At 45.8% G+C, this 49,558-nt stretch carries 60 protein-coding genes; 25 read left to right on the top strand and 35 right to left on the bottom strand.

The features are described 5' to 3' along the window. Nucleotides 1-302: 302 nt before the first annotated feature. From B3M90_RS02995 to B3M90_RS03020, 6 genes are all read right to left on the bottom strand, one after another. Nucleotides 303-788, bottom strand: a complete 486-nt coding sequence (locus tag B3M90_RS02995; protein ID WP_251137838.1) for a YusW family protein — start codon at nucleotides 786-788, stop codon at nucleotides 303-305. Further along, the gene (locus tag B3M90_RS03000) at nucleotides 785-1,402 is read right to left on the bottom strand and encodes a flavodoxin family protein (RefSeq protein ID WP_290782517.1); all 618 of its coding nucleotides are present in this window, start codon (nucleotides 1,400-1,402) and stop codon (nucleotides 785-787) included. The genes B3M90_RS02995 and B3M90_RS03000 overlap by 4 nt, the downstream gene beginning before the upstream one ends. Before the next feature lie 107 nt (nucleotides 1,403-1,509). Then, the gene (locus B3M90_RS03005; RefSeq protein WP_290782519.1) at nucleotides 1,510-3,168 is read right to left on the bottom strand and encodes an FAD-dependent oxidoreductase; all 1,659 of its coding nucleotides are present in this window, start codon (nucleotides 3,166-3,168) and stop codon (nucleotides 1,510-1,512) included. Between the two features lie 15 nt (nucleotides 3,169-3,183). Further along, nucleotides 3,184-4,479, bottom strand: a complete 1,296-nt coding sequence (locus tag B3M90_RS03010; RefSeq protein ID WP_290782521.1) for an arsenic transporter — start codon at nucleotides 4,477-4,479, stop codon at nucleotides 3,184-3,186. 49 nt (nucleotides 4,480-4,528) lie between these two features. Continuing rightward, on the bottom strand, nucleotides 4,529-4,852 hold the full coding sequence (locus B3M90_RS03015; protein ID WP_214853643.1) for an ArsR/SmtB family transcription factor: 324 nt from the start codon (nucleotides 4,850-4,852) through the stop codon (nucleotides 4,529-4,531). A gap of 79 nt (nucleotides 4,853-4,931) precedes the next feature. After that, complete coding sequence (locus B3M90_RS03020; RefSeq protein WP_214853640.1) at nucleotides 4,932-5,411, bottom strand: GNAT family N-acetyltransferase; 480 nt, start codon at nucleotides 5,409-5,411, stop codon at nucleotides 4,932-4,934. A gap of 111 nt (nucleotides 5,412-5,522) precedes the next feature. On the opposite strand from B3M90_RS03020, the gene B3M90_RS03025 reads away from it, so the two are divergent. Together B3M90_RS03025 and B3M90_RS03030 are read left to right on the top strand one after the other, a co-directional pair. Beyond that, nucleotides 5,523-5,969: a MarR family winged helix-turn-helix transcriptional regulator gene (locus B3M90_RS03025; RefSeq protein ID WP_214853637.1), complete on the top strand. Its 447-nt coding sequence runs from the start codon at nucleotides 5,523-5,525 to the stop codon at nucleotides 5,967-5,969. A gap of 36 nt (nucleotides 5,970-6,005) precedes the next feature. After that, nucleotides 6,006-7,274, top strand: a complete 1,269-nt coding sequence (locus B3M90_RS03030) for an NAD(P)-binding domain-containing protein (RefSeq protein WP_290782523.1) — start codon at nucleotides 6,006-6,008, stop codon at nucleotides 7,272-7,274. 20 nt (nucleotides 7,275-7,294) lie between these two features. Here B3M90_RS03030 and B3M90_RS03035 read toward each other — a convergent pair whose 3' ends face one another. Further along, nucleotides 7,295-7,735, bottom strand: a complete 441-nt coding sequence (locus B3M90_RS03035; RefSeq protein WP_214853631.1) for a VOC family protein — start codon at nucleotides 7,733-7,735, stop codon at nucleotides 7,295-7,297. Nucleotides 7,736-8,038: 303 nt separating this feature from the next. Next, entirely contained in the window at nucleotides 8,039-8,461 is a 423-nt protein-coding gene (locus B3M90_RS03040) for a hypothetical protein (protein WP_290782525.1), read from the bottom strand. Between the two features lie 81 nt (nucleotides 8,462-8,542). Here B3M90_RS03040 and B3M90_RS03045 point away from each other — a divergent pair, with 81 nt between their 5' ends. Continuing rightward, entirely contained in the window at nucleotides 8,543-9,046 is a 504-nt protein-coding gene (locus B3M90_RS03045) for a DNA topology modulation protein (RefSeq protein WP_290782527.1), read from the top strand. Nucleotides 9,047-9,188: 142 nt separating this feature from the next. Here the strand turns inward: B3M90_RS03045 and B3M90_RS03050 are convergent, their stop codons facing one another. After that, the gene (locus B3M90_RS03050; protein WP_290782529.1) at nucleotides 9,189-10,895 is read right to left on the bottom strand and encodes a methyl-accepting chemotaxis protein; all 1,707 of its coding nucleotides are present in this window, start codon (nucleotides 10,893-10,895) and stop codon (nucleotides 9,189-9,191) included. A 161-nt stretch (nucleotides 10,896-11,056) separates the two neighbouring features. Between B3M90_RS03050 and B3M90_RS03055 the strand changes: the two genes are divergently transcribed. Further along, nucleotides 11,057-12,109: a C45 family autoproteolytic acyltransferase/hydolase gene (locus B3M90_RS03055; protein WP_214853620.1), complete on the top strand. Its 1,053-nt coding sequence runs from the start codon at nucleotides 11,057-11,059 to the stop codon at nucleotides 12,107-12,109. Nucleotides 12,110-12,148: 39 nt separating this feature from the next. Here B3M90_RS03055 and B3M90_RS03060 read toward each other — a convergent pair whose 3' ends face one another. The 4 genes from B3M90_RS03060 to B3M90_RS03075 all read right to left on the bottom strand — a co-directional run bounded on the left by B3M90_RS03060 (nucleotide 12,149) and on the right by B3M90_RS03075 (nucleotide 14,733). Then, nucleotides 12,149-12,625, bottom strand: a complete 477-nt coding sequence (locus B3M90_RS03060) for a GNAT family N-acetyltransferase (protein WP_290754659.1) — start codon at nucleotides 12,623-12,625, stop codon at nucleotides 12,149-12,151. Beyond that, entirely contained in the window at nucleotides 12,607-13,185 is a 579-nt protein-coding gene (locus B3M90_RS03065) for a GNAT family N-acetyltransferase (RefSeq protein ID WP_290782531.1), read from the bottom strand. The genes B3M90_RS03060 and B3M90_RS03065 overlap by 19 nt, the downstream gene beginning before the upstream one ends. Nucleotides 13,186-13,219: 34 nt before the next feature. After that, complete coding sequence (locus tag B3M90_RS03070) at nucleotides 13,220-13,708, bottom strand: GNAT family N-acetyltransferase (RefSeq protein WP_214853615.1); 489 nt, start codon at nucleotides 13,706-13,708, stop codon at nucleotides 13,220-13,222. A 119-nt stretch (nucleotides 13,709-13,827) separates the two neighbouring features. Next, complete coding sequence (locus B3M90_RS03075; RefSeq protein WP_290782533.1) at nucleotides 13,828-14,733, bottom strand: methyl-accepting chemotaxis protein; 906 nt, start codon at nucleotides 14,731-14,733, stop codon at nucleotides 13,828-13,830. Between the two features lie 260 nt (nucleotides 14,734-14,993). Between B3M90_RS03075 and B3M90_RS03080 the strand changes: the two genes are divergently transcribed. Genes B3M90_RS03080 through B3M90_RS03090 form a run of 3 tightly spaced genes read left to right on the top strand, consistent with a single transcriptional unit; the run spans nucleotide 14,994 to nucleotide 17,532 of the window. Beyond that, nucleotides 14,994-15,977: an ROK family protein gene (locus B3M90_RS03080; RefSeq protein WP_290782535.1), complete on the top strand. Its 984-nt coding sequence runs from the start codon at nucleotides 14,994-14,996 to the stop codon at nucleotides 15,975-15,977. After that, the gene (locus B3M90_RS03085; protein WP_290782537.1) at nucleotides 15,974-17,137 is read left to right on the top strand and encodes an MFS transporter; all 1,164 of its coding nucleotides are present in this window, start codon (nucleotides 15,974-15,976) and stop codon (nucleotides 17,135-17,137) included. The genes B3M90_RS03080 and B3M90_RS03085 overlap by 4 nt, the downstream gene beginning before the upstream one ends. Before the next feature lie 17 nt (nucleotides 17,138-17,154). After that, entirely contained in the window at nucleotides 17,155-17,532 is a 378-nt protein-coding gene (locus B3M90_RS03090; RefSeq protein WP_290782539.1) for a VOC family protein, read from the top strand. 506 nt (nucleotides 17,533-18,038) lie between these two features. On the opposite strand, the gene B3M90_RS03095 is transcribed toward B3M90_RS03090, so the two are convergent. The 5 genes from B3M90_RS03095 to B3M90_RS03115 all read right to left on the bottom strand — a co-directional run bounded on the left by B3M90_RS03095 (nucleotide 18,039) and on the right by B3M90_RS03115 (nucleotide 21,132). Next, a complete protein-coding gene (locus tag B3M90_RS03095) occupies nucleotides 18,039-18,650 on the bottom strand; it encodes a DUF3885 domain-containing protein (protein ID WP_290782541.1) in 612 nt (203 codons plus the stop codon). A gap of 518 nt (nucleotides 18,651-19,168) precedes the next feature. Continuing rightward, entirely contained in the window at nucleotides 19,169-19,396 is a 228-nt protein-coding gene (locus B3M90_RS03100; RefSeq protein WP_290782542.1) for a hypothetical protein, read from the bottom strand. Between the two features lie 200 nt (nucleotides 19,397-19,596). After that, on the bottom strand, nucleotides 19,597-20,208 hold the full coding sequence (locus tag B3M90_RS03105) for a hypothetical protein (protein ID WP_214853587.1): 612 nt from the start codon (nucleotides 20,206-20,208) through the stop codon (nucleotides 19,597-19,599). A 340-nt stretch (nucleotides 20,209-20,548) separates the two neighbouring features. Further along, nucleotides 20,549-20,833 (bottom strand): hypothetical protein, encoded by a 285-nt coding sequence (locus B3M90_RS03110; protein ID WP_290782545.1) that lies wholly within the window; start codon nucleotides 20,831-20,833, stop codon nucleotides 20,549-20,551. After that, the gene (locus tag B3M90_RS03115) at nucleotides 20,830-21,132 is read right to left on the bottom strand and encodes a DUF2089 family protein (protein ID WP_290782547.1); all 303 of its coding nucleotides are present in this window, start codon (nucleotides 21,130-21,132) and stop codon (nucleotides 20,830-20,832) included. The genes B3M90_RS03110 and B3M90_RS03115 overlap by 4 nt, the downstream gene beginning before the upstream one ends. Before the next feature lie 187 nt (nucleotides 21,133-21,319). On the opposite strand from B3M90_RS03115, the gene B3M90_RS03120 reads away from it, so the two are divergent. Genes B3M90_RS03120 through B3M90_RS03130 form a run of 3 tightly spaced genes read left to right on the top strand, consistent with a single transcriptional unit; the run spans nucleotide 21,320 to nucleotide 23,380 of the window. After that, nucleotides 21,320-21,733, top strand: a complete 414-nt coding sequence (locus tag B3M90_RS03120; protein WP_290782549.1) for a DUF4064 domain-containing protein — start codon at nucleotides 21,320-21,322, stop codon at nucleotides 21,731-21,733. 28 nt (nucleotides 21,734-21,761) lie between these two features. Then, a complete protein-coding gene (locus B3M90_RS03125; protein ID WP_290750222.1) occupies nucleotides 21,762-22,451 on the top strand; it encodes an ABC transporter permease in 690 nt (229 codons plus the stop codon). Continuing rightward, nucleotides 22,451-23,380: an ABC transporter ATP-binding protein gene (locus B3M90_RS03130; RefSeq protein ID WP_290782551.1), complete on the top strand. Its 930-nt coding sequence runs from the start codon at nucleotides 22,451-22,453 to the stop codon at nucleotides 23,378-23,380. The genes B3M90_RS03125 and B3M90_RS03130 overlap by 1 nt, the downstream gene beginning before the upstream one ends. A gap of 118 nt (nucleotides 23,381-23,498) precedes the next feature. On the opposite strand, the gene B3M90_RS03135 is transcribed toward B3M90_RS03130, so the two are convergent. Continuing rightward, nucleotides 23,499-23,831 (bottom strand): hypothetical protein, encoded by a 333-nt coding sequence (locus tag B3M90_RS03135; RefSeq protein WP_414655221.1) that lies wholly within the window; start codon nucleotides 23,829-23,831, stop codon nucleotides 23,499-23,501. A gap of 73 nt (nucleotides 23,832-23,904) precedes the next feature. Here B3M90_RS03135 and B3M90_RS03140 point away from each other — a divergent pair, with 73 nt between their 5' ends. Then, nucleotides 23,905-24,480, top strand: coding sequence for a hypothetical protein (locus B3M90_RS03140; RefSeq protein ID WP_290782553.1), 576 nt, complete (start codon nucleotides 23,905-23,907; stop codon nucleotides 24,478-24,480). Between the two features lie 105 nt (nucleotides 24,481-24,585). On the opposite strand, the gene B3M90_RS03145 is transcribed toward B3M90_RS03140, so the two are convergent. Genes B3M90_RS03145 through B3M90_RS03155 form a run of 3 tightly spaced genes read right to left on the bottom strand, consistent with a single transcriptional unit; the run spans nucleotide 24,586 to nucleotide 27,513 of the window. Next, nucleotides 24,586-25,545: a FecCD family ABC transporter permease gene (locus B3M90_RS03145; protein ID WP_290782583.1), complete on the bottom strand. Its 960-nt coding sequence runs from the start codon at nucleotides 25,543-25,545 to the stop codon at nucleotides 24,586-24,588. Nucleotides 25,546-25,550: 5 nt separating this feature from the next. Next, on the bottom strand, nucleotides 25,551-26,534 hold the full coding sequence (locus B3M90_RS03150) for a FecCD family ABC transporter permease (RefSeq protein ID WP_414655222.1): 984 nt from the start codon (nucleotides 26,532-26,534) through the stop codon (nucleotides 25,551-25,553). Nucleotides 26,535-26,592: 58 nt separating this feature from the next. Then, a complete protein-coding gene (locus B3M90_RS03155; RefSeq protein ID WP_290782555.1) occupies nucleotides 26,593-27,513 on the bottom strand; it encodes an ABC transporter substrate-binding protein in 921 nt (306 codons plus the stop codon). A 183-nt stretch (nucleotides 27,514-27,696) separates the two neighbouring features. Between B3M90_RS03155 and B3M90_RS03160 the strand changes: the two genes are divergently transcribed. Both B3M90_RS03160 and B3M90_RS03165 read left to right on the top strand, forming a co-directional pair. After that, the gene (locus B3M90_RS03160) at nucleotides 27,697-28,440 is read left to right on the top strand and encodes an arylamine N-acetyltransferase family protein (protein ID WP_290773187.1); all 744 of its coding nucleotides are present in this window, start codon (nucleotides 27,697-27,699) and stop codon (nucleotides 28,438-28,440) included. A 5-nt stretch (nucleotides 28,441-28,445) separates the two neighbouring features. Next, nucleotides 28,446-28,916, top strand: a complete 471-nt coding sequence (locus tag B3M90_RS03165; RefSeq protein ID WP_290782557.1) for an NUDIX hydrolase — start codon at nucleotides 28,446-28,448, stop codon at nucleotides 28,914-28,916. A gap of 44 nt (nucleotides 28,917-28,960) precedes the next feature. Here B3M90_RS03165 and B3M90_RS03170 read toward each other — a convergent pair whose 3' ends face one another. The 3 genes from B3M90_RS03170 to B3M90_RS03180 are packed head-to-tail and all read right to left on the bottom strand — an operon-like array spanning nucleotide 28,961 to nucleotide 31,279. Next, nucleotides 28,961-29,665: a DUF554 domain-containing protein gene (locus B3M90_RS03170; protein ID WP_035408116.1), complete on the bottom strand. Its 705-nt coding sequence runs from the start codon at nucleotides 29,663-29,665 to the stop codon at nucleotides 28,961-28,963. A gap of 16 nt (nucleotides 29,666-29,681) precedes the next feature. Then, nucleotides 29,682-30,614 (bottom strand): multidrug resistance efflux transporter family protein, encoded by a 933-nt coding sequence (locus tag B3M90_RS03175; protein WP_290782559.1) that lies wholly within the window; start codon nucleotides 30,612-30,614, stop codon nucleotides 29,682-29,684. Next, the gene (locus B3M90_RS03180; protein WP_290782561.1) at nucleotides 30,614-31,279 is read right to left on the bottom strand and encodes a GntR family transcriptional regulator; all 666 of its coding nucleotides are present in this window, start codon (nucleotides 31,277-31,279) and stop codon (nucleotides 30,614-30,616) included. Before B3M90_RS03180 ends, B3M90_RS03175 begins: the two co-directional genes overlap by 1 nt. Before the next feature lie 141 nt (nucleotides 31,280-31,420). On the opposite strand from B3M90_RS03180, the gene B3M90_RS03185 reads away from it, so the two are divergent. From B3M90_RS03185 to B3M90_RS03210, 6 genes are all read left to right on the top strand, one after another. Continuing rightward, nucleotides 31,421-31,744: a PadR family transcriptional regulator gene (locus B3M90_RS03185; RefSeq protein WP_290782563.1), complete on the top strand. Its 324-nt coding sequence runs from the start codon at nucleotides 31,421-31,423 to the stop codon at nucleotides 31,742-31,744. Nucleotide 31,745: 1 nt separating this feature from the next. Then, nucleotides 31,746-32,504 carry a hypothetical protein gene (locus B3M90_RS03190; protein ID WP_290782565.1) on the top strand — a complete coding sequence of 253 codons (759 nt, stop codon included), beginning with the start codon at nucleotides 31,746-31,748 and terminating at the stop codon, nucleotides 32,502-32,504. A gap of 126 nt (nucleotides 32,505-32,630) precedes the next feature. Further along, nucleotides 32,631-33,044, top strand: coding sequence for an SRPBCC family protein (locus tag B3M90_RS03195; RefSeq protein ID WP_290782567.1), 414 nt, complete (start codon nucleotides 32,631-32,633; stop codon nucleotides 33,042-33,044). A 113-nt stretch (nucleotides 33,045-33,157) separates the two neighbouring features. Beyond that, nucleotides 33,158-33,361: a DUF2164 family protein gene (locus B3M90_RS03200; RefSeq protein ID WP_349679675.1), complete on the top strand. Its 204-nt coding sequence runs from the start codon at nucleotides 33,158-33,160 to the stop codon at nucleotides 33,359-33,361. 712 nt (nucleotides 33,362-34,073) lie between these two features. Continuing rightward, a complete protein-coding gene (locus B3M90_RS03205; RefSeq protein WP_290782568.1) occupies nucleotides 34,074-34,979 on the top strand; it encodes a helix-turn-helix transcriptional regulator in 906 nt (301 codons plus the stop codon). Nucleotides 34,980-35,055: 76 nt separating this feature from the next. Beyond that, nucleotides 35,056-35,571, top strand: a complete 516-nt coding sequence (locus B3M90_RS03210) for a DinB family protein (RefSeq protein ID WP_214853561.1) — start codon at nucleotides 35,056-35,058, stop codon at nucleotides 35,569-35,571. A 92-nt stretch (nucleotides 35,572-35,663) separates the two neighbouring features. Here B3M90_RS03210 and B3M90_RS03215 read toward each other — a convergent pair whose 3' ends face one another. Next, a complete protein-coding gene (locus B3M90_RS03215; RefSeq protein ID WP_214853558.1) occupies nucleotides 35,664-36,227 on the bottom strand; it encodes a GNAT family N-acetyltransferase in 564 nt (187 codons plus the stop codon). A gap of 15 nt (nucleotides 36,228-36,242) precedes the next feature. Then, nucleotides 36,243-37,478 carry an MDR family MFS transporter gene (locus B3M90_RS03220; protein ID WP_214853554.1) on the bottom strand — a complete coding sequence of 412 codons (1,236 nt, stop codon included), beginning with the start codon at nucleotides 37,476-37,478 and terminating at the stop codon, nucleotides 36,243-36,245. A gap of 102 nt (nucleotides 37,479-37,580) precedes the next feature. Between B3M90_RS03220 and B3M90_RS03225 the strand changes: the two genes are divergently transcribed. Together B3M90_RS03225 and B3M90_RS03230 are read left to right on the top strand one after the other, a co-directional pair. Further along, a complete protein-coding gene (locus tag B3M90_RS03225; RefSeq protein ID WP_290782572.1) occupies nucleotides 37,581-39,212 on the top strand; it encodes an ABC transporter substrate-binding protein in 1,632 nt (543 codons plus the stop codon). Between the two features lie 139 nt (nucleotides 39,213-39,351). Beyond that, a complete protein-coding gene (locus B3M90_RS03230) occupies nucleotides 39,352-40,491 on the top strand; it encodes a globin domain-containing protein (RefSeq protein WP_290782574.1) in 1,140 nt (379 codons plus the stop codon). Nucleotides 40,492-40,540: 49 nt separating this feature from the next. Here the strand turns inward: B3M90_RS03230 and B3M90_RS03235 are convergent, their stop codons facing one another. Next, nucleotides 40,541-41,281 (bottom strand): sugar nucleotide-binding protein, encoded by a 741-nt coding sequence (locus B3M90_RS03235; protein WP_290782576.1) that lies wholly within the window; start codon nucleotides 41,279-41,281, stop codon nucleotides 40,541-40,543. Nucleotides 41,282-41,393: 112 nt separating this feature from the next. On the opposite strand from B3M90_RS03235, the gene B3M90_RS03240 reads away from it, so the two are divergent. Further along, complete coding sequence (locus B3M90_RS03240; protein ID WP_290782578.1) at nucleotides 41,394-42,431, top strand: hypothetical protein; 1,038 nt, start codon at nucleotides 41,394-41,396, stop codon at nucleotides 42,429-42,431. Nucleotides 42,432-42,684: 253 nt separating this feature from the next. On the opposite strand, the gene B3M90_RS03245 is transcribed toward B3M90_RS03240, so the two are convergent. Further along, nucleotides 42,685-43,884 (bottom strand): MFS transporter, encoded by a 1,200-nt coding sequence (locus tag B3M90_RS03245; RefSeq protein WP_290782580.1) that lies wholly within the window; start codon nucleotides 43,882-43,884, stop codon nucleotides 42,685-42,687. 175 nt (nucleotides 43,885-44,059) lie between these two features. On the opposite strand from B3M90_RS03245, the gene B3M90_RS03250 reads away from it, so the two are divergent. Then, nucleotides 44,060-44,377: a hypothetical protein gene (locus tag B3M90_RS03250; protein ID WP_023468204.1), complete on the top strand. Its 318-nt coding sequence runs from the start codon at nucleotides 44,060-44,062 to the stop codon at nucleotides 44,375-44,377. Between the two features lie 47 nt (nucleotides 44,378-44,424). On the opposite strand, the gene B3M90_RS03255 is transcribed toward B3M90_RS03250, so the two are convergent. Together B3M90_RS03255 and B3M90_RS03260 are read right to left on the bottom strand one after the other, a co-directional pair. Then, the gene (locus B3M90_RS03255) at nucleotides 44,425-45,360 is read right to left on the bottom strand and encodes a cation diffusion facilitator family transporter (RefSeq protein ID WP_290754696.1); all 936 of its coding nucleotides are present in this window, start codon (nucleotides 45,358-45,360) and stop codon (nucleotides 44,425-44,427) included. Between the two features lie 173 nt (nucleotides 45,361-45,533). After that, nucleotides 45,534-46,439 carry a methyl-accepting chemotaxis protein gene (locus B3M90_RS03260; RefSeq protein ID WP_290754697.1) on the bottom strand — a complete coding sequence of 302 codons (906 nt, stop codon included), beginning with the start codon at nucleotides 46,437-46,439 and terminating at the stop codon, nucleotides 45,534-45,536. Nucleotides 46,440-46,706: 267 nt separating this feature from the next. Here B3M90_RS03260 and B3M90_RS03265 point away from each other — a divergent pair, with 267 nt between their 5' ends. Beyond that, a complete protein-coding gene (locus tag B3M90_RS03265; RefSeq protein WP_290754699.1) occupies nucleotides 46,707-47,231 on the top strand; it encodes a hypothetical protein in 525 nt (174 codons plus the stop codon). 25 nt (nucleotides 47,232-47,256) lie between these two features. Here B3M90_RS03265 and B3M90_RS03270 read toward each other — a convergent pair whose 3' ends face one another. Next, complete coding sequence (locus tag B3M90_RS03270) at nucleotides 47,257-47,451, bottom strand: hypothetical protein (RefSeq protein ID WP_290754700.1); 195 nt, start codon at nucleotides 47,449-47,451, stop codon at nucleotides 47,257-47,259. Between the two features lie 481 nt (nucleotides 47,452-47,932). Here B3M90_RS03270 and B3M90_RS03275 point away from each other — a divergent pair, with 481 nt between their 5' ends. Next, complete coding sequence (locus B3M90_RS03275; protein ID WP_349677543.1) at nucleotides 47,933-48,142, top strand: hypothetical protein; 210 nt, start codon at nucleotides 47,933-47,935, stop codon at nucleotides 48,140-48,142. Between the two features lie 68 nt (nucleotides 48,143-48,210). Here the strand turns inward: B3M90_RS03275 and B3M90_RS03280 are convergent, their stop codons facing one another. The 3 genes from B3M90_RS03280 to B3M90_RS03290 all read right to left on the bottom strand — a co-directional run bounded on the left by B3M90_RS03280 (nucleotide 48,211) and on the right by B3M90_RS03290 (nucleotide 49,059). Continuing rightward, complete coding sequence (locus B3M90_RS03280; RefSeq protein WP_290754702.1) at nucleotides 48,211-48,459, bottom strand: hypothetical protein; 249 nt, start codon at nucleotides 48,457-48,459, stop codon at nucleotides 48,211-48,213. A 250-nt stretch (nucleotides 48,460-48,709) separates the two neighbouring features. Beyond that, nucleotides 48,710-48,898 carry a hypothetical protein gene (locus B3M90_RS03285; protein WP_290782581.1) on the bottom strand — a complete coding sequence of 63 codons (189 nt, stop codon included), beginning with the start codon at nucleotides 48,896-48,898 and terminating at the stop codon, nucleotides 48,710-48,712. Nucleotides 48,899-48,921: 23 nt separating this feature from the next. Beyond that, nucleotides 48,922-49,059 carry a hypothetical protein gene (locus B3M90_RS03290; protein WP_290754705.1) on the bottom strand — a complete coding sequence of 46 codons (138 nt, stop codon included), beginning with the start codon at nucleotides 49,057-49,059 and terminating at the stop codon, nucleotides 48,922-48,924. Between the last annotated feature and the right edge of the window lie 499 nt (nucleotides 49,060-49,558).

Here is a 49,558-nt window from a genome sequence, read left to right on the forward strand (position 1 = left end):
GAGCACTCAGTGCGGCTGCCCTTGCGACAAATAGTTTATTTCAAACGATTTAATGGGGGCTGACTCAAAAAAAGAATGACGCGTCTTTTCACGCCCTTTCCTCAGGCGAGACACAAGCCAGTTTTTCTGCTTCATTCAAGCAGGAAAGCGGGTCTTGTTCGTCTCTGACAGCGCATAATGCGCTTTTTCCTGTAGGAGTGGCGTGTGACGCGTCATTCTTTTTGTTAAAAGATAAGGGTGGCAGAATGATGATCTGCCACCCTTATCTTTGTAGAGGACGACATGTGAGTCAGCCCCATCGTTTATTTTTTATATTCTTTTTCTGTTCCGTCCGAGAAGTCGATCTCCACCTCGAGGCGGGACGCATCTTGAATCGCAAATACACGCTCCACTTCCGCGATGACATCTTTCTCAGATGTATCCGCATCTACTTTTAAGTTCTTGAACTTCGCGTCGAGTTCCGTCATCGCCGCGTCCCCGCGTTTGTTTTCATCTTTATACTGGTATTCGGCTTCCGTGCCGTCATTCTCTCGGTCATAGCTGATGTCGATTGCGTCCATATCCCCGTTGACGTCCGCTTCAATCGATAAACTGGTGAATCCATAATCCGTATCTGCATTTTTCGTGACCGCATCCTTATCTTTCATCGTATTGTCGGTCGTATTCGAATTTGTGGATCCGTCCTCGACCTTGTCCGTCGCCGTTTCGTCGTTCCCACATCCTGCTACCATTAGACTCATCGCAAATAAGGTCGCAACACCGTATCCTGTAACATATCCTCTCTTCATTCCATCACATTCCCTTCTGCTGGAATCGGGTGCGCTTTCAATAGCCGAGCAAGATGCAAAAGATTCGCAGCTAAAAACTGGGCATGCCGTTTCGTGAAGTCATTGTCACGTCCGGCTTCGATGTAAGACGGTCCAGGTCCCGCTTCACCGACCCAGTACGCATCGACATTGGGGGGAATCGTGAATCCGATGTGCGACAGACCGTATAAAATCGACGCGGACGCGTGTTTCGCCCCATCCTCGTTGCCGGTGACGATGACACCACCGACCTTGTTATAATAGATGGCTTGTCCAACGTCGTTCGTCAAGCCACTTCCCCCGTATAACCGTTCGATGACTTGTGTCGCGACACTACTTTTTTCACCGAGCCACAGCGGTGTCCCGATGACGACGATATCTGCTTGTTTGACTTTGTCGAAGAGTGCCGGCCACTCGTCGCTGTTTCCTTCATCTTCCGTCACACCGAATGCGACTTGATGATCGACGACTCGAACGATTTCTGAATCGACGTCCTCATGCTCCCAGTACGCGATCACGTCACGAATCAACGCTTCCGTATTCGATGGTTCTTGTGATGCTTTTAAAGTACAGTTCAAAAATAAAGCGCGTACCATCCATTCATCCTCCCCTATTGAATTGACATGTTCCTCTTCCTTAATCCTTTCCTGATTCCGATCTTAAGTAAACAAAAAAGCCTCCGCCTTCGCGAAGACTTTCCTCGTCAGAGACAAGACTTGATGTGTTGATAGTTTTGATTGCCACCGGATAAGTTACAGACGTCCCTGAACCCGAGATTCTTCAAGACGTTCTGTGCCGCGTTTCCTGTGACACCTTTATTGCAGTAAACGATCGTCGGTACCGTCGGATCAAGTTCCTGCGCCCGCTCACGTAACTCACCGAGCGGAATATGGATTGCCCCGTCGACATGACTCTTCTCGAACTGAGCGCGTGACCGCGTATCGATGATTCGGAAGACATTGCCCGCAGCGACCTCTTCCATCAAAGCATTCGGTGTTTTCAGACGGGCCGTTCGTTTGATCGCGTTATCGAGGGCCATCCCGGTGTAAAGAATGGGGTCCTTCGTCGTCGAGAATGGCGGCGCATAGGCCAGATCAAGATGGAATAAGTCTTCCGCTTTTGCTTTGAAGCTGATTGCGGTCGCAAGGACATCAATCCGTTTATCGACCCCTTGCGGACCAACGATTTGGGCACCGAGGACACGACCATCGTTCCGATCTGCGATCGCCTTGATGACCATTTCTTTCCCGCCGAGATATTCCGGACGATCCGGCTTGATGTTGTGTAACACTTCGATATCATACCCGGCGTCGCGGGCTTCTTTTTCAGTCAATCCGGTCTGTGCGACCGTCAAATCGAATGCTTTAAAAATTCCCGTTCCAAGGATTCCCCGGTGTTCAATCGCTTCACCAGTGATGACCATCCCAGCGATTCGTCCCATCTTGTTCGCCGTCGAACCAAGCGGGCGGTAAAGGGGTTGACCGGTGATGACCGAAAAGCTCTCGGCGACATCACCGACCGCATAAACGTCCTCGATGTTCGTTTGCATCTGTCGATTGACGGCGATCGCACCGGTCTGTCCAATCGTCACGCCGATCTCTTGTGCGAGTTGCGTGTTTGGTTTGACACCGACTGACAGGATGACGAGATCCGTCTCGATCGTCTCGCCACTCGCAAGAACGACCGCACGAGCCGTTTTCTCCCCTTCGAACGAAGCGACGGACTCACCGAGTCGCAAGATGACGCCGTTCGCTTCGAGATGGTCACTAACGCGTTTTGCCATATCAACGTCTAGCGGTGGCATGACTTGCGCCAATCGTTCGACGAGCGTCACTTCGATTCCGCGATACGTCAACTGCTCCGCCATCTCGAGTCCAATGAATCCGCCCCCGACGATGACAGCACGTTTTGGCGCATGCACGTCGACGTAACGACGAATCGCTTCCGCATTGCGGATGTTACGGACCGGGAAGACGTTTTCGAGATCGACGCCCGGTAGCGGCGGAATGATGCTAGAGGCACCAGTCGCGAAAACGAGCGTATCGTACGTATCCGTGAATGTCTCATCCGTATCCAGATGACGGATCGTTGCTGTCTTCGTCTCATGATCGATCGCTTCGACGTTATGACGCGTCTTGACGTCGATGTTGTAACGTTTCTTGAAGAACGCCGCATCGCGTGGCGTCAATTCATCGAGCTCAGCGATCTCACCACCGACGAAATAGGGAATGCCACAACCGGAATAGGAGATGTCCTCGTCCCGGTCGTAGATCGTGATCTCTAAGTCTTCACTATTGCGGCGTGCCTTCGCCCCGACCGATGTGCCGGCAGCGACCGAACCGATGATAAGTAGTTTTGTCATAGAAACGTCCTCCTTTTAATAGAGCAGTAAGCTGATATAGAGCCCGAGCAACGCGATGGCGAGCGTCGGAATCGTCAAGACGGTACCGATTTTGAAATATTGTCCCCACCCAATCCGGACTCCTTTCGAGCGCAAGACATGGAGCCACAATAATGTCGCGAGACTGCCGATCGGCGTGATTTTTGGACCGAGATCGCTACCAATGACATTCGCGTAGATTAAGGCGTCACGAATCGCTCCCGTGGTTGCTGTATGCTCGATTGACAAAGCATTGATCATGACAGTCGGCATATTGTTCATGACTGAGGACAACAGAGCGGCAAGGAATCCCATCCCGAACGTCGCCGATGCGAGGTTCGTCGCCATCCACTCGATTAACTCTGCGAGGACTTGCGTCAGTCCGGCATTACGTAGACCGTAGACGACGATATACATACCAAGGGAGAAGAAAACGATCGCCCACGGTGCACCGGCAAGGACCTTTTTCGTCGGAACACTCGGTGATTTTTGCGCCAGGAATAAGAAAAAGACAGCGATGATGCCAGCAACGAGACTGACCGGAATGCCAATCGCATCACTCGTAAAGTATCCGACGAGCAACAAGCCAAGGACGATCCATGAAGCACGGAACATCCGCATATCGCGAATCGCAGACGTCGGATTCGCCAAATCCTCGACGGCATAGACTTTCGGGATCTGCTTCTTGAAATAGAAGTACAAGACAAGCAGACTACCAGCGACCGAAAAGACGTTGACGAAGACCATCCGTGCCGCATACTCTGTAAAACCGATGTGAAAGAAGTCCGCCGAGACGATGTTGACGAGGTTCGAGATGACGAACGGAAGACTTGCCGTGTCGGCGATAAAGCCGGAGGCGAAGACATATGCCAGGACGACCGCATCCGGTAACTTCAAATGACGGACCATCGCGAGGACGATCGGTGTCAGAATCAAGGCAGCCCCATCATTCGCGAACAAGGCCGAGACAAGGGCACCGAGTAACGTCATGTAGATGAAGAGTTTCAGACCGCCACCGCGGGCGATCCGGGCCATATGTAATGCGGCCCATTCAAAGAAGCCGATCTCATCTAAGATCAATGAGATGACGATCAAGGCGATGAAGGTGAACGTCGCGTTCCAGATGATCCCCCAGACGGTCGCGACGTCTCCCAGTTCGACGACGCCCGTAAAAAGTGCGACAATCGCCATTCCGATCGCTGAGTATCCGATACCTAGCCCTTTCGGTTGTTTGATGATCAAAAATAAGGTGATCAGAAATATTCCGATCGCAAGCCATTGTGATGCTGTCAATTAATTCACTTCATTTCTTCATTTGATAGCAGTCGTATGAGGACTGCGATTAACACGTTATTGTATTAGGAACGTCTGCTACGCCCACTTGTTCGAGGATTCGTCGCAACAGGTCATGCTGCCCATGCTCTGAATTTAGTCGAAAGTAGTTCCATTGGCGCTCCCGTCTTTCCAAGATGACACCAGCTGACCGAAGTAGTTTGAGATGACGACTGACTGCCGGTTGTGAGATGCCAAACAAATCAACGAAGTCACAGACACAATGCTCTCGCACCGCAAGACGTCGGATGATTTCAAGTCGGGTCGGATCTGAGAGCAACTTCAGAAACTGACTGACTTCTATGGTCGAATGATCGGCGGTGATGGATGACATATCGGTTTCCCCTCTTTCTCGATTTCGTTCGATGACATAACCATATTATTATATAACATGATAGTTATGCAATGTCCTTTCACCGTAAATCGTTTCGTCGTTCCAACAACAACACATCGCGCCATACTCCATGATGTCTTGCAATCGCACGCCGTCGACCGACAAGTTCGAATCCGAGTCGCTCATGCAAGCGTCTGCTTGCCTCGTTTTCAGGAAACAGTTGAGACTGAAGCGTCCAGATGCCTTGAGTGTCCGCAAAATGAACCATCGTCTCTAACAAAAGTCGACCACCGCCTTTACCACGGACGGAGCGTTCTACATAGATACTGACTTCTCGAATCCCACTGTAAACAGTTCGTTCAGATATCCGACTCAACTTTCCCCAACCGACAATAGAGTCTTCCTTTATCAATACGAATCGTTCACATTGGGTGATCGCATTCCAAAATGCATCCGAATCAATCGTCATCTCGAATGTCGCATTTCGATCTTCAATCCCTTGACGATAAATCTCAATCACTTGAAGACGATCCTCTTCTTTCATCCATCGAACGTACATCCAAAATCCTCCTTTTCGTCTGATTAATTAAATCATCATCTATTTACTTGCAAAATGCAAATATTTATCGTATAACTGACTCATCAACGATATTTTGAAAGGAGACTTTACATGACTGAGACACGTGAGTTGTTTCAAACGTTCACCCGCCGCTTTGGTTTGCTTAACAAGAATTGCTGCGCCTTTCTGGATGAAGATATTTCACTTGTCCAAAGCCATTTATTATATCAAGTCGCGAAACACCCAGATTCCTCGATGCAAGAAATTGCTGACCAACTCGCTCTTGATATCACTACATTCAGCCGACAAGTACAAACATTGATTAAACGAGACCTACTAGTAAAGCGTCCCGCGATCAACGATCGGCGAATTCACCTACTTCGCCTGTCCGAAAAAGGATTGCGTGTTGCTCAAGCCATCGACGAAGAGATGAACACGTATCTGGATGCCATCTTCTCATCAATGACTTCCTTCGAAAAAGCACATGTCCTCCAGGCAATCGACTTGCTTAATACGAAGATGGGCGAGAGTGACGTCTGTTGTAAACCATGTCTCTAATACTTGCAATTTACAAACAAAAAGGAGGTTTTATTCATGCCATACGGTTCTTCCCACCCAATCGTCATCATCGGTGCCGGACCGATCGGTCTTGCAGCTGCAGCTCAACTTGTAGTGGAAGGTCAATCGTTTTTATTATTTGAGAGAGGTCCTTCGATTGCGCATCAGGTCAAACAATGGGAACACGTTCGGATGTTTTCAACATGGCAATACAATATCAGTGATGCAGCACGTCATTTGCTCGAGTTGACGGACTGGAGCGCCCCAACGGACGATGCTGTGCCGACCGGTACTGAATTTATCAATCAATATCTTGCCCCACTTGCTGCTTTACCGGAAATTGCTCCTTTCCTACATTTCCAACATGAGATTCTCTCGATCTCACGGGCAGGTCTAGACAAGATGACGAATGCCTCACGCGAAGTGACGCCGTTTGAATTAGTCATGGACACGCCGAATGGACGTAAACATATTCTCGCTCGCGCGGTCATCGATGCATCTGGCGTCCTCCGGCGACCAAACCCTGCAATCAGTTCTGGTCATCGAGTCGAAATCGAGCAGAACTTACCTGTCCGGTATTCGATCGTAGATGGGAAACGTGATACTGTTGTTTTCGCGAATCAATCCGTCGCTGTCATCGGTAGCGGGCACTCGGCTTTGAACTCGCTCCTTGAACTCGTTTCCATTAAAGCGCACCACCCTGAAACGGAGATTCATTGGATCCTTCGCAAATCGGACCCCGTTCAAGCTTACGGCGGCGAAGATAAGGATGCACTGGAAGGTCGCAGGGCACTCGGTTCACGTATCCGTCAGCTCGTTGAAGGAGATCAGATTAGGATTCACTCCAACTTCAAGACCCAATCCATTGAATCGAAAGGAAAGTCGTTTGACATCACTGCTCAAGATGGTCGATCCCTCCATCATATCGATCAGCTGATCGTCAACGCAGGAAGTCGACCCGACTTTTCGTTCCTCGAGGAAGTACGGCTTGATATCGATCCTGTCACCGAGAGTAGTCGAGTACTTGCTCCTCTGATTGATCCGAACTTTCATAGTTGCGGAACTGTCCGTCCACATGGGGAAGCGGAGTTACGTCATCCTGATCACGGACTTTATCTGGTCGGTGCGAAGAGTTACGGTCGTGCTCCGACCTTCCTGCTTGCTACCGGTTATGAACAAGTTCGATCAATCGTTGCTTTTCTTGTCGGAGATGAGGCACGTGCCAAGCAGGTCAATTTATCATTACCAGAGACGGGTGTGTGCAACGTTTCTCTGCCACAATCATCGACTTCCTGTTGCTCTTAAAAATATTCATCGGACCAGTCTTAGACAGGTCCGATTTTTTCTGCTAGCTCTATGATCACACCTTCTGGTCCTCTTATGTAACATAGGCTATACTCATTTTCGTAATTCGCGACGTCCCCAATCGGTTGATATCCATGATTCGCTAACCGTTTGAGGAGTGTATCGAGTCCTGTCACTTCAAAACAGAGATGACGCAATCCACTGGAATAAACGGTCTGGACGACAGTGGACGTCTCAACTGGTCGTTTGAACCGAACCAGTTCGAGCCAGATTGCTTCACCCGGTAACCCAAGAGCAACACATTCCGTCTTTGCCCCGTCTAGATTCAACAAACGTTCGAGCAACTTCCCTTCCATTTCCCATCGTCCACGTACTTCGAGCCCGCAAAGCGAAAAAAAGTGAATCGCTTCTTCTAGGTTCACGACGTTCAGACTGATATGATCCGTTCGTTTAATTGGCATCCGTCATTCCCCCTCAAGTGTGTCAGAATGTTGTCAAACCGTTGCTAGAAAGCACATCTAGAGCGTTTCGACGTGGTGTCTGCAGTTTGTATCGTCATTAAAATATAAGTATGAAAGATTGTGTCCACTTACGAAAAGGAGTCGAAATAACATGGAAGACGTCAACCTTCTCGTCCTTGCGACCTAGAACATATTTTGGGTCAGATTCGGTCTGATTACCTTCTCTGCCGTCAAAACGATGTCCGCAACGAAAAAATTGAAATCCACTTAATCAAAAGACCAGATGTTTTGAGCATCCGGTCTTTATTTGAATTCATACTGTAAATCCTGTGGAAATCCTCCGTTTTTAAAGATAAAACTTGACAACCTAATCCGGTTCCCTTCCATATCTAGAAAATAAGTTACGTTAGGTTCATTTGCAAATTCGACTTCGATTGAAGCCGGATTCGCCGAAGACTCATACGAAAATTTTTGTGTTTTTATATTGTAGACTTCATCAGGGAATCGACGTGCTAGTTCCACCTTAAGCAATTTCTCATTCTCAGCAATCTGTTGATTGACGAGCGTCGGTCGGATGTACCAAAAGGAACTGCACCCGATTGCCACCAAACCAAGTAAAATTAAGCCATATCGCTTCCACCGCTGCGGCAGGAATATCACGCCGCAGCTGATTACGAGTAGTGTAAAAACGATCGTCATCCCTTCGATTATGAAATTTGGTACCATCTCATTCACTCCTTTCGTTCTATCCTCGACTAGAAAACCGTGATATGATCAATTCCTATGACAAAAAATAGAAGGTCTATGATGCGAAAAATCATCCTGATTGGTTCTGGTGGGTCCGGTAAATCGACGCTTGCCCGCGAGATGGGCAAAAAACTAAGTTATCCCGTTGATCACCTCGACAGCTTATTGTGGCGTCCGAACTGGGAGGCGGTTTCGCGTGAGGAACAACGCCAGATTCAACAAACACTCATATCGCGTGATACATGGATCATCGACGGTAATTACGGTGGAACGCTTGACTTACGAATCGATGCCGCTGATACGGTCATCTTCCTTGATCTGCCGCGGACGCTTTGTCTGTACCGTGCGCTGAAACGGACCTTGCGCTATCGTAAGACCGGCCGACCGGATATGGCGGCAGGCTGTCCCGAGAAACTGTCGCTTGATTTTCTGAAATGGATTTGGCGGTTTCCGATCGATAAGCGACCGAGTATCCTTTCAACGGTTAAAGCGACGTCCGATAAACAAATCGTTCATTTGCGGTCCCGCCGCGCTGTCAAACAGTTTCTTCAATCACTTTCATAACATCCGTCCATCTGTTACCTTTCGTCATCCTTAGTGATGTACATACGACGAAACAAATTTACTCTCCTGCCCGTTTTCCAGTCATTACCACAAATAAAAAAACGACCATGACGGTTACCCCTCATGGTCGTAGTGCAATATCTTACACGCTGAATCTGCCTGTGACTTGTTTTAAATCATCCGCCATCGTCGCGAGCGATTGCGATGCAGACGAAATTTCTTCCATAGACGCCATCTGCTCCTCGGTCGAAGCGGAGATGTTTTGTGTCCCAGCAGCGGTTCCTTCCGTCACCGCTTGAATCGTCCGCATGACAGAAGCAATCTGCTCACTCGCTGCTGCCATTTCCTGCACGGCACCGGACACTTCTTCGACCTGCCCTGTCACGTCGGTGATCGCTGTCTCGATTTCCGAGAAGGATGTCCCCGCCTGATCGACGACGGCAATCCCGCTCGTCATCTCGGTTGAGACTTTCTCCATCGAGGCGACCGACGCCTCCGTCTCTTGCTGAATGATCCGAATCAACGACTCGATTTGTTTTGCCGAGACCGCCGATTGTTCAGCAAGCGTTTTGACTTCCGCTGCGACGACGGCAAATCCGCGTCCTTGTTCGCCGGCTCGTGCCGCCTCGATTGCGGCGTTTAACGCGAGGAGATTCGTCTGCGCCGCGACACCTTTGATCGAATCCGTGATTTGACCAATTTCCTGTGATCGGTTGCCTAGACCATCGATGACTTGGCTGAGTTGCGAGACGTCTTCTTGAATGCGTCCCATCTGTGTCCCAAGTGTACCGACGACCTTTCCACCGTGGGCAACTTTTTCCATCGCCTCTGTCGTCCGTTGCGTCATCTGTTGCGCATTACCGGCGACGTAACGGACGGACGTCGTCAATTCTTCGATCGTCCGTGAAGCATCGGACACTTGATGCAGCTGTTGACTTGCGCCGCTTGCCATCTCTTCCATCGTCACAGCGACCATCTCTGTTGCTTTCGTCGTTGATTCCGCATTGACGCTCAGTTCATCCGACGCAACAGCGACGCGGTCTGCCGTTCCCGTCAGTTCAAGGACGACTTGTTGTTGTGAGGCGATCATTTCATTGAACGATGTCGTCAATTGACCGAGTTCGTCTTTCGAATCGTAATGACCTCGGACGGTCAAGTCACCCTTACCTGATTGATCCATCCAGCCTTGCAGTTGACGAATTGGACGCGTGATGAGACGTGTGATGTATAAGGCAAGTCCTGCAAACAAGAGGACCGTGAGTAAAAAGATACCGAGCATTATGTAAAAGGCGGTCTCTTTTTCCGCTTGTTTCTGGGCGTCAAGCGTCTTCGCTTGTTTCGTCATCGAAGCCATCAATGACTTTGCTGAGTTTGCGACGTTATCACGAACTTGTTCCAGACCATCGGAATACGCCGTGTAGGCTTCCTCTGTCTCGTTGCGCGTCGCCGCATCTTGAACGAGCGTCATCGAGTTGTCGTAAGCGAGGACATTATCCTTCAACTCCTCGAGTTGTTTCTTTTCTCGCGCATCGAATTGCCCCGTTTTTTCAATCTTCGTGACCGACGACCGAATCTGAGCCTGACGTGTATCGATATCAGCTTGAAGTTCTGTGATGCGTTCCTCATTCTTCGTTAGGATCATCTCGACTAAAAAGGAATCAAGAGCCCGTGTATCGATCCGAATCTGTGCTACTTCTTGGATCGGAATCAAGTTCTCCTGATACATCGCTCGGGAAGCGCTGGACATCTGATTCAAGAAATAGAGTCCTGCTCCCGCAATTAGTAGCATCGCAACGACGGCTGTTGCGATCAAAGCTTGTATCTTCCGTCTGACTGACATGTGTTTCATTCCATCCCCTCCCGCTTTTGTTATCGGTTCAGGATTGAAAAAGTTGACTGTTTTTTCAATATTCCCATATTTTGATGTGCTCCAATAAAGTCCTTCTATACGACTTTCGGTCATCCATTCGATATAATCAGCGTACAGCAGTTGAAGAAAGGGTGAGTCCTATGCAACGTGTAGCCAATGAAATCACACAATTCCGCGGCAGTCACTATGACTTCGGTCGCGAACAAGGGCGTTACGTTAAACGAAATCAGTTACTCCATAACCGCGAGGACAACTGGAAAATCCGTGTCCCCCGCTTTCAAGTCGATCCGGTCGAGACAAAGGAGATGTTTCTTCGGTATGCCCCGCATATTTGGGACGAGTTGCTCGGACTGCAAGACGAACTCAAACTATCATTGCCAGACACATTACTCCATTTCGGACATTACCGGGTCGAAGGACCGAAAAGCGGTTGTTCAATCATGACCGGTGATAATTTCCTCGTTCGAAACTATGACTATCATCCGATGACATATGACGGACGATTTTCCGTCTTTCAACCGAACGATGGCGGTTCAGCGATCATCGGTCCGGCATCTCGGGTGACCGGTCGAATGGACGGGATGAACGAACATGGTCTTGCGATGGGTTATAACTTCATCAATCGTCGGCGGCCGGGAGATGGATTCGTCAGCTTCATGATCGGACGGATCATCCTCGAGATGTGTACGTCGGTCGACGATGCGATCTCACTCGTCAAAGAGATTCCACATCGCGGATCGTTCACGTACGTCGTCCACGATAAATCCGCGCGTTCGTTCGTGATCGAGGCGACGGCGCGAGACGTCCAAGTGCGGGAATCGAATCTATGTACGAACCATTTTGATTTGCTACAACACGAGAACCGCTATCATCTCGATGACTCGAAACGTCGAATGATGGAGCTGAAGACTCATCAACATATGATTCAAGATGCAGAGTCTGCTTTTCGACTCCTGAATGATACCGATAAAGGCGTCTTCGCTGATTTATATGCGCAGTGGGCAGGAACGATCCATACGTCTGCCTACTTCCCGGAAGAGTTAAAGGTATGGTTCGCGCTCGGTGGTGATCAAGAACCGGTCACGTTCGACTTTGCTGACTGGCTCGCCGGCAATGACTTCACAGCAAGTGAAATCACAGGAGAACTTGAGACGAACATCCAGTTCGCGAATACACTTCAGACATGGCGTTAAACGAAAAAGATGTCTCCTGCTTGCGCAAGAGGCATCTTTTTACTCGGAATCGTCTAGTCGTTTCGACATATAATAATCCGTTTTCTCATACCCGAGCGAGTCATACACATGAATCGCCCGTTCGTTATGCGCGAAGACGTGTAACGAAATCTTTTTGACGTTCATTCGTTTTAACATCACTTCCAGTAATCGGAGTGCTTCTTTGCCGTACCCTTGGTTTTGTTTATCGGACGTAATCTTGACATCGAAGATGAAAGCGGAACGTCCGCGTGATTCTTCTTTTACGTGAACCCAGACCATTCCGATGTCGCTGTCTGTCTCGTCACGAAACGTAAACAAATAATGATTCTTCGTTTTCAGACCTTCAGGCAACAACTTCGCGAACTCTTCTGTCGACTTATCATGCGCCTCGTTCTCTGACCACGTACCGGCGCGACACTTCTCTGCCGCATACCCCTCGATTGCCACGGGTAGATACACCTCATAGGTCGCTTGTTTCATTGGCTCGATGCGCATGCTGCCACCTCCTGCGTTTTCGTCCAGTCCCGTCGTAACATCGCATAGACCTGGATGTCGTGATACGTCCCGTATAATTTCTCGGCGTCTCGTAAGACGCCTTCTTCCGTGAAGCCGAGTCGTTCCGGGATTCGTCTGCTCCGGACGTTTCCCGTCGCACACTCGATGACGACGCGGTTCAAGCCGAGCGTCTCGAAACAATAATGCGTTACGAACCGGACGACGTCCGTCATGACACCTTTTCCGAGTCCCTTTTCTCCTAAGTAATAGCCGATCGACGTTTGTCCGAGGTGCCGATCGATTGCATGCAAACCGATCGTTCCGACGAGCTCCTCCTGAAGATAGATGCCACACGTAAACCCGTTACCATCGGCAAACTGTTGCAACCATGCTGGGATGACTACTTCCTGATATGTAATGGCATCTGTTGTACCATCAACCCAACCGAGCCATTCGCGAAGATGTGCGCGATTGGCATCGACAAGGGCGAATAATTCTTCCGCATGGTGCCGTTCGAACAATTGAAGCGATACGTGATCGGACACTTGTAACCTGAACATGACCTCTCCCCTTTCTAGTAACTGTTGTTTGACGTCACGACGTCGTTTCCCTGCTAGACGTCACGTTCCATTCCATCCGTCTTGAGCGGACAGACATTCCGAGTGCCTCGTAAAAGGCGATCGCTTCTTGATTGGCGTCATCGACGCCGAGTTCGATCCGGTCGCAACCAATTGTTTCCGCATGCGCGTAAGCGGCTTGCATCAATCGCTTGCCTACTCCCTGCTTCTGATGCGTATCCGCAACGACGAGACTGATGACCCGTAAGTAATGTTTATCAAAGACGAAGCCGCTCCCTTCGATGATATCTTCCTTTAAGACGATCACACCGGCAAGTCCTTTGTATTCCGCGACGAGGATTTCGAAATCTGATCGGTCGAGTTGCGACAAAAATAAGTCTTCCGAAACCGGCATCTCGTGCGGACGGTAGTGATCAGGGCGTAAAGCTACATGCTGCTCATGAATTTGTTGGAATAGCGGAATCAACGCCTGAAAATCGTCAGGGCGGGCGGTTCGAATGTTCATTAGAAAATCGCTCCCTTTTCGTTTTGTAGTATATTAACATATTATTCCAAAGAACGGGTGGACTTTCAAAAATAAAACGGCATTCCAGTCGACCGGAATGCCGTGTATCATCTATAACGTTATATCACTTGTGTAAAGTCCCGCGCCGTCTCCGTCAACGTGGATGCCGCACTCTGCACGTCATGGAAACGATCGACTGTTTCTGCGACGACGGTGACGCTTGCTTGTGCATCATTCGTTGCTTGCATCATCGCACGGGCAATCCGCTGCAGTTCATCGTTCATGCGTTGCGTCGTCTGGCGGACATCGACGACAGCTTGTTCAACGAGTTTCGAGAGATTTCGGACTTCCGTCGCAACGACGTTAAATCCTTTTCCGTGTTCACCGGCTCGCGCTGCCTCGATCGATGCATTGAGTGACAAGAGATTCGTCTGTGAGGCGATCGTTTTGATCGTCTCGGTCACTTGGGTGATGTCTTGCGCTTGGCGCTGCAGTCGTTCAATCGTCAGATGATTATCGCGGGTCGTCTCGGCCATTTGCTCAATTGTTTGGCGTAACGCTTCGCTTTCTCGCTCGCCATGCGTCGACCGAGTATTCAAATCATTAGCAATCGTATCAAACGAAGTCGCAAACTTTTGAATCGTCTGCTGACGATCAGTAATATCAGAAGCGATCTTCAAGACACCTGTCACTTCCGTTCCATCATAAATCGGCATATAGGTAGCTTCTAGCCAAATCGACTGACCATGCGCATCGATTCGTTCAATTTTATCTGCCGTACTGAAACCACTGTAAAGCTTCTGCCAAAATGCCTGGTAACTGTCACTCATTGCAAATTCGGTTGTGCAAAAGAGATGGTGTTGCATCCCGATCATCTCTTCTCGTTTATATTTCATCGTCTTAGCGAATAAACCATTGACGTCGACGACACGACGTTGTCGGTCGAATCGAATCATTGCGACATTATCTCGCAGGGAGGCTAAAATATCTTGGGATCCTAGGTCGGTTGAAAGTTGGGTGGTCATGATTACAAGCTCCTCTCGCCATCTACCTCCCGTTACAGGCTATCCAATATATTACAAATCGGAATAGTATGAATTAAAGATATATGACTAAAATTTTTTCACTTCTTTTATTATTATCCAGAGAGAGTAAGAATGAAACATGATTTTCAGTGGATTTATTTCTTTCCTCTTATTTGTTGTCTATATTTCCCGCCCTGCTATACTTAAATCAAAACTTATTAAAATATTTTAATAAGTAATCCAAATTGGAGGTTTATCCTTTGACTGAAGTCCTCTCTCGTACGCGTCACGCTTTTTTGATCGACCATCTCGATACGATTCCGGTGATTCGGAACGTCCTAGACGTCAGTTTTCCGACTGCGAGCAAACAGATTGATCAGATGATCACTGCTCGGGAAATTGAAGAGACACCACTTGAATTGGTTCGCGGTGGTCGTCCGGCAAAACGGTATCGCTATCGCGTGAATCACTTTCACGGACTCGCTCTTTATCTCGAACGGACGTATCTGCAGTATCGCATCCACGACGTCGGTGGACATCTGATCGCAACGGATCGCCTGAACTTCGATTCGACGGATCATGGATCTGTTTTATTGAGCACGCTGACAGCATTACTTAACGATCATCCACGTATTCAGACGCTTGCGATCGGTGTCGCCGGTGCCGTTGATACGACCGGCACAATCCTATTCGCCCCGGATTATCCGACGCTAGACGGTCGCCCCTTACAACAAGAACTGACTGAACGGTTCGGGCGACCCGTCATCGTCGAAAATGATATGAACGCTGCGGTCCGTGCGCAAGCTTCTGATAACGAGACGACCGTCTATATGTATCTCGGAACGAACGGACCGGGAGCCGGTGTCGCCGTTTCAGGTCATGTCGTCCACGGAGCGCATCACTTTGCTGGAGAGATCTCGTTCATCCCGTTTGACGACAAGCGAAATGTCGGACAAGCCCTCGCGACGACTACACCACACTCTGACGACTGGTATGAGGCGTTAAGTCGAATCATCCTCTCGTTTAGCGCCACCTTAAATCCGGATGTCATCTTGTTCGCAGCGTCAGATGTCTCGGATGACGGGTTAGCTCGATTGACGGATCGATGCGCCAAGCGCTTTCCGCTCAGCAAATTACCTCAGTTGCGAAAAGGCGACTGGGAAACCGATTATTTAGATGGTTTGATGCAACTCAGCATCCAGTCATTCATTGAACAAATTCCGTTAGGAGGTCTCGCCCGATGACCCGTCTACTATTACCTTTGATTTATCTCGCTTTTATCAGTCTTGGTCTTCCAGATGCGTTACTCGGTACGGCGTGGCCTGTGATGCGGCTCGATCTCGACGCCCCGCTCGACATGGCAGGTTGGCTCTTCATGACGATCTCTGCCGGAACGATCGTCTCGAGTCTGTTTAGCGGTCGCTTGATCGAACGTTATTCAACGGGTCCGATCACGGCAGCTTCTGCTGGTTTGACGGCACTGGCATTGATCGGTTTTTTCGTTGCTCCGTCCTTGATTTGGCTCTTCGTCCTTGCGATCCCGCTTGGACTGGGCGCTGGAGTCGTCGACGCGGCGTTGAATCATTTCGTCGCCACCCATTATCAAGCACATCATATGAACTGGCTCCATTGCTTCTGGGGCATTGGTGCGACGGCTGGTCCGCTCATCATGGCTGGTGTATTGCTCGATTCCGGCTGGCGTTTAGGTTACCTCGTCGTCGGCGCATTGCAACTCGTCTTGATGATTGTCTTGATCGTCAGTTTACCGCTCTGGAAACGGGCTCCGAAACAGGTGTCTGAACAGGTTCAGACCGTGAACACATCATCCGGAAAACCACGCGGATTGGTCGCCGCTCTCGCAGCGTTTTGCTTTTATTGCGGGGTCGAGGCGGTCGTCGGGCTGTGGGGCAGTAGTTATCTTGTCCAAGTCCGGTCCTTTTCCGTAACATCAGCAGCGACGTGGATTTCCGTCTATTACGGAAGCATCACCGCGGGGCGATTCATCAGTGGTTTTCTGTCGCTACGCTGGTCGAATCGTCGTTTGATTCGTGTCGGTCAATGGACGGCATTCGTCGGAGCCGCCTGTTTCATCCTCGCACCCGCTTCCTGGATGCCGCTTGGTTTCGTACTTGTCGGGCTTGGTCTCGCACCGATTTATCCGGCAATGCTCCATGAGACGCCAGTACGGTTCGGAGAAGCTGCGGCGCAACGGCTGATGGGAGTACAAATGGCATTCGCTTATACCGGTAGTACCTTCATGCCGCCATTATTCGGATGGCTGGCGACTTCCTACTCCTTATCATTGTTCCATTGGTTCACGATTAGTCTGATTTTCTTGATGCTGGTCGCTACGGAAGGCTTGAACCGGATGTTATTCAGACAGCGATTGGCAAAAGCGTCTTGAAAAAAGGAGGAATGGAGATGAAGATTGAACATATCGCCCTCTGGGTGGCAGACTTGGAAGGAATACGTCAATTCTACGAAACACATTTTGATGCTACGGCAGGCGAGCGGTATCATAATCCGACGAAAGGGTTCACGTCGTATTTCCTGACGTTCTCGAGTGGTGCGCGTCTTGAGTTGATGCAACGGACGGATATCACTGAACGGACGATGAATGCGCTCGGGTATGCCCACCTCGCCTTCTCGCTTGGCAGCAAACAAGCGGTCGACGACTGGACGGCTCGGTTACGGGACGCCGGTATACAACACCTTGACGGTCCCCGGACGATGGGTGACGGGTATTATGAAAGTACGATCGCAGACCCGGAAGGTAATGTGATTGAGTTGACGGTCTAATGATGAAACGAAACAATCCCTCATTCTACATAAAGTGGGGGATTGTTTGTTGGTCGATGACTGTTCAATTGTTTTCTGCTTGTTGGTATGTCCCGTGACGAGCAGTTTTCTGACACGTATTTCATTCAGGTTATCTTTAAGTGACGATTACAAAACTCTTTCGCTGTAAACATTTGTAATGATATGATAAAAAAGAACCAAATTATGACTATACGTATTCATTTTACGAGGAGGTAGTTTATGCGAAAGCACCTAGGATGGATCTCAATCGGTATTGTGGTTTTTACTTTCCTTACTGTTAAGCTCTTACCGTTCAATGGTTTTTGGGGTACGAACTATATGTTAGCTGGACTATTGCTTGCGCTAGTGTGCGCCATCATAAGTCTAAGAAATATGGGGAAAATCATTGCGTTAACATTACTCACTTCTCTATTGGTGCTTTTTATTTTTTCAGTGATCGGCTTCTTGGCACTAGCTTAAGTATTTCTAGAAGCGATTACATTCGATTAGCTGATATCATTACGATATTTCTTCTTGAACACGTCATACGTTGCTGAATCACCGAACAGTAGGAAACAACCGCGATCATCATAGATATTCATGACGATTTTTCGATCTACGTTCACGAAAAAGACTTCCGGATAGTATGTATATGTTTGACGAAATCTTGGTTGCAGCGGTGGGAAATCCTGATGGCAAATCGCTTTGATTAAACGCTTGTAATCTAATGCGTTTTTGTTCGGTAATAACACGGCATATTCGATCACTTGCTCTTCCTCATCCATCACTTTCTTTACAAACTTTATGTTGTATTTATCTGCTCTACGTCTTAACTGACGAAACACTTTCGTCGCTGACTTTTGATACTTACCGCGCTCACTTCTCACATGCACAATTAAATAAAGGGACTCCTCTTCTCGGAATACATCTTCAAACAGTTCGTTTGATTTTTTGTATACCTGTTTGAAGTATTCTTCATTGATTTCATCTAAATTATCCTTTAGCTGATAAAGATCCTTCACTAAATCTACGTGGAATACTAAATCCTTCTTGACAAAGGAACGATCAAATAAGTTCACCTTCCCAAAATGTTGTTGCAAGTATTGTTCTAGGTTCATTTTAAAACTCCTTTATTCTGATGAGGACAGATGTATTGTTTTAAATAACTGTTGCAGGACGGATCGATATAACAATTGTAGAAAGGAGGATGAAAAGATCATCATTGATACATTATCGAATCATCCTGAACAATTAGAAGTAGTTGCCACAATGATTCATACCGAATTCGTTCAAAAGAAAAAAGGGACGACACCCTATGAACAAATAAAAGCCTTTTTAGACAAAAAATCAGATGAGTCGTATCCTGTGACGTTGATTGCCTTAAATGATGTCACTGTGTTTTCAGCTAGGTGTTGCACTTAATATTACAATTCGTCGTTTAAAAAAGAACAGAAAAATGTTAAATATCAAGAAAAGACCAAGCAGAACCCACAAGACAGAATAAAATTCTGTATTCGGGACGAACAAATAATCTATCAATAACACGATTAAAAAGAGAATGTACCCAACAAAATATACTTTTTTCTTACGCGGATCCATCGTCTCATCTCCTTTATACATATGAGTGTTCTGTCGATTACTTCGTATTTTTAATAATCACTACAGTTAATACAAGAGAAGGAATGAAACAAATCAGTAAATCCAAGAGTGAGATCGAGAGTGAAATAGGATGAATCAGCATCTCTACTCCTTTAAAAATGGCATCGAGCACAATAAGTAATGATAGGAGTACCGGAACGGAAGTACGCATCCATCTAGGAATACTCAGCCACATAAGTAAGATTTTTTGTGTTTTATCATCCATGTCATTCACCTCTTTTACAATTTTAAATAAATTAGTATATCATACGTATGATTTTTGTGAAAAAATGTCGAAATCACAAGTCGATTGAATCTCCTTCTCCACGTACAAAAGCAATAAAAAAGACACTTACACATCATGTAAGCTTCTTTTTTACTGCTTAATAGGATACATATCAATGTCTCTTCCCCTGCTACTTTGAACTAATTGATCACACCTTCTGCACTACAATAAAACTCCAGAGGAATGTTATGTGTGGAAGAAATACCATGTTGAATGAATTCTCCACCGACTGTCACATCGTATGTTCTTCCGCCATCCATCAAAGTAGCGGTATAGCCAAGCTGTCTCCATGTCCCCTTACTCGATGAAGCGGTTGACGTCATAGACGTAACAGTTTTAAAGACTTGCCTTCCTGCCTCCTCACGAAGTGTGGTATCAAATGTACCAGTGATCGAAATGGCAAATGATGTCCCCTTCGCATGAATCGTTTTTGATTTAGATGTGGATTCTTTCTTTGAGAAATCGAACGTCGATGCGAACTCTACTTTGACTCGATCTTTCGCTATCTTTCGAAAACGGTTCGGCGTCACCCAATCATTTGCCTTAAAGGATTTTTTGTCGACGAGTTTTAAATCTGTATCTGGTTGATGCAAATTAATAGTACGAAGAATAACCGCATACTGCTGATAATATTGGTTTTTTTGTTGTGGAGTCAGTGCCTTTTGTTTTCCCTCTGCAAATGCCTCGTACATAAAGGAGCTGGTTAAGGTAACACTCAGTGCTGTTAAGAACGTCAGCGTTTTACGCTTCATTTTTTCCACTCACTTTTTTTAGATTATGTAATATATTCTTAAATTATCATGTTATTTGTTCTTTTCCTATACTTTCACTGTCTGTTTTTCTATTCTTACTCACACTTCAATTTTATAGTTATTTTCGAATTGAGATTTATGAATTCAGCGTGATGTAATCATCTATGACCCTTATCTATTCACAGATTCTGTGATGAGGAGTTTAAAGTCATTTGCTCCTTTTGCCAATCATTGCTTTATATTGATGTACGAAATGAACTGCAGTACCTCTCTTTTCTGGTCATTAAAAAAACGACCTCTTTTGAGATCGTCTTCCTTTAGAAAAGATGTACGCTTTCCATCATAGTGTATCGTGGACGCGCATCCGTTCTAGTTCTTTTTCTTGGTTCTTTTTAAAAGATTTCCGGCCATTCGACCATTCAACTGAAAGTACAATCCAACCGAATCCTAAAATTAATGCATAAGCTAGAAAACTATTGTACCAACCATTGAGGTATCGCCATGTCATGACGATTGTCAATAGAAGCGGCATAATGACGCCAAGATAAGGATTATTTCGACTCGCTAATAGTTGCTGTAATCCTAATCCAACGGTGATGAATAAAGCAGAAATGATAAAGTTCATTCGTTGTTACCCCTCTCAAGTCGATATTTTTCGATTATTTTTTTTGCATCCTCAATCGTGATGCGATCCTCGATTGCCATTTGTTTAATATATGTGATGAACGGTTCATTCTCGATTTTCTCATTCACTTCGATTTTCTGAATGATACGATCGACACGAATTCGGACGGTCGGATAGGACACATCATAATGTTTTGCTAGTTCCTTCAAGGAACCTGAGCTTACGATGAATTTTTTCACGAATTCCACTTCTTCCAATTCTAGAGATAAAATCCAATCGGGAACATCATCTTTCTTCATTTACCATTTCCCTCCTATGTATTCACAATAGCATTTATTTAAATAAAGTTAAAGTATTTTTGATATTAATTAAACATTTAACCAATAAAAAATTAAAATATATTCATTTTTCCACTTGTCATAGAGATTCAAGTCATGGTAGTTTAGGAATGTCAAATCGGAAAAATAAGGAAAAGGAGTGTTTTACTTGAAAAGAACAACAGAGTACATATTTGCAGTCATCGGTATCGTTTTGTTTGGATCATTGTGCTTAGGCGGTTTTCTATTGTCTGGCTCGATTGCGAATCACGCTGGCATGAAAGATTTGGTCGATCAATTCATTCGCGATGAAAACATCACGGATGTCACGGCTAATCAAATCCTCACATCCTTTCAACAATTCTTCTTGTACCTTGGTGCCGTCTCGCTCTTATGTACATTAGGAGGCATCTTCTCAATCGTCCGGATTCGCAAAAACGGTTCTGCTGGAAAGCTATTGATCATTACAGCGATTCTCGGGGGAATCTTTACGTTACTCGCCGGTGCCTTCGGTTCAATCGCTTACTTGATTGCCGGTATCACGAATGTATCGAAGAATAAGAAGCTAGCGCGACAATATTAATCATACTTAGAGAAAGGTGCGTCTACATATGTTTGCCATTACGCTTCGCGAATTCAAATCACTTTTTCAAAGCATCCGCGCCATCCTGATCATCGTCGTCTTGTTCGGCGTGACGACTGGTTCTGCTAAACTCGTCAGCCAGTTCAAAGGGCAACTCAGTGATCTTGGTCTAGGTAACAATGCGTATATCATCGGATTGATGTTACTTCTGTTTTTAGCTGCTCCTTTATTCGTGACAAGTATTTCTCATAGTAGTGTCAATAAAGAGATCGAGTCGAAGACGATTCGTTTTCTTGCAACAAAAACGTCCCGTGAAAACATCATTTTCGGGAAATTTTTAGGCAACGTATCGTTTTGGGTCCTCTGCCTGACAGTTGCCCTCATATTAATCGTTCCATTTTCAAAGTCGTTTCATTTCGTCGATTTGATTCAAAGCATCATCTTCGTCTCTTATTTCATTGGATTGTCGTTGTTTCTTTCAACAGTCGTCAATAATTCCTCGATGACGATGTTCGTCGGTATCTTCATCTCGATCGCGCTTCCGGTCATCGGGATGTGGAGTCTTATTTCGAAGAATGTCATCGTTGATACGTTGTCTTACTTAACGCCATATTATTACTATACGCAAGAAAACACTGCTTATACTTACCTTGTTTTGATTCATATCGCTGTTTTCGTCTTGACGACTCTGATTATCTTTAAAAGGAGAGATCTCTGATGTTAGCCCTTCGTGCAACCAATTTAACGAAACAATACGGCAATAAGACCGTCGTCAACCAGTTGAATCTCGAGATCGAGCAAGGGGCCATCTTCGGATTCCTTGGTCAAAATGGCGCCGGTAAATCAACGTTCATCAATATGATCACTGGACTGGTCCGCCCGACGTCCGGAACATTCGAGTTACTCGGAGCGCCGAACGATTCCTTGAAAGATGTCCGGACACGGATTGGTGTTCTACCGGATTACTCGACCTTTTACGAAAACTTCACGGCGCTCGATCACTTGAAGTATTTCAGTAAAGTCCTTGGTCTGAAGACGACGATCGACGAGTTGAAGCAACTTCTGCGTGATGTACAACTCGAAGACGCGATCGATATGAAAACGAAGAACTACTCGTTCGGGATGAAAAAAAAGCTCGGCATCGCCCAAGCTTTAATCAATCGACCGGATATCTTATTTTTAGATGAACCGACTTCTGGCGTCGATGCCAACTCGATTCTCGGAATTCACTCTTTGATTCGCAAGATTGCAGCAGACGGAACGACGATATTTCTAACGTCCCACAACTTGGACGAGGTCGAAAAACTATGTACGGAGATTGCAATCATGCAGGCTGGATCAATCCAAACGCAAGGTACGATGGAGGAGTTACGGGAACAATATGAGAAAAACATCACTGTTCATGTCAAACATGCGTTGCTCGACAATGAGATGCAACTACACTTGCAGTCCAAGTTGTCGACGCTTGCGAAAGACGTCAATGTCTCCCCTACTCAGTCAACGTTCATCGTCCAAAGTGAACAGGATATCGCGACGATCAATTCTTATCTTGTCTCACAACAGATCCATGTCTATCGACTCGAAGTAGAAGAAGCGTCCTTAGAAGAAATCTTCTTGAATCTAGGCATAGAAAGTCGCTCGGCTTAAACACTCGTTTTGAATCGATACATTATGAATTAAAAATTGGGCTTCCTAGCATCGTGAATATAAGATGTCAGGAAGCCTGATTTATGTAGCTCAATTCTATTTTATATAAGATACCACTTTAAGGACCCGTACCGCAGGATACAGCATATTTTTTCGCGTTGACCTTCTTCGAATAACAGATAAAAGGTGTTCCTCCCGTTTCACTTTTCCAATCATACCAAAACATATGGTACCGTTCTGCAACAGAATCTTGTTCCGTAATGATCGCAAAGTAATTTTGATAGTAATAGCCTTCTTTGTATAGTTCGTGTCTAAGAGCACCTCTAGGCGTAGCATCCGTAAACAGAATAGGTGATAGTACCGGCATGAGTAATACAATGAGGGCTATAACTCCTAAAAATAGTGCCAAAAATTTCTTTTTCCTTTTTTTATTAAAATTCGATTCACTCATTTTTACACCATTTCCTTTTTTTGTTTTTTGTTATATAATAACATGAATCAAACAATAGAAAGAGGTCGCGATCGTGAAAAAAACTATTTTTTCATCCCTCACTTTAGGTGTCATCCTATATGCTGGTTTCTTATGGAGTAATGCGATTGCCGATTCTAATGTTGCACAAGAAAAATCTAAGAGTAGCATCACAGAGGAACAAGCCTTCAATTTTTTCACTACAGTGCTTGAGCAACAAAAAGCAGATTTCTTGAACAATACTCCGTTAGCGCATACTCATCTTTCAAAGTTATCTGAAGGGGACGAGGCTGTATTGATTTTTCTATCCACTACGGAAGTCGATAAAAAGCAGCTGAATTCATTCAAATACAACATTTCTGATGTCAAAGTCTATTCAGAGAATCAAAAAAATTATGCTGAAGCGTATGTCACACGAACTTTTAACTTCGGAAAAAGTGGTCTTGAAACAGGTTTAGGTGATCAATTGGTACTTGAAATTCCATCACATGTAGACGATCAAAGCACATCGGTTTCTTCGAGTAAATTAACCATTGAATCGAATCCAAACGCTAATAACGTTTCAGTTGATGAATTTTTAGAAAAGTATAAAGAGGAAGTAGAAAAATCAAACCAACTTGAAGCCAAATAAATATAGAAAGATGTCGCCATGATTCGTCAAGTGCGTACTTCTTTCCTTTCATAAAAATGGAGTCCTTCGCGTAATCGCTAGGACTCCATTTTGGTAGATCGAACATCATGCCGTCCGTTCTCTCCGTAAAAGATACAGGAAATACGGCACACCGATGATCGCTGTGATCAATCCGGCTGGTACTTCAAGCGGTGGATGTATCCCTCGACCGAGTGCATCCGCGACGACGAGTAACCCTCCGCCGAGCAACAGCGCCATCGGCAACACAGCAAGATGCTTATGACCAACGAGACGCCGTGCCATATGTGGCGCAATCAGTCCGATGAAACCAATCGCACCGACCGTCGCGACGGCAACACCAGCTAGAATGACCGCGAGCGCCAAGAAGATGTGCCGCGTCCGCTGAATTGGTAATCCGAGACCGATACTGACTTCTTCACTGAGTGATAAGACATCGAGTTGACGATGGCGATAGAAGATGATTGCACCAATCACGACGAGCACGGGCGCTAAGATCATCACTTCCTGCCACCCTTTCCCGAACAGACTCCCAGCGAGCCAGACGAGTGAATCGTTCGTTTGGAGCGGAAACTTGATCAACAAGTATTCCGTCCCGGAAGCACAAATCGCACTGACCGCGATACCAAGTAACGCAAACGAACTGCGGGAGACATTCCCGCCCCCCTCAAGCATCATTAAGGCCAGCATGACGAGTGCTGCTCCGATGAAAGCAGCGATTGGTGTTAACAAGAGCGGACCATCCGGCACGAGGGCAATCGTTAAGACGGCGAACAGTGACGCACCATTCGTCACACCGATCACATCAGGCGAAATCAATGGATTACGGATGACACTTTGTAAGATGACTCCGGCAAGTGAGAAACTCGCACCTGCTAAGAAAGCAAGGACAGTTCGCGGCAGACGATAATTTTGAACGATGAAGGCATCCTTTCCACCAAAGAACGACTGCCATAGATCCGATAACGATAACTGAATCGAGCCGACCGACAGTAAGGCAAAACTCGCGAAGAACACGAGCACCGTAACAATCAAAATCCGACGCATGTCTTTCATCGTAATCCCCCTTTCATCTGACGACGTGCCAGAACAAGGAAGAATGGTGCACCGAGCAATGACGTCACGATGCCGACCGGTGACTCATACGGATAGGCGATGAACCGCGCGAGGACATCGGCATACGTCAGCAGAAGTCCACCGATGACGGCAGTGACCGGCAGAACGATCCGGTAATCTTCCCCGACGAGGCGCCGCGTGATGTGCGGAACCATTAATCCAATGAAACCGATCGCTCCGGCGACTGCAACCGTCACCCCTGCGAGTAAGACGACGCTGATCCCAGCAAGCAAACGAATTCGCGTCACTTTTTGACCGAGACCGACCGCGACGTCTTGTCCCAGTTGGAAGACAGCGAGTGATTTCGCGAGACTCGCCGCAAGAAGCAAACCGGCAAGTGACCACGGTAAGACGATCCGTAGTTCAAGCCAGCTTGCGTCACTGAGCGAACCGGACAACCAGTACAAGACGTTCGTGATCCGGTCGTTAAAGAGAATCAAGCCTTTCGTCAGCGACGTCAACAAGAGATGAATCGCCATCCCGACGAGGGCAAGTTTTAATGCTGTCATCCCGCGAACGGAGGCAAACGAAAAGACAAGCACGCCACCGACTAAGGCACCGGCAAAGGCGAAGTAGATCAAATTTGCCGTTCCGAGCGACGGAAAGACGAGCAGACTTAAGACGACGAGAAATGACGCACCGGCATTGACACCAAAGACTTGCGGTGAAGCGAGCGGATTTCGTGTCACGGCTTGCATGATTGCCCCTGCAACGGCAAGATTCGCTCCGAGCAACAATCCGAGTAAGAGCCGCGGTAAGCGCAGATTCGTCAGGACGAGCCCTGCTTTTGATGTCGTGCCACTGATCCACTCTTGGACTAAGTGAATCGGATTCATCTGTGTGATGCCAAAGAACAGGCTACTATAAACCGCCAAGCAACCGAGTAATAGGAGTACAAAAATCAGACGTTTCCGCTGCACCGGATGTTTCCCCTTTCATCAAGACGAAAAGCCAGATTGCTCCGGCTTTTGTCGTTCATTATTTCTGTTGTAACAATTGAATCGCTTCGTCAACGATCTGTTCTGCAGCGTCAAGTCCTCGATAGCGTGTCCAGAGGTCACGATTGACTTCATAAACGTCTTTGTTCTTAACCGCTGTGATCTGTTTCCAGAGCGGGTTGTTTTTCCACTCCTTCAACAGCTTTGGATCGGCTTCCGCCATGAAGATGACGTCCGGATCCCATTTGACCATCTGCTCTAACGTAATCGTAACGGTCGGTTCCGCTGTTTTTGTAACAGCGTTCTCGATACCGATCTTCTCGAGTAATTCACCATCAAACGACGTCTCACCGTGTGCCGTCAGTGAATCGGCGCGGAAGACACCAACCATCACTTTTCGGTCGTCGTTTGGATCCACCTTTTTCTTCGCTACATTCAATCGTTCTTCATGCAGGGCAAGTCGGTCATCCATCTGTTTAGTTTTCCCGACTGCTTCCGCAATCGTCTTGAACGATTCGATGTTCTCTTCGTACGTCGCATTCCGACTCTTCAAGATGATCGTCGGTGCGATTTTTTGCAGTTGCTTGTAGATTCCTTTATGTCGGTTGAAGTCGCCGATGATTAAATCCGGCTGCAAGGAACTGATCACTTCAAGATTCGGTTGTTGACGTGTACCGACTTCCGTGAACGCGATGTCTTTTCCGAGTAATCCGGAGACATCGGTCTTATTTTCTTGTGCGATTCCGACTGGTGTAATCCCAAGTTCGTCTAACGCATCAACGAATGAGTATTCAAGTGCGACGACCTTCTTCGGGTGCTCCGGCACTTTCGTTTTTCCTGCCTCATGCGTAATCGTCCGCGTATTTTCGTTTGTTTGTTCTGCTTGACCTGAACAGGCCGCAAGCATCAAACTGCTCAACACGAGGAGCGTCAACGCTGTCATCCAAGTTTTCCGTCTCATGATGAGACCTCCTTTAGTTCGTGATTCGACATTGAGAATCATTCTTAATTAATCCTGTCTCAGCATATCAAAGATTCCCATCGAACAAAAGGGTTATCCTTATTTTCAGATAATATATGCTCGAATTCACATTTTCTGAAGCAATATGGGATAATCAGGTAGTATATAAAGGAGGGATTACAGATGGATTGGATGAAAGACTTGGAACAACGGCTCGGATTTCCGCTTGAGACGATCACGTTTGATCAGTTACCTCGCTTACTCGAAGCCTTTGCCTACCAGTTACCGTTTGAGAATACGACTGTGCTCGAGAAACGAATCCGTCCGTTTAACGACGAGCGCTTCATCGAAACGTTTCTGACGGAGCGACGTGGTGGTGTCTGTTATGACTTGAACGGACTGCTGCATCGTGTCCTACAAGAACTGAATTGTCCCGTTCGCCTCGTACAAGCGACCGTCTATGATCAGAAATCAGCAGCCTGGTCAGCGACGGGACCGACACACGTTGCAATCATTTGGAATGAGACACACCTACTTGATACCGGCTTCGGTGTCAATTTACCGCTCGTTCCGGTTCCCTTGAGTGGGGAGACGGTTCATTCCGCTAGCGGTAGTTACCGGATTGGCAAAGGTGATGTTCTCGAAATGCAGCGGACAGGACAAGCCGAGTTCGTGACTGGCTACAAGTTCGACCGTGAGAAGGCAATTACAAAGGGTGACTTATCGAAGATGGAACAGATCATCCAGCAAAGCGAAGCTTCACCGTTCAACAAAGGTCGTCTCATCGCAATGCGGACTCCAAGCGGTCAAAAGACGTTGACCGAGCGGACGTTACGAATCGAAGACACAACGACGACCGAATTGCCGGTCGCAGGTCCCGCTCAATTCGAGATGCTGTATCAGACTCACTTTTTAGGACAGGAGTAATGAACATGGATCGATATACGCTTTGTTTAATTCGGCACGCGGATAGTTTTTTACTCGTCAACCGCCAAAAACGACCAGCGATGGGCATGTGGAACGGTGTCGGCGGCAAGATTGAACCGGGCGAGACACCGGAAGTTGCTGTCATCCGCGAGACGCTCGAAGAGACCGGCATCCCGTTAGATTCGGTGACACCAAAAGGCATCGTTCGCTTACACGGGGAAGAAACGTCTGGCATGTATCTCTATCTTGCTGAACTAGAAGACCGCCCGTTTCCGACACCGGTCATGACGATCGAAGGCATCCTTGATTGGAAATCGCTCGACTGGATTATAAACGATGATAACATGGGGATCATCAGCAATCTCCGGCATTACTTACCGGTCGCTTTGTCAACGGATCAACCGTTGTTGCATGACTTCCATTACGATGGACATACAATCACTGCTTACGAGACACACGAATTGATCGAGACATAAACAGAAAATCCCCACTCGTCCGCTTTCGGATAAGTGGGGATTTTTCATGAGAACAGATGGAGACCGGTGACGATAACTGCGACGATGACGATACCCGGTAACAAGTTCGCAACACGAATCTTCGTGATGCCAGCGAGATTAAGACCGATTGCCGCAATCATTACCCCACCAGTCGCCGTCATCTCTAAGATGAATTCTTGCAACGCGGCGTCGGGAATGAATTTCGTGATCGCAACGGCACTTAATGCAATCGCCCCTTGATAGAGAAAGACGGGAATCGCTGAGAACATGACACCGATCCCGAGCGTTGAACTAAGGACGAGAGCCGTAAAACCATCAATCAATCCTTTCGTATAAAGGACGTCGTGATCCTGACGTAATCCACCGTCGAGGGCTCCTAACACACCCATCGCGCCAATGACGAAAATTAACGTCGCTGTCACGAATCCTTCCGCGATGTTCGACGGACGACCGCGACTGATCTTACGTTCGAGCCACGCTCCCATCCGGTCGAGTTTCTCATCGAGTCGGAACCATTCGCCGATTGCACCACCGAGGACAAGACTACCGATGACGATCAAGAAGTTCGTGCTTTTCATCCCCATCTGCATTCCGAGCACGACGACAGCAAGTCCAATCGCCTGCAGGACGGTCTCCTTCATGCGTTCCGGAATCCGGTGGAACATTAATCCAAGCAACGTCCCGATGATGATCAGGACGGTATTGACGAGTGTACCTGTTAAAACCATCTGACAGCCTACTTTCTCAATTGATTTTTCGTTTAGCGGAACGAACGACGGTTCGCTCTGCCTGATTCAAACTATGTAACGTCATCCCGAGCATGACGAGGATGATTCCGAGTGTCGCGAGTCCCGTTGGTAGTGCCGCGTGAAGGAAAAGAATCTCTCCGAGAACAGTAAAGACGATCTCGAACGATTGCGTTGCTTCGATCGCTGCTAACCGGATCGGATCTGTCCGAACGAGCGACGTCGCGTAGAAGAAAAGCGACGTTGCGATGACGCCGGAGAACAACGCGACGAATCCGGACTGGGTGACTTGATTGACACTCGGCAATCCGACCTGTATGTAGGCAATCATGGAAAGAACGATCCAAAACGGTAGACTGGCAAGTGTCATTCCGAGAATCCGTTCAAACACATCGAGCTCGTTCCCATAGCGTTCCATCATCTTCCGGTTCCCGAGTGGATAGGCAATTGCCGCGACGAGTACCGGCAAGGCACCGAACAGTAAGGATTGTAGCGATAGACTTCCTGCGACGGATAACTGCATGACGACGACCCCAAGGACGATCAGGACGGAATACTTAAGGGCCGACCACGGAATCCGTTGCTTGAACAACGGTGCAAGGAGCGGTCCGGCTAGGATCGTCAATTGCCACGTTCCGGCAATCAACCAGCCTGGTGCGTAGTCAGCAGCAAAACAGATGCTGCCGTAGAACAGTCCGAAGCCGATCGTTCCATACAGTAACCAAAAGCCGATATCGGCTCGAAGCGCCTGGAAGACGCGCCCGATCCCCCGTCGCATCATGACGATGACGATAAAGAACGGCAACATCAGGAAAAAGCGGAGCGACGCACTATAAATCCAGTGACCGCCTGCCCCTTGCATCGATTGATTCAAGATGAAGGTGACGGCAAAAAACATTGCCGCTAAAATTCCATAAATGATCGGTCGCATCAGCTCTCCTCCTTTAGTGTCGAGACGAGTAGACGCCCGAGCCCGTTCCAATTATGCTCCGTCGCCTGGACGAGCTGCTCGACATCCTGTTGTTGACATGCATCTAAAATCGCTGCATGATCGGCAATCGACTGGCGTCCGAGACGATCAAACTGAGCATATTCGAGCCGGCGGATCAACGGTGTCAATCGACGGATTGTCTCTCGTAGTTGATCGTTTTGACTGCGCTGCACGAAGACATCGTGAAAGGCATCGTCAAGTGCTAGTGCCGCCTCTGTATCCTGCTGATCAATTGCCGTCGTGAATTGTTGATGAATTGACCTCAGACTTGTTAGATCGTCATCCGTCAGCATTGGTCCTGCTAAACGCGCCGCTAACCCATGCAGTGTCGCAATGATTGGATAGGTTTGCTGTGCCTGTTCGGCATCGAGTTCCGTCACGATCGTCCGTGAACCCCGTTTTGCTAAAATCAATCCCTCCTCTTCGAGTCGTTTCAAGGCTTCGCGGACCGGTGTCCGACTGACACCGAACGCTTCCGCGAGTGCTTGATCGTTCACCTTTTCTCCTGGGGCAAGACGTAAGGTGATGATGTGGTGTTGCAAGCGTCGATACACTTCCTCACTTAAAGGAAGTCGTGCAATGGCTAAATCATTTGTAGGTTTCATACAAGTAATATATTACATATCAATTCATCGTGAAAGCACCATCCTAAAATTCATTGGATTTATTTTACTCACTACCTTGCAATACAAAATAGCATAACGTATCATTACCTTGTAATACCAAGTAGCGAAAGGAAGATGCGGATGTCATCGACGCAAATGTTAAAAGGAATTCTCGACGGTTGCTTACTCGCACTGATTGCGGAAGAAGAGATTTATGGCTATGAACTGGCGACGAAACTGAAAGCGTACGGTTTCGCCGACATCAGTGAGGGAACGATCTATCCTCTATTGATTCGGATGCAAAAACTGGACTGGATCGAAGCAACCTCTCGCGTCTCCCCGTCCGGTCCAAAACGAAAGTATTATTCGATCACGACGAGCGGTGTTGAAGAACTCGCCGCTTTCAAACAAAGATGGCATCACCTTTTAACGAGTGTCGAAAGCATTTTAAAGGAGGATGAATGAGATGACCCTATCGACGGAATCAACACGATTTTTGGAAGACTTAAAGGTATACCTACTTGCTTCGGGTAAAAATGAATTGGCGACGAACGAGATTGTCAACGAACTCGAAGATCACCTGATCGAAGCGGAAGCAGACGGAAAATCCGTTCGCGCGATCACGGGTGATAGTCCCGCCGATTACATCCAATCGATTTCTAAAGAGATGGCATTTGATCCAAAAGAAGCGTTTTGGATCGTCTTGCAAGTTTTTCTCGGCGCATCCAGTTTTCTCTATCTTCAAAACCTCTTGAATGGTACAACGACGTTCAGTATCTTGCTCGTTGGCGGTTTCCTGTTGATTAGTGCCGTTTACCTGACCACCCTGGCGTTTCTCTTCCGTCAAGATGCTTTACGTGATGGAGCGCGCCCTCGTATCATGCGTTACGGCATTCATGGTAGTATTCATTTTCTGTTAATCATCGGACTATTGATCGTCAACGGACTTGTCGATTCACAAAAGATCACGTTATCCCCAAACGTCAGCTGGATGGTTGGTGCCCTATTGATTCTCTGGATTCTCGTCACGGCATGGAAGACGAAGACATGGATTTTACCGATTGCATTGCTCGTCTATTTTGTTCCCCAAATCATTCTCCGTTCTGTATTTGATTGGTCGGAATTGACCTCTGGACTCGTCGGATATGCTGTTGCTGCCATTACGATGACAGTCGCTTTTATTCGCGAATCTAAACAAGATCAGTCAAACGTCTCAAAGCACTGAAGCAACGATTTGGTTCTGATACTTAAAATGACCTCAGCGCTAAGATCATTTTTGTATATCATTGAGAAAAAATTGAGGATAGAATTAGAATAAAATATATTAAAAAAGAATAGGTGGTTGTAAACGATGAATCAATCTGTGAAAGATATTCAACATTCCATTAAGATCAACAAGCCCATTGAACAGGTATGGGCGAATGTCTCGACGGCTCGCTCTTTATCTAAATGGTTTATGCCAAACGACCTTGTCGCACAAACAGGATGTGTGTTTCATATTCAATCTCCTTTTGGTCCGTCTCCTTGCACGGTCTTAAACGTACAACCAGAAAGAGAATTATCGTTTAGTTGGGATGAAGATGGATGGATCGTAACCTTCTCCCTAACTCCATTGAACGACCTTACCCTTTTCACTGTGACACACAGCGGATGGAAAAACGCTGATGACCTTGTGCCGAAAGCAAATCAGCCACAAGGTCGTGTCCGTAACTTTATGGACCAAGGTTGGGATGGGATGCTTCAGAAATTAAAAGCAACATTTTAAAGGAAGGCATGTACATTTTTTTACGACAAAATATAGACTGTGATTTTAAAATACATTCTCTTGTAATTTTTTTAGATCATTCATAGATCATCAAAAATAAAGGGAGTGTCGTTATGTTCAATCGATTTAGTAAAGAACAACAACAAATTATCCAGTTTATTCAAGATTTTTTCTTAGAAGTGCCATCTAAGTTCGCCGCAGAACGTGTTTTTGATTTCATCAAAGAGTCAGTTGCTATTCACTTTTATAATATTGGAATTCAAGACGCTCATGCGGCTGTGTTAAGTCATTCGCGTCACTCGACGATGAATTGTTAACGCTCAAGCGTCCCGTATCTCCATAATATATTTTTAGCAGAGATCTCTTGTCATGCTCTATAAAAAAGTATGCGCCGGCGCATACTTTTTTACTCTTTAGCGTTCACTTTCAACTATGTTTCATTAAAATGTATCTCATTATTTTTTTATCGAACCATCCATTGTTCATTTTATAGGATGACGGATCATTTCAGTCGAATGTATTGAATCATTTTGTAAATAAAGTATAAAACGACTATAAAAATAAAGACGTTTCCTAGCATACTTATGGTTGCAACCTGATTCATTTTTTCCCACTCTCCTTCTTATTTAGATAAGGACTTTATTTGAATTGAACCGAATTTTAACATACTTCCTTTTCCATACGTAACCCTTGATTTTACATTTTTATGATTCATAAGTAATTTTCATTTTTTTGGTGTTAGCTTCCCGACTTCAAAGTGGTAGCTGTCTTATCGCCGAATAAATTCTTAAAGAAATAGGTCAAAATTACATATTGAATTAGATTTACAATCCAAACATATCTAATAAGATATGGAAAATCACAAAAAGTATGCGCGATGCATACTTTTTTCTTTGGATTTTGATTCAATTCATTACGAAGTACTTTTTAATCTCTCCATAGAACGAATAAATCAATTACACTAAACGTAATTATTTGTATGGAATGACGGTTCAAACTATAGTCGTGCTTAATACAAAGGAGAATTTTTTGAAACTCGAACGATTACTGACTATCATATTTAAGTTACTGCATCGCTCTACGATCTCGGCCGCTCAATTAGCTAGTGAATTAAATGTCTCTCAGAGAACGATTTATCGAGATATCGAAACCATTAGTGCAGCTGGAATTCCCGTTACTTCTTATCATGGAACTAATGGAGGTTTCGGTATTATTGAGAATTATAAATGGGATAAGACCTTTTTAAATGCGTCTTCTATGGTCGATGTTCTATCTTTAATGAAAAGTTTATCAGCGCAATTACATGATCAAGATTTAAAAAATACGCTAGAACGGCTATCGATTCTTACGACAGAAGAACAAAATAACCATTTACACATTGATTTAGCTGATCAATCCGTTGAGCCTACTTTCTTAATTGATCTTCAAAAGAGTATCAAAGAATCAAAAAGAGTTCTGTTTCAATACATCAGTGCTCAAAAGGAACAGACCATTCGAGAAGTAGATCCCATTTTTCTACGATATAAATTTCGTACATGGTACCTTTATGCTTATTGTTATTTAAGAAATGATTACCGCGAATTCAAAGTGTCACATATGCTCAACCTTCAAAGACTTTCAACATCTATTCAGGATAACCATCCCATTCCTGGAGACAGAGCTGTCGTGAAACCCGCACGGGAAAGTATCACGTTAAGAGTTCATCCTGAATCCATTCATGTAGTCTTAAACCATTTTCAGCATCAATCGATGGTTTTTGAAGAAGATGGTAGTGTTACGATGACTTTATTGTTACCTTCACCTTTACATGCGGAATGGTTAATCAACATTTTATTAAGCTTCAGATCAGGTGTAGTTGTTATTCATCCCTTGTACTTACAAGACATATTAAGAAATGAAGCCAAAAAAATAGTTAATCTATATGAGGATATATGACACTCAGATGTCATATATCCTTTTTTATATTGAACGTAGTTAGACAGTTCTTACTACAATTAAAGGAGCGATTTGGATGAATGCCGGAAAAACGATGTATGAATATCACAACTGGGCGATGCAGTTGATGTTAGATCATATGGATGCATTACCTGAAAATCTATTAAATAAAGAGGTGAAAAGCTCTTATCCGACAATTGCTAAAACACTTAGTCATATTCTTGCAGTTGATACTATGTGGATTCATGTTTTAGAAAAAGTAGAATTTCAACAAGCGCTACAAGATGCGATGAGTCAATTACCATTAACTGATGCATATACAATTGAAGAATTCAAAACAGCATTCAAAAATATAGCATCAAAGTATCAACTATTTATAAATCAGAAATCAACTCTTACTATGGCGATACATGTGGATAATCCTTGGTCTGGTCCACGGGAAACGACTTTTGAAGAAATTCTTTTACATGTAGCCAATCACGGTACGTATCACCTAGGGAACATTACTACCATGTTAAGGCAGCAAAATGAACCCTCATTGATGATGGATTATTCTCTTTTTTGGTATGAAGATATGAAAGTTAAGCCATAACAGAATGTATTCGTTTTTAATGTCTATTTAGACATCACTATATAAAATAAGATGGCGTGCACCGGTGCACGCCATCTTATTTTATATATTTATCAATTCCCTTGTATTGCTTCATACCGCTCACGCGTCCAGTTGTAGACATGGCTCGTCACGGTCCGTCCGTCGATTCGCTCTAATACGAATGGTCGGTCAAGAACAGGTGTAAAACCGAGTTTCTCAACGACACGGCGTGACTGGTCATTAAAATCAAAGTGACCACACCAAACGACATCGATCGGCAGTTCCCTGAAGATGAAATCAATCATTGCTTCAACGATTTCCGGCATCCGCCCTTCTCCCCAGTAGTTAGGCGCGAGGACATAGCCGATCTCGACTTGACGGTCATGGGTGATTGAATCGTCCGGCCGACGATTAAAGTGAAATCCGAAGCTCCCGATGACTGCCCCCGTCTCCTTATCGGTCACGGCATATTCACCAGGTGACGCTTGGAAAATGCCAATCACTTCCTGGCTTTCGCCAAGCGACGCATGCGGCGCCCAGCCTGCCTTCGGTCCGACATTCGGATCCTTCGCGTAAGCGTAAAGTGCTGCTGCATCGTCGTCTTGCCAACGGCGCAACACGTGCCGTGGTGTTTCTAAAATATCTGGTAAGTTCATCTGTATTCCCCCTTATTAAGATACGTTTCGCTGTCGTTCGACCGATTCCTTCACGAAAAGACTTGTATAGATTAAACCGAAGCCCGTCAAAAGGATCAATCCGAGGTAAACACTCATCATCGACGGGATTAAAAATGTCCCAACTAAAATCGTCGACCGAGAAAGCAAATCAGCTCCTGCGAATGACGTTCCGGCGAAGGCCGAGTACGCCCCGCGTTGATCCGCCGGCATCATGTTCGCTTTTTGTGTGTTTAAGACTGGGGAGTAGAGCAACTCGCCGATCGTTGCGATGAAGATAAAAAGCATCAGTGCCGTCATACTGTTAGCACTCGTCACGACGACGTAACCGATCGTGTACAGCATCAGACCTGCAGCGAGCGTTCGGCGCGGAGAAAGACGCTTCGCAAGCTGCTGAACGACGAACGTTAACGTGACGACGAGCAACGTATTTTCGATGTTGATGATACTCATCATCCGAACCCCGTTGATCGACCACCCGGCAAACGATAGCGGTTCAAACGAATCAGCGAGGCGGACGGCGACGTAACTGCCCATCGAAAACTCAGCCGCTAAGATACACATCGAACCAAAGACGACCTTAACGAACGGACGGTCCCGCCAAGCGAGTTGATAGCTTGTAAAGATATCCGTGATGACACCACGTAGTTTCTGACGTTGCCACGTTCGCGGTGTGTCGTCGAGAAACAGGTAGTAAGCGATTGGTAAAACGGACGACGTAAAGCTCAAGATCCAAAACAACAGCAATTGATTGCTGACGTAGAGCCAGCCCCCGAGCGCTGTTCCGATGGCGATCGAGAGATTGATCAACCAGTAGTCGAGCGCATAGACCGCTTGGCGGTTCTCCTTCGTCGTCGCATCGATGATGATCGCCCCCATTGCCGGACGACCAAGATTACTCGTCACCGAGAAGACGGCGTAAATGACCATGAACAGCAACATCCAGTCGAGCGTCAACGAAATCGCCATCGTGATGAACGTCAACGCCGTGAGCGCAGAAGTCGTGACGAGTAGGCGTTTACGGGAAAAACGATCGGCAAGATATCCGCCGAGTAGATTCGTGATGAAGCTGACGAAGACCATCGCGATCAAAAACGCACCGGCGATGACTTCGTTGAATGCCTTGACGAACAAGAGAGCCATGAACGGCATGATCGAAAACGAGACAGCCCGGTTGAAAAACGATGTGATGAGACGTACTTTAATTGGCTTCGGTATTTCTTTCCATTTCATATTGTCACCTTCCATTCTCTACCTGTATCGTAAACAAGACAAGACACAAGAAAAATGGACGTCATTTAAAAAAGATGTCCCCTTTTAAGGAGGAGAAGGACGATGGATGCTTATCTTTTTATGTTATGGAAGACTTGCCGAAATGGACACTACTCGATCGCGACGCTTGCCGACGCCATCCATCTCAGTACTAAACAAACGAAACGATATCTCAATAAATGGCAGGAAGATGGCTGGATGAATTACACGAGTGGTCGCGGACGAGGCAACTTAAGTGAACTCGTCTGGTTGCGCCACGTTGAACGGGAGTATGCGAAACGGATGCTCGAGCGGATCGACAGTGATTCGATCGAATCAGTGACGGAGGAATTGACGTGGGACTGGTCGCCGGCGCAAGCCGGTCGCTTCATGCGGCAGCTCGAACGAAAATTCGGCTATACACAGACGACATCGGACGCCTTGCTGATTCCTCGGAAACGGAACTTCTTGACGACCCACCCGTTAGAAGCAGCGGATATCCATAGTGCCCATCTCGTCCAAAACGTCTTCAATCGTTTGTTTACGATCGACGTCGACGGCAATATTCAAGGTGAACTGGCGCATCACTATGTCTGGAATGGTCCGATGCTCAGTCTCTTCTTACGGAAGGATGTCCGCTTCCATGACGGTTCGCTCCTGACGAGTAAGGAAGTGACGAAGAGTCTCCGTGCTCTGATCAACTATCCGGCTTACGCTTATTCCTACCGGCACGTCAAACAGATCGTCTCGAACGGTCCGTACCGGGTCGACCTCACACTCGATCAGCGCCGGAGTTCGATTTTGCCGCAACTTGCCTCGATACATACGAGCATCATCAAGGACGGTGTTGGGACGGGACCATTTCAACTGACGCAACATGACGATAAGAAGACCGTTCTGACGGCATTTCCGAATTACTTTGGCATCCGCGCCCTGCTCGACCGGATTGAGTTCATCCAGATGCCGGAGCAATATGACCCGGTCTACCGGACATCGGCTTCTGACTCTAGTCCGATTGATACGATCGCAACGCAATCCGGGTTTGGTCTCGTCTTACTCCATCCACGTGCTGGTGGTCCGTTTGAATCAAAAGCCGCGCGGCATTATATCCACCGGCTCGTCGCGGAAGTCCGTGGTGGCATTCATGACTTCCATGAACGGACACAACCGAACGACTGTGGTTTTCTCGAGTCCTATAGTCAACCGTATACTGTCCCGGACGGTCCCGCTGTCTTATTCACGCAACCGATTCGAATCAAGATGACCGATTTCACGGACAAAGTAACACGTTGGCTCTGCGAACGGTTCGATCAAGACGGAATTCCGTACGAGTTCGTCGAGGTCGGATTTAAAGAGAGTATTACGGAGTTTCATGCGTACGACACGATCGATCTCGCTGTCCATGCTGAAGTGTTCGAGCGAAATCTACCGTTCGCCTTCTATCAGTTCATGACGAATACGTTCTCACCGCCAATCCGACTATTTCAGCAGATGCCAGAAATGCTGAAATGGATCGAACAATACGACAAGACACCGTTCGAAGACTGGCTCCCGATTCACCAAGCGATCGAGCGTTACTTGATCGACGAATCGTATTTCATTCCGTTTTATCACGATACAAGGCTAATTCCGTATCCGATCGAGCTGCAAAATATCACGATCGACTCGTTCGGTTATTTTGATTTCTCAAAGCTCTGGATTTCCAATCAATCGTGACGAATCCTTGTCGATATTTTGACTTGCTTGTGACAAAACGCACGATATTCTTTAATCTAGTATTTTAAATGTTGTATTAATGACGAGGCTACGAAATACTAAGACTGTCTTCATTACTTAGTGAAAAGGAAGTGGTCTTATGTTATCAACCTCTACCATTCAAATTGTTCAATCAACCGTCCCGGTCCTTGCGTCGCACGGTGCCGCGATCACGAAAGTCTTTTATCAGCGCTTGTTTCAAGCTCATCCGGAACTGAAACACGTCTTCAATCAATCGAATCAACGGAGCGACCGCCAATCGCAAGCACTCGCTACAGCCGTGTATGCCGCTGCTGCTCACATCGATCGACTCGAGACGTTAAAACCGGTCTTATTACCTGTGCTCCATAAGCACCGAAGTCTACAAATCAAGCCGGAGATGTATCCACTCGTCGGTCAAGAATTACTCGGAGCGATGCAAGACGTTTTAGGGGAAGCCGCAACGCCTGCAATCCTGCAAGCATGGGGCGAAGCGTACGGGGAGATTGCCGATTTGTTCATCACACTCGAAGCCGAACTATACGCGCAGGACGAACAGGCGAAAGACTTTTCCGGTTATCAGTCCGTCAAGATTTCAGATATCCAGGAACAAGCAGACGGCATCCGCTCGCTGACTTTCAAAACGGACGGTCCGCTCCCTGATTATCGAGCAGGGCAATACATCACGGTACGGATTCAGGATAGCGACGGCTTATGGCACAATCGTCAATACAGTCTGACGACGTCATCAAACACGACGACTTATACGATTGGTGTCAAACGAGAAGGCATCGTCTCGGACTACTTACATGCAGCGCAAGTCGGTGACACGGTATTGATCAGTGCGCCAGCAGGTGCCTTCACGCTTGATGCATCAGGTGAACCCGTCGTTCTGATTGCTGGTGGAATCGGCATCACACCGATGCTTGCAATGGCAGACGAAGCGTTAGCTGCTGGTCGACAGGTAACGTTACATCACGCCGTCCAAGATGAACGCAATCGTCCGTTTACAGAACAACTTGCCTTACTCGAGCAGCGTGGCGCTCGCGTCATTCGTTACGCAGAGCACCAGGCGACGGATCAAGCGGGTCGTCTGCCGAAAGACGTCATCGCAAGCATCACGGATCCGACATACGTCTGTGGTCCGGAAGCAATGATTCATTACGTCATTAAACACTTTACGGCGTCTTCGGACAAACTGCATTACGAAATCTTTGGACCAGCACTCGCTTTTGCCGCGGAAACGCCAGTCACGCAGTAAAAAACATCCCGCTCTCTTTGATACAGGTCAAGGAGAGCGGGATGTTTGATTAGAGTGGCAATCGTTCTGACAACGGACGGACCAAAACGACATCTGTCGCCATCCGGTTGTCCCGGCGCGGTTCATCGACTGGTTCAATCATCCAGTTTTTCGCGTGGAGTGTATTTAAGGCATGCGCTAAATCGTACATCGAATAACGATCGTTTCCGTTCAACTGATAGAGACCTGCTTCCTGTTCGAGTAAAATCGTAACGAGCGCTTCTGCTGTATCTTCAAGCAACGAACTCGACGGATACCAGTTTCGACTTGCTTGAATGACACCGTGTTGCTTCATCTCGTTCGTGAAGAAGTCGACCATGTTGTTCGAACCTGCCTCCGTCCCGATCTGCCAGCCGATCCGGACGATTTTTGCTTGAGGATCAATTGCTTGAATCGCTTGCTCGCAAGCAATCTTATAGGCACCATACTCATCGCTCGCATCCGGCACAGCGTCCTTTTCAATCGGTGCTGGTACGTCGTCCGAGAAAACAGATACTGTACTCGTGAAAAAGAACGGAATCCGATATTCCTGGCACAAACGGACGAGCGCTTCCGTCCAACTGACGGACCCCATCCCAATATGTAGGAAATAATCCGGTCGTTCCGTTTCTAAAAACGTCCGCATCTGAGACTCGTCAGTCGTTGAGACTTTTGTCCGATCCCACGCGACTGTCTCGATGTCGTGCTTTGCTAAGACGTCCGCAACGACGGGTGCTACTGTTCCGTTCATACCTGTAATGATCGCTTTCATACTGTTCATCCTTTCAATTTTAAAAAAATAGGTAAATGTAGAAAACTAACAATTTTAATATTACATTGTACACTTATTAAATTTTAAAATTATAAGGGAGCCTTTAATCAAATTGAAAACAGCAGATAGGATAAGTAGATTAATAGTAGTATTCACTTTAGTAAGTTTCATTATCTTTTCATTAAAAATTATTTTTAAATTGTATTCTTCATCATTTTCAAATATTTACTTAGGTAAGTTATTAATAAGCTCTAGTCAAATCATTTCCGTAACTTTAATTATAATTGCATTAGTTATACTAGTTGTAACAATGGTTTACTGCTACAATGAACTGCGTGCTTTTTCAGGAAACGAAGAATCTACTGAAAAACTGAAAGTTGATGAGAAATATTTAATGATTTTTGATATTATCCAAGCATGCTTTTCAATTTTTTTTTCAATTTTAATTTTAAGGTTAATTATCATGCCTGTAATTCTATATTTAGAAAAATCAAATATTCTTTTTTTATCAATACTTATAATTATAAATTTAATTTTTTTATTTGTATCAAATATCAATACTAATAATTTCCGACCACAAAAAATAATTCAAGGAATAACTTTATTTATTATTGCTAAGAAGAATTACTTTATAGTACTTGCTGTTTGGTTAGTTTTTGCTCCTGCATTTATTTTAGTGGGATTATATCAATTTTCGAATCCGGTTTTAAATATAAGTTTTTCTAACCCTAATAAAAAAAATAGTCCTGAAATACACTTTAACTTTTCAGATCGTATTCCAGACAAAATGCCGAAAAAAATAGATATCATAGTATTGTCTAGTGCTCAAAATCCTAAATACGAGATAAGTGTATTACAGTCAGAATTTTTTAGGACTTTTACAGAAGTACGATTACAGAACAACCAGGATAATGGTTTTAGCGATTTCTTTAAAAATGATGATAATTCTTTTGAAATTAAAAAAAGTAATTATTCTCTTTATAAAGCAATAAAGTTACCTGATATAAAAAGTGATGGCTCGTTAGTAATTACTTTCAACGAAAACAATCCACTCGAAAATAAGAAATCCTATAAAATTGTAAATGATTTTTACATTGAAAATAATCAATTTCACTTTAATGAACCTAGTATAAAAGTAAATTTAAAGTAGTTAATCAAAAAACAGCTGACAATTTTCTAACATAAGAAGATTTGTCAGCTGTCTTTAGTTATTACTCCGAAACGCCTTCCGTTGCCATTCGGCGCCACAGTACATTCAAGAAGACCGTCATCCCACTGATCGGAATCAAAAACAATAACGCCGTAATCCATAAACTCTCCATCGACTCCACTCCTCATCGTTCATTTCTATCTCTAGTGTACAGAAGCGCGAAACCGCTTACCTCCACCTCAAGGCGGATATTTCATCCGACCTTGTCCTGTCGTGCCTCGGTAAAGGAAACGTTACGATGAATGAGTAACCAGATAGCTGTCAACACGAGACCACTTAAGGAAAACAGCAGGAAAACAAACGAGATGCTAAAGAGCGACGTCAAGTACGATGATAATCCGTAACAGAGTGCAGAACACGCCGTTGATGCTGCGACCATCGCCGTTCGAACCCGTCCGAGCAAGTGCGCAGGCGTCGAGCGTTGTAACAATGTCGCAAACGGAATCCCGAACAATGTCAGCGCCATGCCGAGTAAAACGAATCCGCCAATCGCAAGGGGCACGGACGATATATAAGCAACGATTGCAATCGCGAGCCCTTGCAGTACGACTGCGCTCCGAAACAGCTTATCCTGTCTGATCGAGACGACCCACTTCCCGTAAAGGAGCGACATCGTGATCCCCCCGATCACCGTCGCTAGTTCGAGTGCGGAAAAGGTTTGGGCATTCCCCGATAAGACATTCTTGGCATATGGTGCAAGTAAGGTATTCATCGGTGTGATCATCCAGTTCGCAAGGATCGCACAACCAAGGATCCATTTTAAGCGACCGTCACGCGCGACGTAATGAACCCCTTCGAGCAACGCTTCGCGGTACGATCCGACACGCGCTCCTTCTGCGACTTGTCCCGTCATGTGTCGGACGAGCAACCAGGCAACGAGATGCAGTCCCAGATCGAGCCACAAGATACTCGCAATCGAGAAGTGGGCAACCATCATCCCACCAAGTAAGAATCCGCTTAACGTCCCGATCCGTTCGATTGTTGCGAGATAGGCATTCGCTTGCGGCAATTGGTCATCTTCGACTAGATCAACGACCCACGTGAAGACGGCATTGCCACCAATGATTTGTAAAATCGTCTGCACGACGAGTAAGCCGAGTAACCATGGCAAGACGATGTTCGTCAGACCGATTCCCGCTAACGCGATCCCAAGCGCAAGCAAGCGAATGAGAAGCGACGTTTGATACAACGATGCGCTGACGAAACGGTCAATCCACGGTCCAACGAACGTTGAGACGAGAAAACGAATCAAAAACACACCTGTTGCAAGCAAGGCGACACCTGAAGCACTAATCTGTTCCGCGCTCAACCAGTAAATCGCAATATAAACAAAACTCGTCCCGACAGTCGATAACAAATCGGAGACATACATAAAACGAAACGCACGTGACATGATGCTTTATTCCTTTCCTAAAACGACTTCTTGTTCATCTTACAATTTTTCTCAATTGCTGCCCATTCTTTTTTCGTCATCACATCGTCATCGTCTGTTAAGGCATTCTTACCCATCTGTAACAGAGCCGACATGTTCATTCGCTATACTAAAACGCATAGGGAGGTGAAGATCCATGAAAACGCAAACGCGTTATGACTATGAAACCGAACAGGAACAGGTCGACGTCCCGTCTGAGGCACGTCTAGGCTACTACTTTCTTTTGATTGTCCTGCCGCTTGGTCTCGCGCATCTTGTCCAGTCGCTTGCTCCTTCGCCGGATCAACACCACTCGTCCGTATTGACGGGTTTGACGTTCTTATCCATCGTCTTTTTCATGTACTTAGGTAACCGAGCTGCTGGAAATGCCAAAACGACCTTTTTCGGATACTCGATGTTCTTGAGTATCAGTCTGTTCGCGACGCTGTTTCTACCAACGGTGCCGATCATTTGAGCATAAGCAAACGAGCACATGTCCGACTTTGGACGTGTGCTCGTTTTTTAATGCATATGCGATTCGTGTTTGCCGTCACAATACAACGTATTGCCATGTGCATGTTGATCCGTCTCGACCTGGATGGTCGCGTGGTTAATCCCGACGTGTTTCAAATCGTGATCAATCTGTTCGCGAATCGATTCTGACTCCCGTACGGTCATGTCCTCCTTGACGACGACGTGACACGATAACGCGTTATAACCACTCGTGATCGACCAGATGTGTAGATCATGTAATCCGAGAACGGCTTCGTTCGTCTGAATTGTCGAAACGACCTCATCAATGTCGACATCACTCGGCGTTCCTTCCATTAAGACGTGTACGGACGCCTTCGTCACGTAATAACCACTCCGTAAGACGAGGATCGCTACGATGATACTCGCAAGTGGATCCGCCCATCCCCAACCGAAGAACAGGATCAGCAAGGCGGCTACAATCGCACCGACCGATCCGAGCATGTCGCTTAAGACGTGCAGATACGCACCGCGCATGTTGAGGTTATGTTCGTGCCCACCGCCGCGTGTCATGATCCAGGCAACTAAAATGTTGACGAGCAACCCGAGGACACTAATGATCAGCATCCCCGTCGTTGCGACAGCGGGTGGATCGATGAAGCGTTGAATGGCTTCAATGAAAATATAGAGAGCGATGACAATCAGCGTCACGCCATTTAGGATTGCGGCTAAGATTTCAAAGCGTTTTGAACCGAACGTCTTGTTCGCATCCGGTGCTTGACTCGAGAACTGGAAGGCTAACAGGGCAATCGCAAGTGAAATCGAATCACTTAACATGTGCCCGGCGTCTGATAACAATGCCAAACTGTTCGTCCAAATCCCGCCGATGACCTCGACGATCATGAACGCGGTGATGATCAGGAACGACAGGCCCAGTACCTTTTTATTGTCGGTATGATGATGGTGGTGATGATGATCATGTGCCATGACGTTGCCTCCTTTTACCTTACATTCAAACGTCTATTTGAATTATAACGTGCCTCCGTTCTGCGGTCAATGGGCTCACGTGTTATATCCCACGCCTGTACTCTTCCAAAACGACTAATCTGACTATACAAAAAAAGCGATGACTTCTCGCCATCGCTCTCTTTGTATTCTTCTCAAATAAACGACCGAAAGTCTTCCGTTTGTTGCTCGAGTTGATGTGCGACCTCTTCGATCGCGGTAAAACGTTGCATCGTTTCCTTTACTGTCGCAAGGCTTGACGCGACTTCGAGATGGGACGCTTCAATCTTTTTCATCATCGCCATGATTTGACGGTTCATCGTTTCCGTATTCGTCCGTACCTCGACGACTGCACTGCCGACTAAATCCGATAAATTTTTGACTTCACTCGCAACGACGGTGAACCCTTTGCCATGTTCTCCAGCACGTGCCGCTTCGATTGCCGCGTTCAGCGACAACAGGTTCGTTCGGGCTGCGATCTCCTTGATCGTATCAGCAATCTTCGTGATCTCGATCGCTTGGGCATATAATGTTTCGAACGTCTGCTGGTTCTCAGCCGTTTCACTTGCGATTGTGTGCATCGTCTCTTGAAGTTGATTGCCCTCTTTAGAGCCTTGAATCGACTGCAGATTCAGTCCTTCAGCGAGTGTCTGGAAGCTTTTCGCATATCCTTGTACACGGTCGATCCGGTCCGTGATGTTACTCGCGATCTTGACGACGCCGACGACTTCTTCTCCCTCAAAGATTGGCATGTAAGTGGCTTCAAGCCATAAAATATCACCACGAGCATCAACGCGCTTGATTTTATCCGCTGTACTGAAGCCCGAAAACAGGCGTGTCCAAAAGTCCTGATACTCACGGCTGTTCGCGAATTCTGGTGTACAAAACGTATGGTGCTGTAAGCCAATCATCTCATCCCGCTTATACTTCATCGTTTTCGCAAACAAGTCGTTAACGTCGATGACCCGTCGTTGGCGATCAAAACAGACCATCGCGACGTTTGATTCAAGGCTCGATAAGATTGCTGGTGAGCGCAATGGTCTCGGTAAGGTTTCATTCATGGTGTCATTAACTCCTTCTATGTGTCAATCATGTTCTATGACAGTTTCATATATGAACATTCTGTACCTATCTATCGTCATCAATTGATCTTTTTTATAGTTTCATTCAAAAAAAAGAACAATCCTTTATTACTGAGGTATGGTCAGACTCACTCACTTTTAAGAACTATAGCTGTTACACTAGGGATATGGCATTTGATACGGACAGGGGGAAACAGCATGGATTATGAAAAAGCATCTCACAAGTTCTAACACCGAAAGCAACAGTTGACGTTAAAAAAAGAAACGGTCATCGAGCGCGTATTCCGGCGATATAATGCAATCGAAATACCGAAAGACGACATCTCGGATTTAGTGAATGATGATCAACTCGAATACGATGCCATCTTTTGCTGCTTGAAGATTGATGACGGTGACCTCTTGAATTCGCTTTTTACGCCTAGTGAATTAGACGATTTCGAGTGGGAGATACAAGATAATAAAAGGAAAAATCGACGATACCGATATGCTAATCAGAAAGAAGCAGATTACAATCAATTGATTCTCGATGAGATGGAAGGACGCCGAATTGATATCGTCTTAGAGAGCCTTGACGGTACATATATCACTGGATTCTTGGTTAGGAATCAATCCGAAGTAATCGGCTCTTACTTATATGCTCTCGTCGGTGGTGCACATTTTGCCGATCCTGTCGTAAAAAACCTCGTCATTCGAGCCAGAGAGCTGACAGAAGAAGTCGAAGAATCATATCGTGATTATCTCGACGATTTAGTTCGGTGGGGTCATATTTAAAAAGAACGATGGACTTCAAATGAAATCAATCGTTCTTCGTCTGCGCTTCGATTTTCTCGTTCCGAGCAGCCTCAAAGTTGCGATAAATCGTAAATCCTACTAAACCAATCAACCAGATAATGCCATACCCGAGTTCCCAGTCTAAGCCGAAATACAAGATTGACGACGTGATGACGACAATCAGGATTAAGCGAATGCTCGACAGATGATATTTACTCATGATGTCCCTCCTTTTCTACCGCCACCGAAGTAGATGTATGTCACGAATAGAATTAACGTCCACGTAAAAACCGCGAATATGATTTTAAATAAGCCGTCAGGCAGTACTTTTGAAATATATAACATGGTCATTAGGATTGAAAACGTTAAATGGTTATTTCTCATTTGTGTAGAGAGCTTATCCCAATTGAGCAGGACAAGTAGTACCGCGACGGGTGCGAGGAGTGCCGTTAGGAAGAAGAACGGAACGTTCCTCATATAGTACGGTATCTCGTCTTTGTTTTTTCTCATCACATATCTCTCCTCATCTGCAATATAGAATACCTAGCTTCTCTATTCATTTCATCGGAACGGATGTGATTGCATGAAAAAAAGAAGTACGCTCGCTGATCTATACTCTTATCGTTCTCGTCATCTTGGTAGCTGCCTATCCGACTTACCTCTTCGTTTCTAAAACGATGACTGAAATCAAGATTGAACGAATGTTAGTTAAATCAGGATACGACCAAGATATTTCAAAAAAAGAAACGATCTTTGAGTCGAAGACCGGAAGATATGTGTTGGAAGTTAAATACACGAATGAACCGGACTATATATACAACTATGAAATCGTTGAAGATCATGTACTGACGACTGTATACGACCAGCATCATGTTGAAGTGACTGGCTCCGTTCAACATGAATTAAAGTAGATATCGTACTTTAAATAACAATCGAGCCCATTCAGCGATCGCACGAATGAACTCGATTTATGTACCTCTTAACATTCTTCTTTCATGTTCAGTGATTCTGCCGAGCGAATCGTAATTTGTTTTGCAGCATCATCGATGGATATGACACAATCCCATGTCGGCTTTAACTGAAGGACATCATTTCGATCCAACCACAAGACCGCAGTCAGTTCGATGAAGTCCCCCATCACTACCATTTTTCTCGCCTTCTCATCAATGACGGCATATAGTTCATCATCCAAGCTGATTTTCCAGTCAAAGAATTCATTCTCATTCATCCTTTATCTCTCCCAATCCTTCATACACTCTCAAGATCATTCCGCTGTAGTAAACGTAATCTTCCATTTCTTCCGCGCAATCAATACAACGATTAGCGAAATCAACAGAGATATTTTAAGCGTTGTATCATCGATAAGATGTACTCCGTAATGAAGCGAAAAAAGTACCGTTAGTAGAGCAACGACGCTTCCTAAAAAGATCATGTTTTTCATTCTATCACCTCGTTTCTTCAATGGATTTAACGTGTTGTCAATCCTTTGAAATATACCGTCCTTCTTGTTTGTTCGTAATCTGTACGCCGTCTTTATATCCCGTGACGTCAATATGACTCGATCCCGATTGATAAATCTCATATTCATTATTCGGTTCATCTTCGAACACGATGCGTGCGAAGAATTCACCTGTGCTCGTATCATAGCGAATTTCTTTGTTCTTCACGTGTGTCATATAATCATGTCGCTTCAGATAGTGATTGATTGATTGATTGATTGAGTGACCTCTTGTTTTTCATCATAGTACAATGACTTATAGGCTGAAGCACCGATGATGCCGACTCCTAGAATCATCAATAACATAATCGATATAAAGGTTCGTTTCATTTCATCACTCCTGAGAATCGTTTCTGTGTCATTCTTCGTATTAGACATTCTCCTTGTTTTTAAAATGTCGATATGTATAAACTAATACAAGAACACAAAAAAAGGAAGTCACTCATGATAAAAATCCATAAAATACTTTTTATTGTCATTTATGTTGATTGTTATCATCTTGAATCTTTTGAATGGTCGAGTAATTGAAAATGAACGGTTAACCTTAGCCGTGAACATCGCTATCGTGCTGATGGCGTTATTCTTTATCCGCTTGAGGTTCTCTAAACGAAAACGTAAATAAAATGCTAAGTAGTATGTAAAGGTGGTCAAATCGTGGGACAATTCATGATTTTCGGTGCACTGATGAATCTTCTGATCATTGGCGCAATCGTCTATGTCGTATGGAAGTTAGCTAAGAAACTCTTTAAAAAATAAGTGATGAATGTACTTTTTTCGTTTACTTCATATGAATTAATGTTTACATAAAGAAAGAGGCTGGGACATAACT

Source organism: Exiguobacterium sp. UBA6309, assembly GCF_002439205.1.
In the GTDB taxonomy this organism is placed as follows: domain Bacteria; phylum Bacillota; class Bacilli; order Exiguobacteriales; family Exiguobacteriaceae; genus Exiguobacterium_A.

Bases quoted from the DNA above. Each gene is read 5' to 3' on its own strand.
- B3M90_RS03170 (WP_035408116.1), bottom strand. From the start codon at position 29,665: ATGGTTTTAACAGGTACACTCGTCAATACCGTCCTGATCATCATCGGG.
- B3M90_RS03070 (WP_214853615.1), bottom strand. From the start codon at position 13,708: ATGAACATTCGAACCGCCCGCCCTGACGATTTTCAGGCGTTGATTCCG.
- B3M90_RS03260 (WP_290754697.1), bottom strand. From the start codon at position 46,439: ATGAATGAAACCTTACCGAGACCATTGCGCTCACCAGCAATCTTATCG.
- B3M90_RS03185 (WP_290782563.1), top strand. From the start codon at position 31,421: ATGTCATCGACGCAAATGTTAAAAGGAATTCTCGACGGTTGCTTACTC.
- B3M90_RS03095 (WP_290782541.1), bottom strand. From the start codon at position 18,650: ATGAACCTAGAACAATACTTGCAACAACATTTTGGGAAGGTGAACTTA.
- B3M90_RS02995 (WP_251137838.1), bottom strand. From the start codon at position 788: ATGAAGAGAGGATATGTTACAGGATACGGTGTTGCGACCTTATTTGCG.
- B3M90_RS03000 (WP_290782517.1), bottom strand. From the start codon at position 1,402: ATGGTACGCGCTTTATTTTTGAACTGTACTTTAAAAGCATCACAAGAA.
- B3M90_RS03065 (WP_290782531.1), bottom strand. From the start codon at position 13,185: ATGTTCAGGTTACAAGTGTCCGATCACGTATCGCTTCAATTGTTCGAA.
- B3M90_RS03030 (WP_290782523.1), top strand. From the start codon at position 6,006: ATGCCATACGGTTCTTCCCACCCAATCGTCATCATCGGTGCCGGACCG.
- B3M90_RS03225 (WP_290782572.1), top strand. From the start codon at position 37,581: ATGGATGCTTATCTTTTTATGTTATGGAAGACTTGCCGAAATGGACAC.
- B3M90_RS03190 (WP_290782565.1), top strand. From the start codon at position 31,746: ATGACCCTATCGACGGAATCAACACGATTTTTGGAAGACTTAAAGGTA.
- B3M90_RS03050 (WP_290782529.1), bottom strand. From the start codon at position 10,895: ATGAAACACATGTCAGTCAGACGGAAGATACAAGCTTTGATCGCAACA.
- B3M90_RS03235 (WP_290782576.1), bottom strand. From the start codon at position 41,281: ATGAAAGCGATCATTACAGGTATGAACGGAACAGTAGCACCCGTCGTT.
- B3M90_RS03180 (WP_290782561.1), bottom strand. From the start codon at position 31,279: ATGAAACCTACAAATGATTTAGCCATTGCACGACTTCCTTTAAGTGAG.
- B3M90_RS03075 (WP_290782533.1), bottom strand. From the start codon at position 14,733: ATGACCACCCAACTTTCAACCGACCTAGGATCCCAAGATATTTTAGCC.
- B3M90_RS03110 (WP_290782545.1), bottom strand. From the start codon at position 20,833: ATGAACTTTATCATTTCTGCTTTATTCATCACCGTTGGATTAGGATTA.
- B3M90_RS03200 (WP_349679675.1), top strand. From the start codon at position 33,158: ATGTTCAATCGATTTAGTAAAGAACAACAACAAATTATCCAGTTTATT.
- B3M90_RS03020 (WP_214853640.1), bottom strand. From the start codon at position 5,411: ATGTACGTTCGATGGATGAAAGAAGAGGATCGTCTTCAAGTGATTGAG.
- B3M90_RS03215 (WP_214853558.1), bottom strand. From the start codon at position 36,227: ATGAACTTACCAGATATTTTAGAAACACCACGGCACGTGTTGCGCCGT.
- B3M90_RS03230 (WP_290782574.1), top strand. From the start codon at position 39,352: ATGTTATCAACCTCTACCATTCAAATTGTTCAATCAACCGTCCCGGTC.
- B3M90_RS03060 (WP_290754659.1), bottom strand. From the start codon at position 12,625: ATGCGCATCGAGCCAATGAAACAAGCGACCTATGAGGTGTATCTACCC.
- B3M90_RS03090 (WP_290782539.1), top strand. From the start codon at position 17,155: ATGAAGATTGAACATATCGCCCTCTGGGTGGCAGACTTGGAAGGAATA.
- B3M90_RS03280 (WP_290754702.1), bottom strand. From the start codon at position 48,459: ATGAATGAGAATGAATTCTTTGACTGGAAAATCAGCTTGGATGATGAA.
- B3M90_RS03025 (WP_214853637.1), top strand. From the start codon at position 5,523: ATGACTGAGACACGTGAGTTGTTTCAAACGTTCACCCGCCGCTTTGGT.
- B3M90_RS03195 (WP_290782567.1), top strand. From the start codon at position 32,631: ATGAATCAATCTGTGAAAGATATTCAACATTCCATTAAGATCAACAAG.
- B3M90_RS03005 (WP_290782519.1), bottom strand. From the start codon at position 3,168: ATGACAAAACTACTTATCATCGGTTCGGTCGCTGCCGGCACATCGGTC.
- B3M90_RS03100 (WP_290782542.1), bottom strand. From the start codon at position 19,396: ATGGATGATAAAACACAAAAAATCTTACTTATGTGGCTGAGTATTCCT.
- B3M90_RS03290 (WP_290754705.1), bottom strand. From the start codon at position 49,059: ATGAAACGAACCTTTATATCGATTATGTTATTGATGATTCTAGGAGTC.
- B3M90_RS03015 (WP_214853643.1), bottom strand. From the start codon at position 4,852: ATGTCATCCATCACCGCCGATCATTCGACCATAGAAGTCAGTCAGTTT.
- B3M90_RS03105 (WP_214853587.1), bottom strand. From the start codon at position 20,208: ATGAAGCGTAAAACGCTGACGTTCTTAACAGCACTGAGTGTTACCTTA.
- B3M90_RS03045 (WP_290782527.1), top strand. From the start codon at position 8,543: ATGCGAAAAATCATCCTGATTGGTTCTGGTGGGTCCGGTAAATCGACG.
- B3M90_RS03055 (WP_214853620.1), top strand. From the start codon at position 11,057: ATGCAACGTGTAGCCAATGAAATCACACAATTCCGCGGCAGTCACTAT.
- B3M90_RS03130 (WP_290782551.1), top strand. From the start codon at position 22,451: ATGTTAGCCCTTCGTGCAACCAATTTAACGAAACAATACGGCAATAAG.
- B3M90_RS03250 (WP_023468204.1), top strand. From the start codon at position 44,060: ATGAAAACGCAAACGCGTTATGACTATGAAACCGAACAGGAACAGGTC.
- B3M90_RS03035 (WP_214853631.1), bottom strand. From the start codon at position 7,735: ATGCCAATTAAACGAACGGATCATATCAGTCTGAACGTCGTGAACCTA.
- B3M90_RS03270 (WP_290754700.1), bottom strand. From the start codon at position 47,451: ATGAGTAAATATCATCTGTCGAGCATTCGCTTAATCCTGATTGTCGTC.
- B3M90_RS03085 (WP_290782537.1), top strand. From the start codon at position 15,974: ATGACCCGTCTACTATTACCTTTGATTTATCTCGCTTTTATCAGTCTT.
- B3M90_RS03275 (WP_349677543.1), top strand. From the start codon at position 47,933: ATGTTAGTTAAATCAGGATACGACCAAGATATTTCAAAAAAAGAAACG.
- B3M90_RS03245 (WP_290782580.1), bottom strand. From the start codon at position 43,884: ATGTCACGTGCGTTTCGTTTTATGTATGTCTCCGATTTGTTATCGACT.
- B3M90_RS03135 (WP_414655221.1), bottom strand. From the start codon at position 23,831: ATGAGTGAATCGAATTTTAATAAAAAAAGGAAAAAGAAATTTTTGGCA.
- B3M90_RS03175 (WP_290782559.1), bottom strand. From the start codon at position 30,614: ATGCGACCGATCATTTATGGAATTTTAGCGGCAATGTTTTTTGCCGTC.
- B3M90_RS03165 (WP_290782557.1), top strand. From the start codon at position 28,446: ATGGATCGATATACGCTTTGTTTAATTCGGCACGCGGATAGTTTTTTA.
- B3M90_RS03210 (WP_214853561.1), top strand. From the start codon at position 35,056: ATGAATGCCGGAAAAACGATGTATGAATATCACAACTGGGCGATGCAG.
- B3M90_RS03255 (WP_290754696.1), bottom strand. From the start codon at position 45,360: ATGGCACATGATCATCATCACCACCATCATCATACCGACAATAAAAAG.
- B3M90_RS03160 (WP_290773187.1), top strand. From the start codon at position 27,697: ATGGATTGGATGAAAGACTTGGAACAACGGCTCGGATTTCCGCTTGAG.
- B3M90_RS03145 (WP_290782583.1), bottom strand. From the start codon at position 25,545: ATGCGTCGGATTTTGATTGTTACGGTGCTCGTGTTCTTCGCGAGTTTT.
- B3M90_RS03220 (WP_214853554.1), bottom strand. From the start codon at position 37,478: ATGAAATGGAAAGAAATACCGAAGCCAATTAAAGTACGTCTCATCACA.
- B3M90_RS03040 (WP_290782525.1), bottom strand. From the start codon at position 8,461: ATGGTACCAAATTTCATAATCGAAGGGATGACGATCGTTTTTACACTA.
- B3M90_RS03115 (WP_290782547.1), bottom strand. From the start codon at position 21,132: ATGAAGAAAGATGATGTTCCCGATTGGATTTTATCTCTAGAATTGGAA.
- B3M90_RS03125 (WP_290750222.1), top strand. From the start codon at position 21,762: ATGTTTGCCATTACGCTTCGCGAATTCAAATCACTTTTTCAAAGCATC.
- B3M90_RS03155 (WP_290782555.1), bottom strand. From the start codon at position 27,513: ATGAGACGGAAAACTTGGATGACAGCGTTGACGCTCCTCGTGTTGAGC.